Origin of the sequence: Paenibacillus sp. EZ-K15, assembly GCF_002573715.1 — a bacterium.
Classification (GTDB): domain Bacteria; phylum Bacillota; class Bacilli; order Paenibacillales; family Paenibacillaceae; genus Paenibacillus_AQ.
This window is the reverse complement of the sequence record NZ_PDHM01000004.1, coordinates 79,537-137,207: the sequence shown is the minus strand read 5'-3', so window position 1 is coordinate 137,207 and position 57,671 is coordinate 79,537. Positions and strand designations below refer to the sequence as shown.

General features: G+C 42.6%; 51 protein-coding genes and 2 pseudogenes (1 of these 53 running past the window's edge). 10 read left to right on the top strand and 43 right to left on the bottom strand.

The window, feature by feature from the left end; translation table 11 throughout:
- The 11 genes from CRG97_RS01765 to CRG97_RS01715 all read right to left on the bottom strand — a co-directional run.
- Nucleotides 1-33, bottom strand: partial view of a glycosyltransferase family 4 protein gene (locus CRG97_RS01765; protein ID WP_098741468.1) — the 5' end (the start) only. Its footprint begins 1,065 nt before the window's first position; 33 of the gene's 1,098 nt are visible here — the first part of the coding sequence; the start codon lies at nt 31-33; its stop codon lies off the left edge, out of view.
- 30 nt (nt 34-63) lie between these two features.
- Entirely contained in the window at nt 64-1,389 is a 1,326-nt protein-coding gene (locus tag CRG97_RS01760) for a lipopolysaccharide biosynthesis protein (RefSeq protein WP_237566260.1), read from the bottom strand.
- Between the two features lie 32 nt (nt 1,390-1,421).
- Entirely contained in the window at nt 1,422-2,573 is a 1,152-nt protein-coding gene (locus tag CRG97_RS01755; protein WP_098741466.1) for a glycosyltransferase family 4 protein, read from the bottom strand.
- Nucleotides 2,570-3,355, bottom strand: a complete 786-nt coding sequence (locus CRG97_RS01750; RefSeq protein ID WP_098741465.1) for an SGNH/GDSL hydrolase family protein — start codon at nt 3,353-3,355, stop codon at nt 2,570-2,572. The genes CRG97_RS01755 and CRG97_RS01750 overlap by 4 nt, the downstream gene beginning before the upstream one ends.
- A 1-nt stretch (nt 3,356) precedes the next feature.
- Complete coding sequence (locus CRG97_RS01745; protein WP_161952902.1) at nt 3,357-4,781, bottom strand: O-antigen ligase family protein; 1,425 nt, start codon at nt 4,779-4,781, stop codon at nt 3,357-3,359.
- Nucleotides 4,760-5,680 carry a glycosyltransferase family 2 protein gene (locus CRG97_RS01740; RefSeq protein ID WP_237566259.1) on the bottom strand — a complete coding sequence of 307 codons (921 nt, stop codon included), beginning with the start codon at nt 5,678-5,680 and terminating at the stop codon, nt 4,760-4,762. Before CRG97_RS01740 ends, CRG97_RS01745 begins: the two co-directional genes overlap by 22 nt.
- A 29-nt stretch (nt 5,681-5,709) precedes the next feature.
- Nucleotides 5,710-6,408 (bottom strand): sugar transferase, encoded by a 699-nt coding sequence (locus tag CRG97_RS01735; RefSeq protein WP_098741463.1) that lies wholly within the window; start codon nt 6,406-6,408, stop codon nt 5,710-5,712.
- Between the two features lie 7 nt (nt 6,409-6,415).
- Nucleotides 6,416-7,315, bottom strand: a complete 900-nt coding sequence (galU, locus tag CRG97_RS01730; RefSeq protein ID WP_430204366.1) for a UTP--glucose-1-phosphate uridylyltransferase GalU — start codon at nt 7,313-7,315, stop codon at nt 6,416-6,418.
- Nucleotides 7,316-7,607: 292 nt separating this feature from the next.
- A complete protein-coding gene (locus CRG97_RS01725) occupies nt 7,608-8,249 on the bottom strand; it encodes a CpsD/CapB family tyrosine-protein kinase (RefSeq protein WP_098741462.1) in 642 nt (213 codons plus the stop codon).
- Nucleotides 8,230-8,982, bottom strand: coding sequence for a YveK family protein (locus CRG97_RS01720; RefSeq protein WP_098741461.1), 753 nt, complete (start codon nt 8,980-8,982; stop codon nt 8,230-8,232). The genes CRG97_RS01725 and CRG97_RS01720 overlap by 20 nt, the downstream gene beginning before the upstream one ends.
- A 357-nt stretch (nt 8,983-9,339) precedes the next feature.
- Complete coding sequence (locus CRG97_RS01715) at nt 9,340-11,307, bottom strand: glycosyl hydrolase family 28-related protein (protein ID WP_098741460.1); 1,968 nt, start codon at nt 11,305-11,307, stop codon at nt 9,340-9,342.
- Between the two features lie 243 nt (nt 11,308-11,550).
- Here CRG97_RS01715 and CRG97_RS01710 point away from each other — a divergent pair, with 243 nt between their 5' ends.
- The 7 genes from CRG97_RS01710 (at nt 11,551) to CRG97_RS01685 (ending at nt 16,847) form a co-directional block, all read left to right on the top strand.
- Complete coding sequence (locus CRG97_RS01710; protein ID WP_076322570.1) at nt 11,551-12,021, top strand: VanZ family protein; 471 nt, start codon at nt 11,551-11,553, stop codon at nt 12,019-12,021.
- An 84-nt stretch (nt 12,022-12,105) separates the two neighbouring features.
- A complete protein-coding gene (locus tag CRG97_RS01705; RefSeq protein ID WP_098741458.1) occupies nt 12,106-14,055 on the top strand; it encodes an asparagine synthase-related protein in 1,950 nt (649 codons plus the stop codon).
- Nucleotides 14,056-14,071: 16 nt separating this feature from the next.
- The gene (locus CRG97_RS32845) at nt 14,072-14,197 is read left to right on the top strand and encodes a paeninodin family lasso peptide (protein WP_114149298.1); all 126 of its coding nucleotides are present in this window, start codon (nt 14,072-14,074) and stop codon (nt 14,195-14,197) included.
- A 101-nt stretch (nt 14,198-14,298) separates the two neighbouring features.
- The gene (locus CRG97_RS01700) at nt 14,299-15,222 is read left to right on the top strand and encodes an aldolase (RefSeq protein ID WP_098741457.1); all 924 of its coding nucleotides are present in this window, start codon (nt 14,299-14,301) and stop codon (nt 15,220-15,222) included.
- A gap of 280 nt (nt 15,223-15,502) precedes the next feature.
- Nucleotides 15,503-16,177: a Crp/Fnr family transcriptional regulator gene (locus CRG97_RS01695; RefSeq protein WP_098741456.1), complete on the top strand. Its 675-nt coding sequence runs from the start codon at nt 15,503-15,505 to the stop codon at nt 16,175-16,177.
- Between the two features lie 35 nt (nt 16,178-16,212).
- A complete protein-coding gene (locus CRG97_RS01690) occupies nt 16,213-16,461 on the top strand; it encodes a YgaP family membrane protein (protein ID WP_343225181.1) in 249 nt (82 codons plus the stop codon).
- Nucleotides 16,458-16,847 (top strand): carboxymuconolactone decarboxylase family protein, encoded by a 390-nt coding sequence (locus CRG97_RS01685; RefSeq protein ID WP_098741454.1) that lies wholly within the window; start codon nt 16,458-16,460, stop codon nt 16,845-16,847. Before CRG97_RS01690 ends, CRG97_RS01685 begins: the two co-directional genes overlap by 4 nt.
- A 227-nt stretch (nt 16,848-17,074) precedes the next feature.
- On the opposite strand, the gene CRG97_RS01680 is transcribed toward CRG97_RS01685, so the two are convergent.
- The gene (locus CRG97_RS01680; protein WP_098741453.1) at nt 17,075-17,296 is read right to left on the bottom strand and encodes a hypothetical protein; all 222 of its coding nucleotides are present in this window, start codon (nt 17,294-17,296) and stop codon (nt 17,075-17,077) included.
- 197 nt (nt 17,297-17,493) lie between these two features.
- Nucleotides 17,494-20,265 carry a glycoside hydrolase family 3 C-terminal domain-containing protein gene (locus CRG97_RS01675; RefSeq protein WP_481856173.1) on the bottom strand — a complete coding sequence of 924 codons (2,772 nt, stop codon included), beginning with the start codon at nt 20,263-20,265 and terminating at the stop codon, nt 17,494-17,496.
- An 857-nt stretch (nt 20,266-21,122) separates the two neighbouring features.
- Between CRG97_RS01675 and CRG97_RS33145 the strand changes: the two genes are divergently transcribed.
- Nucleotides 21,123-21,299, top strand: a complete 177-nt coding sequence (locus CRG97_RS33145) for a hypothetical protein (RefSeq protein WP_202618849.1) — start codon at nt 21,123-21,125, stop codon at nt 21,297-21,299.
- 181 nt (nt 21,300-21,480) lie between these two features.
- On the opposite strand, the gene CRG97_RS01670 is transcribed toward CRG97_RS33145, so the two are convergent.
- From CRG97_RS01670 to CRG97_RS01635, 8 genes are all read right to left on the bottom strand, one after another.
- On the bottom strand, nt 21,481-21,900 hold the full coding sequence (locus CRG97_RS01670; protein WP_098741451.1) for a DUF1259 domain-containing protein: 420 nt from the start codon (nt 21,898-21,900) through the stop codon (nt 21,481-21,483).
- A 55-nt stretch (nt 21,901-21,955) separates the two neighbouring features.
- Nucleotides 21,956-22,372, bottom strand: coding sequence for a DUF1259 domain-containing protein (locus CRG97_RS01665; protein ID WP_098741450.1), 417 nt, complete (start codon nt 22,370-22,372; stop codon nt 21,956-21,958).
- Between the two features lie 388 nt (nt 22,373-22,760).
- The gene (locus CRG97_RS01660; protein WP_098741449.1) at nt 22,761-24,014 is read right to left on the bottom strand and encodes a mechanosensitive ion channel family protein; all 1,254 of its coding nucleotides are present in this window, start codon (nt 24,012-24,014) and stop codon (nt 22,761-22,763) included.
- 153 nt (nt 24,015-24,167) lie between these two features.
- The gene (locus CRG97_RS01655; protein WP_237566249.1) at nt 24,168-24,560 is read right to left on the bottom strand and encodes a hypothetical protein; all 393 of its coding nucleotides are present in this window, start codon (nt 24,558-24,560) and stop codon (nt 24,168-24,170) included.
- Between the two features lie 106 nt (nt 24,561-24,666).
- The gene (locus tag CRG97_RS01650; protein ID WP_098741448.1) at nt 24,667-25,140 is read right to left on the bottom strand and encodes a DUF5381 family protein; all 474 of its coding nucleotides are present in this window, start codon (nt 25,138-25,140) and stop codon (nt 24,667-24,669) included.
- Nucleotides 25,141-25,160: 20 nt separating this feature from the next.
- Nucleotides 25,161-25,289, bottom strand: a complete 129-nt coding sequence (locus CRG97_RS33960) for a hypothetical protein (protein WP_272914345.1) — start codon at nt 25,287-25,289, stop codon at nt 25,161-25,163.
- 419 nt (nt 25,290-25,708) lie between these two features.
- Nucleotides 25,709-26,965, bottom strand: coding sequence for a DUF438 domain-containing protein (locus tag CRG97_RS01640; RefSeq protein WP_098741447.1), 1,257 nt, complete (start codon nt 26,963-26,965; stop codon nt 25,709-25,711).
- A gap of 385 nt (nt 26,966-27,350) precedes the next feature.
- Nucleotides 27,351-27,575: a DUF3021 family protein gene (locus CRG97_RS01635; protein ID WP_098741446.1), complete on the bottom strand. Its 225-nt coding sequence runs from the start codon at nt 27,573-27,575 to the stop codon at nt 27,351-27,353.
- 473 nt (nt 27,576-28,048) lie between these two features.
- Here CRG97_RS01635 and CRG97_RS01630 point away from each other — a divergent pair, with 473 nt between their 5' ends.
- Nucleotides 28,049-29,389: a lytic polysaccharide monooxygenase gene (locus CRG97_RS01630; RefSeq protein WP_098741445.1), complete on the top strand. Its 1,341-nt coding sequence runs from the start codon at nt 28,049-28,051 to the stop codon at nt 29,387-29,389.
- A 270-nt stretch (nt 29,390-29,659) separates the two neighbouring features.
- On the opposite strand, the gene CRG97_RS01625 is transcribed toward CRG97_RS01630, so the two are convergent.
- The 4 genes from CRG97_RS01625 to CRG97_RS01610 form a co-directional block, all read right to left on the bottom strand.
- The gene (locus CRG97_RS01625; protein ID WP_098741444.1) at nt 29,660-30,757 is read right to left on the bottom strand and encodes an AI-2E family transporter; all 1,098 of its coding nucleotides are present in this window, start codon (nt 30,755-30,757) and stop codon (nt 29,660-29,662) included.
- 463 nt (nt 30,758-31,220) lie between these two features.
- Nucleotides 31,221-32,015 (bottom strand): sensor domain-containing protein, encoded by a 795-nt coding sequence (locus tag CRG97_RS01620; RefSeq protein WP_098741443.1) that lies wholly within the window; start codon nt 32,013-32,015, stop codon nt 31,221-31,223.
- 216 nt (nt 32,016-32,231) lie between these two features.
- Entirely contained in the window at nt 32,232-33,593 is a 1,362-nt protein-coding gene (locus CRG97_RS01615; RefSeq protein ID WP_237566248.1) for a BaiN/RdsA family NAD(P)/FAD-dependent oxidoreductase, read from the bottom strand.
- Nucleotides 33,590-34,894, bottom strand: a complete 1,305-nt coding sequence (locus CRG97_RS01610) for a BaiN/RdsA family NAD(P)/FAD-dependent oxidoreductase (RefSeq protein ID WP_098741442.1) — start codon at nt 34,892-34,894, stop codon at nt 33,590-33,592. Before CRG97_RS01610 ends, CRG97_RS01615 begins: the two co-directional genes overlap by 4 nt.
- A gap of 101 nt (nt 34,895-34,995) precedes the next feature.
- Here CRG97_RS01610 and CRG97_RS33460 point away from each other — a divergent pair.
- Nucleotides 34,996-35,171, top strand: a pseudogene (locus CRG97_RS33460) (type II toxin-antitoxin system death-on-curing family toxin); the annotation flags it as partial.
- A 153-nt stretch (nt 35,172-35,324) separates the two neighbouring features.
- Here CRG97_RS33460 and CRG97_RS01600 read toward each other — a convergent pair.
- The 18 genes and pseudogenes from CRG97_RS01600 to CRG97_RS01530 all read right to left on the bottom strand — a co-directional run.
- Nucleotides 35,325-35,555 carry a hypothetical protein gene (locus CRG97_RS01600; protein ID WP_098741441.1) on the bottom strand — a complete coding sequence of 77 codons (231 nt, stop codon included), beginning with the start codon at nt 35,553-35,555 and terminating at the stop codon, nt 35,325-35,327.
- Nucleotides 35,548-36,306 (bottom strand): ATP-binding protein, encoded by a 759-nt coding sequence (locus tag CRG97_RS01595; protein ID WP_098741440.1) that lies wholly within the window; start codon nt 36,304-36,306, stop codon nt 35,548-35,550. Before CRG97_RS01595 ends, CRG97_RS01600 begins: the two co-directional genes overlap by 8 nt.
- Nucleotides 36,299-36,871 carry a Mu transposase domain-containing protein gene (locus CRG97_RS34160; protein WP_481856172.1) on the bottom strand — a complete coding sequence of 191 codons (573 nt, stop codon included), beginning with the start codon at nt 36,869-36,871 and terminating at the stop codon, nt 36,299-36,301. The genes CRG97_RS01595 and CRG97_RS34160 overlap by 8 nt, the downstream gene beginning before the upstream one ends.
- 75 nt (nt 36,872-36,946) lie before the next feature.
- Nucleotides 36,947-37,513, bottom strand: a pseudogene (gene istA / locus CRG97_RS34155) (IS21 family transposase); the annotation flags it as partial.
- Nucleotides 37,464-37,838, bottom strand: coding sequence for a helix-turn-helix domain containing protein (locus tag CRG97_RS33455; RefSeq protein WP_237566247.1), 375 nt, complete (start codon nt 37,836-37,838; stop codon nt 37,464-37,466). The pseudogene istA and the gene CRG97_RS33455, both read right to left, overlap by 50 nt.
- Before the next feature lie 143 nt (nt 37,839-37,981).
- Nucleotides 37,982-38,725, bottom strand: coding sequence for a class I SAM-dependent methyltransferase (locus CRG97_RS01585; protein ID WP_076322590.1), 744 nt, complete (start codon nt 38,723-38,725; stop codon nt 37,982-37,984).
- Between the two features lie 15 nt (nt 38,726-38,740).
- Nucleotides 38,741-39,628, bottom strand: coding sequence for an AraC family transcriptional regulator (locus CRG97_RS01580; protein WP_098741439.1), 888 nt, complete (start codon nt 39,626-39,628; stop codon nt 38,741-38,743).
- Nucleotides 39,629-40,263: 635 nt separating this feature from the next.
- Entirely contained in the window at nt 40,264-40,869 is a 606-nt protein-coding gene (locus CRG97_RS01575) for a response regulator transcription factor (protein WP_098741438.1), read from the bottom strand.
- Nucleotides 40,870-42,042: a sensor histidine kinase gene (locus CRG97_RS01570; protein ID WP_098741437.1), complete on the bottom strand. Its 1,173-nt coding sequence runs from the start codon at nt 42,040-42,042 to the stop codon at nt 40,870-40,872.
- Nucleotides 42,043-42,786, bottom strand: coding sequence for an ABC transporter permease (locus tag CRG97_RS01565; protein WP_098741436.1), 744 nt, complete (start codon nt 42,784-42,786; stop codon nt 42,043-42,045).
- Between the two features lie 26 nt (nt 42,787-42,812).
- Complete coding sequence (locus CRG97_RS01560; protein WP_098741435.1) at nt 42,813-43,718, bottom strand: ABC transporter ATP-binding protein; 906 nt, start codon at nt 43,716-43,718, stop codon at nt 42,813-42,815.
- Nucleotides 43,719-44,220: 502 nt separating this feature from the next.
- Nucleotides 44,221-44,529, bottom strand: a complete 309-nt coding sequence (locus tag CRG97_RS33955) for an AI-2E family transporter (RefSeq protein ID WP_272914344.1) — start codon at nt 44,527-44,529, stop codon at nt 44,221-44,223.
- Between the two features lie 5 nt (nt 44,530-44,534).
- Nucleotides 44,535-44,918: an AI-2E family transporter gene (locus CRG97_RS33950; RefSeq protein WP_272914343.1), complete on the bottom strand. Its 384-nt coding sequence runs from the start codon at nt 44,916-44,918 to the stop codon at nt 44,535-44,537.
- A 409-nt stretch (nt 44,919-45,327) separates the two neighbouring features.
- A complete protein-coding gene (locus CRG97_RS01550) occupies nt 45,328-46,086 on the bottom strand; it encodes a thioesterase II family protein (protein WP_098741434.1) in 759 nt (252 codons plus the stop codon).
- 81 nt (nt 46,087-46,167) lie between these two features.
- Complete coding sequence (locus CRG97_RS01545) at nt 46,168-47,238, bottom strand: DUF3810 domain-containing protein (protein ID WP_098741566.1); 1,071 nt, start codon at nt 47,236-47,238, stop codon at nt 46,168-46,170.
- Between the two features lie 85 nt (nt 47,239-47,323).
- Nucleotides 47,324-48,388, bottom strand: a complete 1,065-nt coding sequence (locus CRG97_RS01540) for a saccharopine dehydrogenase NADP-binding domain-containing protein (protein WP_098741433.1) — start codon at nt 48,386-48,388, stop codon at nt 47,324-47,326.
- A 72-nt stretch (nt 48,389-48,460) separates the two neighbouring features.
- Nucleotides 48,461-50,203, bottom strand: a complete 1,743-nt coding sequence (locus tag CRG97_RS01535) for an ABC transporter ATP-binding protein (RefSeq protein ID WP_098741432.1) — start codon at nt 50,201-50,203, stop codon at nt 48,461-48,463.
- A 198-nt stretch (nt 50,204-50,401) separates the two neighbouring features.
- A partial coding sequence (locus tag CRG97_RS01530; RefSeq protein ID WP_114149296.1) for a non-ribosomal peptide synthetase occupies nt 50,402-57,671 on the bottom strand: 7,270 nt, incomplete at its 5' end.

Below are 57,671 nucleotides of genomic sequence, written 5' to 3'. Positions count from 1 at the left end.
TTTGATATGATTGGCAATATGCAAGATATTCAAATGATCACCTCTCCTTATGATCTGCCGCTATCACGTAGATTCCCTGCTGCGTGCTTTTTGTTTACGTATACGATCAAGCAGCCAAAGGAAATCGCTTTTCGAAATGATCCAATGTTGAAAAGTAACTTTATGCTTTAAGGTATAGATCAGAAAAATAACCGTCATTTCTATCAATGATGTTGCAAGTAAGGATATCGCCGCCCCTTGAATTCCTAAACGTGGGATGAATAGATTCATTAATATAATATTCATTCCAAGCGTAGTGATACGAATGATGGTTACCGATCCAGGTTTACCAATGGACATAAAGCCTTGAGCAAGAATCCACGATATGCTGGTTACGGCCGTTTGGAAGATCAGAATTCGGAAAACCGTAACAGCCTCTAAAAACGATTTCCCGTACAAGAGAATCAGAAGATAAGGGGCGACCACGTAAACGACTGCGCCTACTACAAAGGTTACGACCGTACTGATTCGAGTGACCTTAAAAGTCAAACTCAGAGCCTCTGCCTGCTGAAGCCCCGAGGCCTTAGGGAACAAGACCGAGGTAATGGCACCTTGAATCGTATTCAACATCTTCGCTAGGTTAAGGGACACGACATATAAGCCCAAACTGCTAGGAGACAATAAGCCGACGACTAAAATCTGATCGATGTATCCAGAAAAGGTTCCTGCTACATCCGTCCCATACGATCTGATCCCATACCCAAGCAGTTTCTTTCCAGACTCAATCTTGTTCTTCTGCTTCATCTTGTAATGAGAGATCAGTTTATACGTTGTCCATACGGCAATCGGAATGACTGGAAAGAGATACGCAACCGATGTGAAGAAAGGCGTAACATGACCCGTTACAACAAGAACGCAGAGCAAGATTAATGTGCCAAGTACCGGAATGTATCGCATGAAATTATAGAGATGGTACTCTTCCCTAGATTGCAGGGCCGCCGTATTGACCGTTCCAATCATGGCAATGGGCGACATAACCAGTGCCCAAACTGCAAATTCAATCACTTCGTCGGAATACCCTTTCATCCAGTACGGAATGATCACTGCACCTATTCCCATAGCAGCACAACCGAGCAGTACACACATGTACAACGCCGTTACATAAAGAGAACTCTGATTCCCATCCTTTTTTTTCATGTAATACACAAGTGCAGCCGGAATGCCCAGCGTTAAGGAGTAAGCTAAGAATCTGGGCCACATAATCATGGCAGCTTGTTCCCCTCGTCCCTCTGGGCCTAAGAAACGTGCGATTATTATCCCTGTCAACACGTTTAATCCAAGGATAAATACATTGGACGCAAATATTTGGACAACGTTTCCTAAACTGCCCCAATTCCTTCTTTGCTTCATTAAATTAGTGATAGCCATTCATTCTTATCCCTTCAGGCCTGGTTACCGGTCTTGAATTTTAAATTCGAAGTTTTATAAAACAGCTGCATGTATTTGCTGGACATAAGCTCCCAGGAGTTACTTTGCGCGTCCTCCCTTGCCCACCGTGCCATCAATTGCAGCCGTTCTCGGTCAGAACTTAGGTCCCTTAGCGCCTGTATTAATGCAGAGGTATCGTCAGGGTCCTCGATGATGACGGCAGAGTGATTGGACAGAAGTTCAACGGCTCCGCAGCGATTGCTTGTGATTACCGGCAATCCCGAGGCCATGGCCTCCAATATAACGAGTGAAAACGGCTCGTACCTCGAAGGAAAAATAAATAAATCTGCTAGGGACATCATATCTGCTACGTCCTGCCGGTATCCCAAGAAATGAACACGGTCGCTAATTCCCAATTCTTGTGCTAGCTGGGGATATGGACTTTTCTCGATGTATCCAAGTACGATGAGCTCGATATCCTCAACATTGGCCAGGGCTGCCAACACCGTATCCAAATTTTTTCGTTTGGACTTCAAATCCCCAGCAAACAGCGCGTAGGTTCGCTCAACTGCCAAGTTAAAATCGGCTCGATTCACTGTTCGCGGGTAGAACTCGTTCAGGTCAACACCGTTGGAAACCACGGAGATACGGTGTGCTTGTATATGGGCATCCTGCACCAGCTCCTCCTTGACCTGTTCCGATACCGCTACAATTTGCCTTGTTTGCTGTAGGGCAAGACGTTCCAATAAGGCATTTAGACCGTTATAAATGAACTGGTACAAGCTTTTTGCATTTTTTTGCTCCCGGAAAGGATGATACTTAGACCTTATCCATGCACTATGAACAAAATGAATGCAGTTAATGTCGGAGCGGGCGTAAGTAATAAAGCCGTTCACTACAACGAGATCTATTCCTCTCTGATGCGTCCATATCCAGATCGCGGAGTACAACGCGAACCACTGATACTTGAGCAGCATAGTTGGAATCCAGCTTGTTCCTATCTTTACCCATGTGATTTGCGGATGAGCTCTGAGCTCCTCTGATAACTCTGAGGATATTATGATAACGTCATGTCTTTCCTTCACGGCTTCGGCAATGACCTCATAATTGACTCTTCCCTGTCCGTCTCCTTTCTTCACCTTGTGTGTAACGAAACAGATCTTCATCGGCTTACCTCTCTCAAAACTTGGTTATGTCCCAATAGCGAATATTGGACGATAGTCTCCATGAGTGCCTCGGCAATTTTTTCATGACCTTTCTCGTTCGGATGGAAGCGATCTTTGAAATAATCGCTCCATTGATGGAGATGTCTCGAGGAGTCACACATAAAGACTCGTTTCGTCGACCTGCTGTCTTCGTAAATATCTTCTAATACCAATCGATATTCCCGCATCGAAGCGGAAGACCCCGGAAAGTATTTCTCTTCAATATCTCCAGGAGCGAGAAATATGATTTTGGTATGTTTGTTGCGATTAAGCATGTTTAGAATAAACCCCGTTGTGTGCAGTTTGAAATCGTCTATACGCATCCATGGCTTGCCGCCAAAAGCTTTAATAAGAGAAACCTTTACTCTCCACCTTAATCCAGACTCCAACATTTCCAGCCATCTTCTGGACCTTCGTGTCGAATAGTATGGTCTCGGATCCATCCATCCGGGCTTTCTCCACCTCTTCGGCATGAACCTGAGATAATGTTTGTGCTCTCTCACGATAGATTCTGTAATTCCGTGGGCAAATACGATAATATCAGGTTGTAATTCCAACAATTTATTTTCGTACTTCATTCTGGTTTCGTGAACCTGCATGGCACTAGCTCCAAAATTCATGATTTCTATCGGTTGTGAACTCAAGGACTGCAGTTTCTTTTGTAATAGGTTTGCATAAGTCTTCCCAGACCTACTGACACCGAGTCCCTGTGTAATGGAATCGCCTAAAAATACGATTAACATTTCATATTCCCTCCCGATTTAAGGACGTTGGCACATATGCAAGCGAAATGATCAGCAACAAAATAAACCCGCTAAATCCACTCAAAATATTGCTTGCCATTAATAGAAATAGAACTGCGCTGATGGCTGCAAAGGAAAGCGGGGAATAGACCTTTTCGGTCCTGCTCGACTTATAGAGATACACAAAGAGATAAACCAATAAAATAACCACCGCTAACCCCAATGGCAAACCAAAGGTATAAAATATGTTCAAGTACCCGTTATCAAACGCCACCAGCGTGTCTGAATTTTGGGTTAATTTCGCTCCAAGTCCCGAGCTCCCGAGCCCCATTCCAACGGGATTAGCCATAACTGCCGAGAATATATGGGTGGAAAAATGGAGCCGCTCATTAAATGAGTGATCATCTTCCAGGGAACCAAATGTATCGATACGAGAAGTCACTTGACTTGAACCCGGCAGAACAGGCAGTAAAAACTGATAAGCGAGCACAATGACGATCCCCAGCATAAGCAGTTGCATTTTGCTCTTTAGATGGGAACGGATAAAGTAGGCAACAATCATAACTGCATAAGCAATCCAACCTACACGAACCAGCGTCAGGAGGAGAGCGAAAGCTACGATCAAGATTCCAACTACTCCGAACGCTCTCCATCTCTTTTGAACCGTCATGACGGCAAGCGCCAGAGAGAGAAACACACCCGCTGGCCCAGGTGAATTCAACAATGAAAACACCCGAAATTTTTGAGGTTCTGGAAGGCCTATTGATTTCATCTCGGAGCTGATCATCCAAAATTTATCCCAGGGAGGAAGAGCCAGGTATTGATAAATCCCATATGCGGCAACGATAACGGCAAGATACCCCAAGCTTCTAAGCCATTTATCTCGGACATCCTGATCGAAGCGGCATACATTGACGTAAGCCAGAACCAAGAATGGAACAACATAATTCAATAAATCAAAAACGGATGAAAATCCATATTTTAGGAATCCAACGCCAAATCCATAAATCAGGGCAACACCCATGATTTTCAGGAGTAGCCCAATTCTTCTTTCCAATTGCTTGATATTCTTGATAATCGGGATTAACATAACCAGGCTTATGCAATAGGGAATTAGCGAGATAATGGAGGTGTTGGTGTAGGACTGAAATGACCAATCGAGCAATCGCCTCATTTCCGGGCTCATAACCCACATCAAGAGCGAGTATGGCACCAATGCATGGGGGCGTTTAAAGTAAATGTGCAGCGCCATCATCACACTAAGAAAAAGCAGCGTAAATTCTAGGAGCCTTATATGGAGCGATCCGATTGAGCCAACAATTCCAACCATGGCTCCAAGAACAATGACACACGCCAGCACTAAGAGGGGATAAAACAATCGTCCCATAGCGGTTTGCGTACCACTTATTCCAAAGATTCTCTCCATGTTCTCCAACCATCCCATCTGCCTTTAAAGGCCAACCTTACTTTTTTCAACGCCATGTTTTTTTGAAGGGGTAATAGTCGTATACATTGGAAGACACCAGGTGTAGCTTTGCTCCCTACGGTAACCACCCAAAATAAATATAGCGCGCGGTTGATCATGCCCACATGCTTTAACACCGAATAAGTTTCATTATGTACCGCATTTATAAAGGCGGTCTCATTGAAGTCGTTCCGCTGATCCTCGTCAAATCGTTCAGCCGGAAAATGATCAACACATACTTGAGGATCATATATCAATTTCCAGCCCTTCTTCTTAACGGCCAAACTAAACTCTAGTTCGTTATGGACTTGAGCACCTGTTCCCTTCAATTTCTCGTCAAACCTCAAGCCTTGAATAGCCTCTCTTCGAAAACTCATATTGGCGCCTTTCAGAATATCAACTTCCCGCACCTCTCCTATGCCTACATGATGATTCCCGATGATTCGCCCGTAGGGTTTGATAATGCCAACCTGTCTTTTCCCGGCCGGAATAGGGGTACCCCGGAAATGCACGACGTCCCTACCCCCAACACCTCCTATATCAGGTTTCGACAGATAATGATGTTCCAGCTTTTCAAGCCAATCGGCATGGGGAACCGTGTCGTCATCAGTTAATACCACTATCGTGCCAGTGCTTTGCTGAGTTCCGGCATTCAATGCAGCGATCACACCGGTTTGTTCAATGAGCACCATTTTGAGGTTCTTAATATTCATCAAGGAAAGATGCTGCAATGTCTGATGATCCGTTTTTCTTATAATAAGAATGATTTCGTCAGGGTACCTTGTCTGCCGCTGAATTCCTTCCAGGCATTTATGAAGAGCTTCTACCCGTTTATAAGTCGGAATGATGATGCTAATCATTATGTTCATTCTCAAGACACTCCATCATTTTAATAGGCCGAATTCGGAAATATCATAACTTTTACTGTTCGGAACATGACCTTCATATCCAGCCAAATTCCTCGACGTTCGATATATTCCAAATCCAAAGCCAGCATTTCATGAAAACTTAAGTTATTTCGTCCACTCACCTGCCACAAGCCCGTACAACCGGGGCTTACCTTCAATCGCAGCTTATCATAACTGCTGTACTGCATTACTTCTCTAGGCAATGCCGGCCTTGGACCTACCAATGACATCTCTCCGCGAACGACATTCCATAGCTGCGGCAACTCATCGATACTCGTCTTGCGAATAAACTTCCCAATTTTTGTAATCCGAGGATCTTCCCTCATCTTAAACATGGCACCATTAATTTCATTCTGTTCAAGCAGCTTATCAAGCAACTCCTCTGCGTTGGACACCATGGAGCGAAACTTGTACATTCGAAACGGCCTTTCGTTTTTTCCGACACGAGTTTGATAAAAAAAAACAGACCCTTTTGGGTCTTCAAGCTTTATAAGTATAGATATGATTAGAAAGAGTGGCGATAGCAAAACGAGTCCAAAAAGTGCGAAAACAAAGTCCATCCCTCTCTTAACTGTCAGATACAGGATTTTGGATTTTTGATCTTCCACAGCATATTGTGCATATTTCGAAGACCCTTCTAAAACAGCGTCTGCTTCGTTCCGTTGCGGACTGGGGTACATCTTTCGTTCACCTCATTAGTGATTTATTTTGCTCAAGTGCTCTCTCAAGAATCGTCTCCATACCTTGAAGCAGCGGTTTGCGAAGCTCATCATTTTGCAACGCAAAGTCAAGAGTAGTCATTATAAAACCAAGCTTTTCGCCAACATCATAGCGTGTCCCTTCAAAATCGTAAGCATATACGCCCTGGGTCTCATTCAGTCTTTGTATCGCATCTGTCAGCTGAATTTCTCCACCGGCTCCTTCCTCTTGATTCTCCAGAAACCCAAAAATTTCAGGAGTTAATATGTACCTTCCCATAATTGCCAGACGAGATGGCGCTTGGCCAGTTGGTGGTTTCTCAACAAAATAATCCACTTGATATAATCGGTCCATTCTCTCCAGAGGGGCGACGATGCCGTAACGATGCGTCTGTTCGTGAGGAACGATTTGCACCCCGATCACAGATTTCTGCATCTGTTCAAACTGCTGTGCCAACTGTTGAATGCATGGTGTTTGGGATTGCACAATATCATCCCCAAGTAGCACGGCGAACGGCTCATTGCCAATGAAATTGCGGGCGCACCATACAGCATGCCCAAGTCCACGAGCTTCTTTCTGGCGTATGTAGTGAATATCAACATTAGAGGATCGACGTACTTCGTCAAGTAAATTGAATTTACCCTTACTGAACAAGTTATGCTCAAGCTCGAAGGCATGGTCAAAATGGTCTTCAATGGCCCGTTTGCCTTTGCCCGTCACTATGATAATGTCCTCGATCCCTGATGCTACCGCTTCCTCGACGATGTATTGAATGGTGGGCTTATCTACTATCGGGAGCATTTCTTTCGGCATTGCCTTCGTTGCAGGCAAGAACCGCGTACCCAACCCTGCTGCAGGGATAATTGCTTTTTTCACTTTCTTCATCATCCATTCACTCTCCAACTCTATTTATAATATGGTTACAAATCCCTGAAACAGTGGCTTTTTAGCAGAAGGACTTAGCTATGCCCTCTTCGGTTTGAAAAGGACATAACTAATACTTCTAATAAGGGCATTCAACCCGTCCTCACGTCACACCCTCGACAATGATGTCTAAGGTCTCCTGGGAGACCCACAGCGTGACCGAGTGTCTACAGTGATATAGGTGCAGTAGACATTACCTTCTGATTCTGGTTTGACAGCCTTTCTATGATGAAGTGAGCAGCCCATTATTCAAAGCCTAGATGACCCGATTTAGAACAATACCGAGCATCCGGGCGTTTACATGATCCAGCTGTTCCTTCGCCTTTTTGAGATGGTCTTTTTTCACCTTTCCAGCAGCAGCTACCATAATGACACCATCACACAAAGAACCTACAATCACGCTGTCGGACACCGAAAGCACGGAAGGCGTATCAACGAGTATGACATCATATTGATCTTTCAATTGACTCAATAACTCCCGCATACCCGAAGAATCAATTAATTCTGATGGATTAGCAGGAACTGGACCCGAAGGGAGAAGAGATAAATGATCAATCGTTGTCTCCTGTATGGCATCCTGAATACTAACGTGACCCGTCAATAGTGTACTCAAACCTTGATGATTCAATTGGGAGAAAACACGGTGTAATGAGGGTTTACGCATATCCGCATCAATCAAGAGCACTTTCTTGCCTTCCTGCGCGTATGTAATAGCCAGATTGCTTATTGTTGTGGTTTTTCCTTCTCCGGGCTGGGATGATGTAACCATAACCGTCTTTAATTCCTGATCTTTGGAGAAGAACGGAATTTTCGTTCGAAGGAGGCGATATACTTCCGAAATCGAAGATTTGGGGTTATGGGACACAACAAGACTTATGTCATTGATTGAGCGTCGCATATTGATTCTCACCTACCTTTTGTTTTTGAGCGGCTTTCACTCTCGCGGATTTCCGCAGGTCACCTTTGCTAACCTTACCTACCACTGCAAGTACCGGAACATTCATAATTTCCACAATTTCGGCTTCTGTTTCGAGCGTATCGTCAAGATAATCCAAGAGGAATACAAATCCGATCGCCAGTATGAGCGAAACGACAAAACTGATCAGCATGTTCATTAATGGGTTAAAATTGATCGGGGCGGGAGTAACAGTTACATCTGCCTCGCTTAATATCGTGATATTATCCACATTCATGATGTTCGGAATTTGCTCCTTGAACACGGTTGAGACACCATTAACAACCTTCGCTGCCTTGATATAGGAAGTATCCTGATATACCAGGTTCATGACTTGCGAATTGTTGGCGGAGGTAACGGAAATCTTCGCTGCCAGCTGGGCAGGGCTTTCTCCTAATTCCGGATATTTCTCAACCACCTTGTTCATAACGGCGGATGACTTGATAATCTCCTTATAAGAATTAATTAGGAATATACTGGTCTGGATGGTACTTGCATTCAGGGTAGCTGCTCCATCTCCTGACGATTGGTTAACAATAAGCTTAGCGTTTGCTGCATAGATGGGTGTCGTAAAATAGAAACTTTTAACACCTGCAACTGCCATTGCGATAATGACAATAACCGCGATTAACCACCATTTCTTCTGAACTATTCGAAAATACTGTTTAAGTTCCATGCCGTCGCAGCCCCCTGTGAATTCTGAATTTATTTATTGGTTGTATTGGGATCCTTTCGAGTAAGATGACATCCTTGTCTTCAAGCTTGATTGATACAATTCGTATACAATTTATATTCCATAATTTACGATACACTTTGTATCATGTCAAGGTTAATTTTCATGTATTTTCAGGAATAAAGACACATATTGTATCAACAAAAAGGCGAACATTTCATTGTTAGCGCTTACTATTTATTAAGATTCCATGGTTTCAACCTTGAAGGCAGCTGTCATCTCCTCCAATAAAAACAGCTCGTTGATAAGGCTATCAACGAGCTGTTCCCTGGGGGCATTGCTATGAAGTAGGGCCTGACATCATGCTTGCGTAATTTGCAAACTGCCATTGGCAATCGAGAGACGGTACCTGGCATTGGTTACGGAATCTGTTAAAATGATACCTTTTCCGGATCCGCCGATTTCAAGTGAATCGGTTATATAGCTATGAGGATACGGAGAATAGGAACCGATATGATCCCAAGTTACCATAACTCCTGCAATATAAGTCTCGCCCAATTTCGGAATAAACCCTATGCTGAAATCATGCAGCAATCCTGTTTTACTTGCCATTTCCCTCCCCCGATGATGTTTCCAACTCTTCGTCCTCCATGTCACGGCATCGTTAAAAATATACTCTGCGTTCTGAGCTGAAATGCGTCCGATCGACTTATACTGGGAACCACTTTCATATTCCGTTTCCAATATGAAATATTGCATTGCAAGGTTTCTGTTCGCGTCCCCCTGGTAAGGTAAGGCCGAAGCATTGAATTTAATTTTTACGCTTGGAGAATGCACCCCATCAGGCGTTACCTTCAAAATGACAGGCTGGTTACCAATCACCTGTTTCATCTCATTCGAAATGGGAACCGGTATCTGATCTGCCGTGACAAGACTGAGAGAGCCGCCGTTTAACACCGTCCAATTAGAGAGCATCTCCGGATTCAAAAGCAAATTCGGCGCAGAAACCGGCATAAGCGCTCGATGCTCTCTTTCTTCCATACGTGCTCGTAAGTCAACTGTTTTATAAAGAGGAGTTACTTTCCTTCGGATAACCGTATCCGTGATGACCAAACCACACAGATCAGACTCCTTGTCACCCGTCAATGTATCGATATACGCCGAGCCGATAGCTCCGGGAGCAGAGGATTTTCTTAATGCTCCAAGATCATCATTGAATGTGACAGGAGCCGTAATCGTCCCGAACCAAGCCGCATACTGCTGCTTCTCGCCGGGCACTTTCAGTTCATCCGGTAACGGAAACTCCCAGTTTCCCAAGTTCCCGGAATACGTCGGCACCGACCAGGAGAACCCAAAGCCAAACATCCGCAAATTAGAGGTTGCGGATTTCGTCAGCAATTTGATAGCGGCTTCTCCGCATTGTTCAAACTGAGCGCTGGTGTAGATCCCGCTTAATCCTCGGACCGAGGAGGCCTGATTGTACTCATCAAGTCCGCTGTCAATGCATTGATAGATGGCATAAGGCGAGAAACCAAGATGCGTCCGGTGCAAGTGGGCATCAAAACCACCGCGATGACCTGCATTTAACAAGGTGCCTAGCATGATTCCGCAGAACGCACCAGATACTCCTCCACCCTGATAAAAATAATCTCCGGAATTAATTCGACAGTACACACCTATTAATCCGTTCCAGGTGCAATCGTACGAATAAACATGACCATTTGTGCTGTTAAGCAGCTGACCGACTTTTACGCCCGAGGTTCTGACATTTCTGAAAATAGGTGTTGCTTTACCCGCCACTTCTATTGCAGCGGTTCCCACAGCAAACATGCCATAGCTGCTTTGGTCAAATCGGTCTTTATTCACCCAGGCCGCAAGGTTTCTGGAGTTGTAATCGGCAGTACCGGTAACCGCAAAATCCTCAAAAACGGCCTTGTCGCCGGAACTGCGTATTCTAATGCAAGGAAGCAGATCTGTTGACATGTCTATCGGATCCCAAATGATTCTAGTTCCCATTTCCCCACTATCCACATAAGGAGCGATGCCGAATATCCCTCGACTGTTATTCTCTATGGTTTGCCTGATTCGATAGGTACCAGCCGGCACAAACATCTTATACCGCTTTTCGCACACACTCATAGCTGCCTGAAAGGCCGCGGTATCATCAGCTTCCCCGTCTCCGACTGCTCCAAACCACTTAACGTTAATTCCATGACTCTTCATTTCCTCATCCAACATAATAAAATTGGAACTCAGCTCTTCAGGAAGTATCGGATCTGTAGGTGACCATGCATTCATCTTCATATAATTCGTTTGCTGTTTCGCCATACTGAACTCCTCCTTGCTAACTAGTGGCAAAAACTATTCCGTAAACGCTTAGCAATGATGCCACTTAAGAGAGTAACCTTACTCCTTTATCAAAACGGGCCATTATTAATCTTGAAATAAATCTACAGCTGCTATAATATACAACCTTAGTTAGATACATTATGTATCAACGACCATTCCTGTGCCTGCATTTTATAAGAATGTACCCAATATTGAAGCGCTTTTATGAAAAGAGGCTCTCCTATGCGCATCGTTCTTACGATTATCTGGGCTCTTGCCCTGTTTATCTTCACTTGCTCCGTTAACTTCAATCTGCTGATCCAATATCATATTATTGATTTCCAGCTTAATCCCAATCCCGATTGGTCGGAATTGCTAAAGCTTGATTTCCAATGGGCTAGCCACGACTGGATTTTGCGGAAAATAGGTCATTTTATCGGTTTCTTTATTCTTGCTCTGCTCGCTTCGAATTTCGGTAAATATAAGTCGGCTTTTTATTTGTGTATCATCTACGCCGCCTTAACGGAGATCCTCCAGCTCTTCTTCTTCCGGGGTGGCCGGATCTATGATGTGATTAACGACGCCTTCGGTGTTCTCCTGGCTTATTTTTGCTGTCTCATCCTGTTCCGTAAAAGCTCCAGGCAGAAACGAAACGTTAATCTTGTTATTTCAACCAATTCCAATCATCCAAAACACGAAGAAAAAAAACATTGATACGTATTGTATCATGTTATATAATGACTACGATACAATAGGTATCAAGTAGTGATTGTTCTGGTCCAATTGGAGGAAATTCAAATGAGTGCTATTGCCGGTATCTATCGTTTTAATGGGGAAGCGGTCCAGTCGGAGCACGGCGGACTTATCATGGAGGCTTTGAGGCAATATCCGGCCAACCAAAGCAGGTTATGGAACTTGAATCACGTCATGTTGGGTTGTCATGCACAGTGGATTACGGAGCAGTCCGTCCATGAGCGTTTACCTTACTACGATTCGAACCGGGGGCTTGCCATAACGGCTGATGCCATTATCGACAATCGCGATGAATTAATGGATCAATTGCAAGTGCCGCATCATTCAAGGCAACATATGACAGACAGTGAAGTTCTGCTCCTTGCTTATGAGAAATGGTCCGAACGAATGCCGGAACGGTTAGTGGGGGACTTTGCTTTCATCATTTGGGACGAGAGAAAGCAGCTCCTTTTCGGAGCCAGGGACTTCTCAGGCGCAAGGACGCTCTATTACCATCATAATGAGCAGCAGATCTGCTTCTGTACGGCCATCAATCCTTTATTTTCCTTACCTTTCGTACATAAAGAGATCAATGAAACATGGCTGGCTGAGTTTCTGGCGATCCATGGCGTTTTTGAACCGCCGGACGTATCCACTACGATTTACAACAACATCCTTCAGCTACCGCCATCTCATAAAATCATCATTAAAAATGATAACGTATCGGTTACCCGATACCATAGCCTCTCGGATGTCATTCCTTTGCAATTAGCATCATCAGAAGAGTATGAGGAGGCTTTCCGGGAAGTCTTCAACAAAGCCGTAACCGCACGGCTTCGGCGAACGAATCGAAATGTCGGAGCCCATCTTAGCGGAGGATTGGATTCAGGTTCGGTGGTTAGTTTTGCGGCCAGAGCGTTAGAGCATGAAAACCGTTCGTTACATACCTTCAGTTACGTGCCAGAAACCGGATTTGTGGATTGGACGCCGAAGCACAGGCTTGCAGACGAGAGACCTCTCATTAAGCAAACGGTACAATTCGTGGGGAACATTAACGACCACTATTTGGACTTCTCCGGAAGAAGTGCTTTCACGGAAATCGATGATTGGCTTGACATCCTGGAGTCTCCCTATAAGTTTTTTGATAATTCGTTTTGGCTTAGGGGCATTTACGAGCATGCAGAACAACGAGATATCGGGATTCTGCTTAATGGGGCCAGAGGAAATTACAGCATCTCTTGGGGACCTGCGATCGAATATTACACCAAACTCCTGAAGAACCTCAAGTGGCTTCAGCTAACGCAGGAAATTAAACGATATAGCAGGAACGTTGGAGTGGGTCGCAGACGACTGTATTCCATTGTCGGTCGTAAAGCCATCCCGGTACTGAAACAGCGAAGCTCTTCAATCGCTTCCGGCGATTTCCCACAGTTAATCAATACCGATTACGCCAAACGTGTCGGTATTTATGAAAAACTCCATGACCTTACGTTTACGGGAATCGGCTCGACAGATGATCTGCCTGACGACCCCTTAGAAGCGAGAAGAGTGCATTTCGAAAGAGTCAACATGTGGAGCGCAACCGGTACAAGTAACTGTAAACTTTCTCTTCGTTATTCTCTATGGAGCCATGATCCCTCCAATGATCTAAGAGTTATTCGGTTCTGTTTATCAACTCCCATGGAGCAATTCGTTCAGAAGGGGATGGACCGTGCATTAATTCGTCGTTCTACGAAAGGCTGGCTCCCTGACTCCATTCGTCTCAACCATCGAACAAGAGGGATTCAAGCAGCAGATTCAATCCACCGAATGCTAAGTGACTGGCCTGTGTTTTTAGCAGAACTGGACCGTGTATCCCACGATTCCCGAATGCAGCAGATCATCAACATGCCTGTCATACACGATGCCTTAGCCGAAGCCCGCCAAGGGATCAGCCCGAATCAAGCCTACAATCCCTCCATTAAACTGCTTATGCGCAGCGTAATTTTGTATCGATTCCTACAAAAAAATTTCTGAAAGGAGGTGAATCTATATGAAAAAGGAATGGAGCGTACCTGCTTTGGAGGTTCTTGACATCAAAATGACCATGGCTGGTCCTGGTAGTGCGATTCCGGATGCAGTGCAACCGGATCCGGATGAAATGGTTCACACCAGCTAACATATAAAGTCATCATGTTCTGATAAAAAGAGCCCCTATACGCCTGATCGGGTATATGGGCTATCTTTTTTATTCGCATATTAATCATTGGAGTGAGGACCATGCTTCAAACGTTTAAGCCAACCGCATATAAGGCCTTCGGGTTTTCCATCCATAGTGACATTCCCCTGCCTGAGTTACAGCCCGCCGTCCTCCCGGATGCTTTCGCTGATATTGTCATCCGTTATGCTGATCTGACCGAAAGATGGCTTGGAAGACCTGATAAATCAAATAAAACATTCATATGTACCGAAGATATGGTCATGTTCAGAGTACCTGAACTCGCTGTTTTTGCAATAGAGGGCGGGACGACCATTTCTGTCTCCCCAGAGAAGGGCGCCGCAGAGGATAAAATCCGGCTGTACGTGCTTGGATCTTGTATGGGTGCCCTTTTACTGCAGCGCAAAATACTCCCCCTGCACGGCAGCGCGGTAGTCATTGACGACAAAGCCTATGCTTTCATCGGCCACTCCGGACACGGGAAGTCGACGCTGGCCTCTGCCTTTCTGCAGAAAGGATACCAATTGGTAACGGATGACGTCATCGCTGTAACGCTGGATCAGCAAAATACTCCTTATGTAACGCCAGCTTACCCTCAACAAAAGCTTTGGCAGGAAAGCCTTGAAGTTTTTGGAATGGACTCCCGTCATTTCCGACCTTTGTTCGATCGTGAAACCAAGTATGCCATCCCCGTCTCATCCCAGTTCTCCAATAAGCCCCTGCCGCTTGCTGGCATCTTTGAGCTCGTTAAGACGGATTGCCGCGAACTGCATATACGTGCGGTTGATAAATTAGAGAAGCTGCCACTGTTGCATCGTCATACCTATCGAAACCAACTTCTATCCGGCAGCGGATTAACGAAGTGGCATTTTGACATCACAGCGCGCATGTCCGGCAGTATGGCTATGTACCAGATTCAGCGTCCATTAAACGAACATACCGTGCATCAGCTAACGGCCCTGGTCTTAGATGCCATTCGCGAATAAACATGAACTTCATGGGTCGTTTATCGAATCATATCCTTCATCCCTCAAACACCCTCAATTACATATGCCCCCCTCTATATAAAACATCCCCAAACGACAGGTTTGGGGATGTTTTCACGATTCTACAGCTCAACTCGATAAGCCAAGGCCTTGTGTGCGTTACACCTTTTCGCTGTTCCCAAAATCACATTAAATTACCACTGATATTAATTAGGCCTATAATGAGAATTAACACTTCTAGGTTTATAACTTTGAATTGAATTGTAAAAAGGAGCCCCTTATGAATCCCTCTGAAATCGAACGAATAACCGATATTCTTCCTTGCCTATCCACGGTTTCACATCATGATTGGCATCACGCTGAGCTCGTGTCCGTAGACCCTTCTACTCCGCATGCGATTCAAGAGGGCCATATGCTGCAGCACGCGATGTTTATGGTGAAGGGAAGCGTCCGAATTCATAAGATTAGTGAGCAAGGAAGAGAAATTACCTTATACCGAGTCCAAGGCGGGCAAAGCTGCGTGCTCATGATGGCAAGTATTCTGGGAGAATCGGAATATGAAGCCTCGGCTTCAATTGAAGTGGAAAGCGAAATTTTGCTTATTCCGGTAGGCGTATTTAAAGAATGGATGGATCATTACAAACCTCTTAGACAATTTATTTATCAGCAATTTGTCCAGAGAATAACGGCCGTTACGGACCTTCTCGAGGACATTGCATTTAAACCGATGAACTATCGACTTGCCCATTTTTTATATACGAATACGAATGACGATCTAACAGCATTGAAGATTACGCACGATCAGTTAGCCGTAGAGCTAGGAACAGCCCGGGAAGTCATTAGCCGCATGCTAAAGGACTTTCAAAACCAAGGAATCCTGTCGCTATCTAGAGGGAACATCCGTCTCATCGACCGATTGGCTCTGGAAAAGATCATCCAGCAATATCGATCGTGACTTAGTCACGGAAAAGGATTCGATACCCCGCTAAGATGGAATTAATTCCAATGATGCGGAGGTATGATATGAAAAATGTCGGCGGTATCGACCGGTTATTCCGGTTCATTCTGAGTTTCCCTCTTCTATATGTTCTTTTTTATCTAGATAGTAACTGGAGGTACATCGGTCTAATCGGACTTGTCTTATTGTTTAATGTCCTGACTCGAATCTGCTTCATCAACCGTATATTCGGGATCAATTCCTGCCAGATTAAGAGAGGGACAGGTGAGAGACCGCTATGACCCATTATTATGACTCTTCCAACTTAAAGAAAATTCCCGAACTCATGCAGCTTGCCCCCGAGGCCTCCGCCTCTTTTCTAGCCTTTGAAAAAGATGCTTACCATACACTCAACCACATCCCGTTAAAGACAAAAGAACTGATTGCCGTGGCCATCGCCCATGTTACAGGATGCCCTTATTGCATCGATGTTCATGTGAAGAAATTCAAGCAATTAGGCGGTACACGAGAAGAAATTCTTGAGGCTGTATTCGTAGCAACGACTACTCGCGCAGGCGCCATCCTTAGTCACGCCACCCATGCATTAGTGGCATACGACACCACAACAACTTCCCAAGACGACGCGCCGCAAAATGAACCTCCGGATCAACCAGAGTGTTTTTGCTAGCGCTGTTCCTAACGGCTTGATGCATTAATAAGTATGTTCCTGTTTCAGAACATGAAGAAGACACTGGCCTGCGGTCAGTGTCTTCTTCTGTATGGGGGATCTTCTGAGCTGTATCATTTACACGTTCATATAAAAGCACCCGCTCTTTGCGGGTTTAAGCTATGGAAAGGAGGGGAGTCGCTCCCCTGTCCGAAGACAGCTAAGGGAATGCATGAGATAATCTCACTTTAAGCATCCAGTGGAAGGCTTTCAATAGCCGTGAAAAATACGTCCAGCAGCTCTTTATCAAACGTTTGCTTTACGTATTCCGATATTCGCGCTAGCTCTTCCTCGCCGTTATATTCCAGGCATGCACGCCCTTCACACCATAATACCGCACAATGAAATCGTTGCTTCACATGCTCAATAACATAGTCTTGTTCCACACATTCGTGAATTGCTGCTGCCAAACGTCTCACACCCTTTCATCACTTTAAGTTCTTGCATCACCCTTATTATTCAAATTTCAAATATATTTTCGATGACATTCGTCACACCTATTGGATACCAGCAACATGCAATTAATTGGTGTATTCATATTGTTATCGAGGAAAAAGGGGTATCCAACAGATCCCCGATCCGTTGGATACCCCCTGTATTTCTGGATTTACACCCGTTTAAATTCAATCCAGTCGATCTGCAAGCCGGGCTTGACGAAATCCAGCTTCATTTCATAATAGCCCGCTTCCAGCTCCACTTTGACAAGCTTCTGCCTAATCCATCTGCCGTCGGTACCATTCGTTTGAATCGTGGTTACCGGTTGATCGTTCAGCGTTACGTTGCACGCGCTTTGGGCCAGTTCGGATTCCGGAGACATAATGCGCACAATGATCCGGTACTCGCCGGATTCTTCCACCTTCACATAAGTCGACCCCACTGCAGCCGGCTTTACTTGCGTGCTCTCCGATAAAGTTTGTGCTTGTTCCGGCGCGAGAGAAGGAGCGGATTTAAAAGTACCTACGGCTTCCTCGATCACCTGTTTTCTTGAAAATACCGGCGCATGCATCAGGAACTGACAAATGTTCATGGCGTTGCGCTGTAACTCTCCACGAGTCAGCGTACCATTTTCCAAGGATGCCAAGGTATTGTCTTCCCATGCATTGATTTCCGCACCGTAATTCATAACCACCATGTAGAGATCATTTTGGGCGCGGACCATCCAGTTCGTGTTTTTACGATCAGCTGGGCCTCCGTTCACTACGTCGTTCATAATGGCCCACCAGTCGGTCATTACGATGCCCTGGAATCCCCACTCTCCCCGTAGAATAGTGGTATTCAAATCATAATTGGAAGCCGCCCAGTGTCCATTGATCGGGTTATACGAGGTCATGATGGAGTTTGCCCCGCCCTGCTTCACCGCGATTTCAAAGCCTTTCAGATAAATTTCACGAAGGGCGCGTTCGGACACGACAGCGTCGACTTTACTGCGATGCTTCTCCTGGTTGTTGCAGGCAAAATGCTTCAGGGTGGCATTGGAGCCGCCCTTCATAATCCCGCGCGTGCATGCCGCAGCAAATACTCCCGAGATCAGCGGATCTTCCGAAAAATATTCAAAATTGCGTCCATTCAGCGGGCTGCGCCGAATGTTCAGACCCGGTCCAAGTAAAGTATCAATGTTGTAGCTAAGTAACTCTCGGCCTTCCATGACATAGAGCTCTTCGACCAACTCATTGTTCCAAGTTGCCGCAAGCAGAGTTCCAATAGCCACCTGCGTTGCTTGCTGTCCGCTGTCCATCCGAATCCCGGACGGCCCATCCGCCGTACAAGCCACCGGAATACCGTAGTCGAGCAAGCTGTCGCTCACGCCACCAAAAGCCGAGGCTGTTCCCGCCGTAACCAGCGGACTGCTCATGCCTTCTCCTCTGACGATGACCGCCAGATCTTGATCGCTTAGTTGAGCGATAAAGGCTTCCAAACTGACTTTTCCCTCATAGACGTCCCTTAAGGTATAGCCTCGATTGCCCGTTTGCTCCAAGGTAAGCGGCAGGTTTTGGTGAATGCGCTCCTCCATGTTAATCTTGCGCTGGGGCACCTCTGCATATGTCAGTTCGTATGAGCCGTCTTCCTTGCGACTGCCCGGCTTCATTCGGGTGAAGCCTTCCTTTGGAGCCATGGCTTCCTGCAGTTGCTCCACAACTTGCAGCGTTTCTACAACGTAACCATCTTGGCCATCCAAACCGATAGGCTTCACATTCTTCACGCTGGTTCCCACATACAAACGGTAGGTTCCGGCCTCCAAGACATAAGCGGAAGCCTGTCCCGTCACACCGGCGTCATCATAGGAAGCCATGGCGTGGACCGGGAAGCTGATCGTGAGCGTCTGCGAAACCCCCGGCCCAAGCTCCTGCGTCTTTCCGAATGCCGCCAACACTTTGGCAGGCTTACCCAGGACGCCTTGCGGCGCTTCGTAATAAACTTGCACAACCTCTTTACCTGTATAGGTGGTTCCGATATTTTTTACGTTTACTCCGATTTCAATGTATTGTGCTCCCTCTCTAACCACCAACCTAGCTTCTTGCGGCTCGATTTCAAACGACGTATACGACAAACCGAAGCCGAATTCATACTGGACGGCAGCGGGTCGAAACGTTTCGAAAAAACGGTAACCCACATAAATATCCTCTTGATAAACATTCTTTAGCTCGTTGCCGTAATTGCGGGTAGATGGATAATCCTCGATCGAATAAGCAATCGTATCGGTCAGTTTGCCGCTAGGCGTCACCTCGCCAACCAATACGTCTGCAATGGCGTTGCCGCCTTCCATGCCACCGTGCCAAGCATAAATCACAGAAGAAATCGGGTGCACATAACTATCATCGCGCATCCAGCTCATATCGATAATGTTAGATACATTCAGCACCACAATGGTTTGCTCGAAGTGCGTTGTCACCTGCTGCAGCATGGCTTTTTCTTCGGACGTTAACTGGTAGCTGCCCGGCTCATTGGCATTATCCTGATCTTCACCAGCTGTTCGCCCAATAACAACAATCGCCTTGTCGGATGCCTGTCTTGCTGCGGATACCAGCTCATCGGTCAAAGGCATTTCCTTCTGATGCCACGGCTCAGCCGCCCAGCCGCCTCCGCCATTATCGAAAGGGTTTTGTTCAATCCACTGTTCATAGGCAGCTGCCAATTCTTCGTTGACGGTGATGTTCTTCTTATCCCGAAGACCGCCGAGCAGATTCGTTGTATGGGAAACATGAACGCTCCCGCCCGAACCCGTACCACTGCGGTAATAATTAATTTGCGTTCTGCCAAAAACAGCAACGGTTTCGTTCGGTTGAAGGGGAAGCACCTGTCCTTCATTCTTTAACAGTACGGCACCTTCGGCAGCGACCTTTCGGCTAAACTCAGCAAAGCCTTCCAAAGGAGCTCCCATTCTCTGTGTACTCAATATATTCCCTCCCGTTTGTTTTCTCCTGTATCCAATTGATAATGAAGAAAGATTAGTAAATGCCTGACGAATTCCAACATTAGGTATGAGGCATCTATGTACTATCATAGTAACAAATTCTGTATAGGAATATGTGAAAAAGTCTTGAAGTTGCTGAAAAGAGTGCAGTTTCGGTTGAGGGATCATACAGATAATAATTTGTCTATTGAATAAACACAATCGTTGAGGACTAAAAACGGGTATGATAAGATAAGAATAGAAATAAGGACGGTGTGCCAACCGTCCTCAGTACAACATCTTGAGTGGAATTCCCTCCAAGATCATGTGTGATCAGAAAGTAACCCACTTCGGCGACAACCTAAGAGTGGGTTACTTTCGTTTATCGATGTAAGTTAGCAATGCCAACAGGAATAACCCGAAGGTAAGCACTTCACCAAACGAAATGTTCATCGCATCACCTCCTTTCGGAGGTTGCGCCCACTCAAGGTGTGTTGTACATTCCAAATTATAGCATATAAGCCCTGAAATTTTCGGGGCTTTTTCTTTCACCCATAAACCATTACAATCCTATCAAATACAATAATTTAAAGGATATCATAATACTGTTGCAATGAAATCTCTGCTTTAAGTGCTCAATAACATAATCTTGTCCCATACATACACGAATCGTTGCCATCAAGCGTCCAAGAAGATAAAACGATGACTTTCATCAATGGTGTATCGGTTGAATAGAATCCTCATGCTCTCTGTAGATCTACGACACGTATAACGTATATCCGTACAACGGCCAGCACATAATAATCCTCATTAACCTATACAAGTATACAAGGAGGATCTTTCAATTGAGCACAAACCAACCAGACAAGAACCTAATCAACACGGTGAAACAGCTGGCAGAGACACCCGTGAACAGCCAAGAGGCCCAGCAACAGCAACAGGCCCGCAACGATCGCCGGAAACAAGCGCTGCATGACAGCGATGACAAATACAAAGAAAATGAATCCAAGAACTATCATTAGGCGTCAGTAACGTCTGAACTCAATTAACACGCGTTGTTTACCTTCCTTTCGAATGTGAAAACGTAAAAAGCGACCTATCACGGTCGCTTTTCTAATGGTACAAATTGAATAATATCCACCATTACCTCAGATATTCACCGACTCAATTGTCTTTATCGAGGGCCTTCTTTTTGCTCATTAATTAACCTAAGAAAGCAATGGAACGTTTTACTTTTCTTGCAAATGCAATGGGATCATCGATCGACTCCCAGTGAATATACATTAAACGCGGGTTCTCAAACAGCCAGTGATTGTGGACCGCTGTCACTTTAATCCCATTTTTGCGAAGATTGGTCAGCAATTGATTTACTTGACTTTGTAAGAGAGCGGTTTCCCCTAAACAAAGTGCGCGACCGGAACTGTCCAGGTTTTCAAACGAGAATAATTGATAACGGATCAAAGGGGAAGTCGTCCGTCTTCCTAAAATAGATGCTCTTATTCTCCGATTTCTGGAGACAAAACAAACCGGTCCTTTTGTTATTTCATGTTCCGTTCCGCCTAGAATGGCCGAGAATTGGTTACATAATCTTCTAAAGCGAGGACTTGCCTTCACTTCCGCCATACGAAATCATCCTCTCATTAAATGATAGAAAGACGAGCGATACCCCTCAACGGCATTAACCCAAGAATGCAATGGATTCTTTTGTTTTTCTTGCAAACGCAACAGGATTGTCAATAGATTCCCAATGCATATACATTAAGCGAGGTTGTTCTTTTAGCCAGTGATTATGAACCGCTGTTACTTTTATCCCACGTTTTCGGAGATTGGATATCAATCGATTCACCTGATTTTGGTGTACGGCAGTTTCACCCAAACAAAGCGCGCGGCCCGATTTATCAAGAGATTCAAAGGAAAACATTTGCATTTGAACCAAAGGAGAACGCGTTCTTCTTCCCAAAATGGTTTCCCTTAGGTTCGTCATACGCGTGACAAAACAAACCGGACCTTCTTCAATTTCCGATTCGCCGCCTAGGATTCTTCCAAATTGGGTACAAAGCCTTTTAAATTGTGGGCTTACCTTTTGTTCCGCCATTATAAATCCTCCTTTAATCATATTCAAAGTATCCTATGATCAAAGGAGAAAATTGTATTGGACACATTTACAAGAATAATAAAATTGGCGAAGTTCTGTGGGGGAATTAAAGAGAACGGGTTAGTGGAGAAGGGATCAAAATTCATAAAGGAGTAGTCATTGGTAGCATGATGAGCCACATATGTATTGATTCGACTGTGAGAACGGCAAATCGCTTAGGCTATGAGGCCGCCTTGTATAAACTGGTACCCATTGTCTGGACACTTTAAAAAGGTGCGGGCATGGGTACCTTTTGTATTATAAATTCCGTCTTTCCTTGGGTATCTCACGAATAACATTTAGTATGCCTACACCTGGCAAATCGCTTCAACTTACCTCCGATCCGATCTCAATATCCTCGGGAATATTCCGGGCTTTCTTTGAGTTGAACGATATCATGGCCGGTTGGGTTTTGGAAGGCACGTAACCCAAATGTCGGCGCAACGGCAAAAATGTGATCAAAGATATCCGCTTGAATCGATTCATACACTCCCCAGGCGGTATCATTACTGAAAGCATAGATTTCCAACGGCAGTCCGTTATCTCCCGGCGCTAACTGTCTGACAATCAGCGTCATATCCTTATGGATTTTCGGATGATTCCGTAGATACTGATGGATGTATTCCCTGAATACGCCCACATTTGTAAGCTGTCTACCATTCACTTTGCTTTCCGTATTAATCTGGTGTTCGATGTTGTACGCGTTGATTTCATTTAATCTGGTCGTGATGTAATCGGTAAGGTAGTGAATCTTCTGAAATTCCTCAATCATTTCCTTTGTGCAAAAGCTTATGCTGCTCGTATCGATATAGAAGCTGCGCTTAATCCTTCTACCACCGGATACTTGCATGCCTCTCCAATTCTTGAACGAATCCGAGATGAGAGCGTAGCTCGGAATCATCGTGATTGTCTTATCAAAATTCATCACTTTTACCGTATTCAATGTAATGTCGATTACATCGCCGTCCGCATGATATTTAGGCATTTCAATCCAGTCACCGACACGCACCATATCATTCGATGATAATTGTACGCCTGCTACCAGGCCCAATATAGAGTCCTTGAAAACTAACATCAGAACGGCCGATAAAGCACCAAGCCCACTAAGAATGATCAAAGGATTCTGACCGATGAGGTTCGAGATGACCACAATGCCGCCGATGATGAAGAGAACGATCTTTACCACCTGAATGTATCCCTTAATCGGCCTAATCTTGGAGACCTCAAACGAACGATAAATGTCATCAAAGGCATTAAGCAGGGCATTCAACACCGTGATGGTTACGATAATCATGTATGTCATTGCTGCTTTTTCAATCAGAATCTGGTACGCCGGAAAGATGGACGCCGAAAAATAAATAATGATTGCCGGCACAAGATGCGACAGCTTGTGGAACACTTTTTTCTCCACGATGATATTGTCCCATGTGTACCGATTGTTGTTGACGATATGAATAATCGTCTTCAGCACGATTTTTTTGGTAATAAAATTGGCCAGTATGGAGACCACAGCGATAAAAACGACCATGATCATATTCGAGAGATATCCAATGGTTGGTTCGCTCATGCCATATCCGTCTAGTTGATTTTTGATAAAGTCCATTGTTTCCTCCTGACGCAGTTTAAGATTAGCCTATTATTATAGAGGAGATTCTAGTACTTCGCAAAGTTCAAGATAATACATTGCTGGGTTGATTTGGGATGCGTGGGGTGTAAGACTGTCTGTTTGAAAAGAGAGCACCGGAAGGGTGCTCTCTTAGTCTGATTCGATATGGCCGAGGGGTTCTAAGATTATTGATCCTTCTTTGGCAGGAAGTACAAACAAAATATCCTCGATTGCCGTCTGATTTCCGCTGCCAATTCTTATCGTGCTTAGATTATCCATGGTACGGGCATTGGTTTGAAAATCCTGCTGCCATTCTGCAATCAGCTGCTGCTGGTCGGATGAGAGCTCGTCATAGAGAGGGGAGGCAGGGGATTCACCAACTGTCAGCCGATTCCACAATTCTTCAGTGATCACAACCTTGGATTCGGATAAAGTCATCCCTTCAGCCTTCGAAGGCTTCACTCCATAGAAACGTACAAGCTCCTCTTCCCAATCCTGCGGCTCTGTCCAGGATAGAAAATGAAGCGTGTTATTGTCAAACAAGTGATACAAATACCGCTGCTGCAGCTCGTGGATGGTCAGTACTTTGTTAGAATTCCGATCCGTAATCCGAATGCTCGCTCATGTAAGCAAATCCTCCAGTACAGATCTATTTCGTTTCCTTTCCGTTACGGCTGATCAGCCCCCGCAGGCGCTTCATGGCAGACTGAATTTCGGTATCGGTCAACAAATAATACGTATTCACAGTCCAGGTCTCTCTGTTTTTCAAATGAAAAATCAGCACAGGAAATTTCGGAAGCAGCCACTTCCGAATGGAAGGGCCGCTGTAGCTGATGCTTGTAATCTCCGCCCAGGCTACGGTCCGCGTACCATCTGAAATGGAATTTTGGTCGTAGGTGAGCAGCTGCGTGTCTGATTTCAGCGCCTTTGGCAAGCTGACAACCAAATATCCTCCAAAAAACGGAATCCCTATTATGGCTGATGTGATACAAAAAAACTTACGAATAAAGGAGGTATCCATAAAAAAAGCCGCGTACAGCAGAAACAGACAGGCCAGCACAAACAGTAAACTGCCAAGTGATTTGCCCCATGCCACGGATTTCCGATAAGATATCGCGTTCATGATTTAGCGCCTTCCTGAAATTATTTGAACAGTCCGCTAATCCAGCGAACTCCCTTTTCGACCACTTTAGCTGCACCATCACCGACAAAGGCTCCACTCGTACCGCCTACATAGGAACCGATGGCCGCACCAACCGGACCGCCAATCATCGCACCGACGGCTCCGCCTGCTACAGCCCCGCCATAGGTCGCGGCTTGCCTCTTGCCAGGTTCTTCAAGAACGTATTGTTACCCTTGCCTTTAACCCATGGCGCATTATGAATTTTAGCTCGGGACGGATTTCTGGGATCTACTCTGAATTGTACCGTCTTAATTAAGACTAAGGAAGCGCCTACAGAGCTGTATAGGAGAGTTCCCCACTTCTCCAGATTATCTCTTGCTTCAAGCGAGCTGTCTAACACGTTTTAGGTTTGATCAATCGGATCGGCGCCCGTCCTTGCCTGTAAAGAAGCTTGAGTGGCATCGGCCTCCGTCTCGCTTGGACAACAAAGGCTGTCCTTCAAGTAGATATTCTACTTGAAGGACAGCCCTCTTTTATGGAAAGGACGATTTAATTGATCAAACGAAACTTACGGAGAGAGTATCCGTTTTTGACCTGTGAGTTCCTGAATCGGCTTAATGTTTTGAGTGAATTCAAGCGTACCTAGATAGGTTCCTGCTTCATCCCTTACGGCAAAATAGCGAATGTAGACAAATTTATCTTTAACCGGGATCCAGAAATCTTCTGCATCTTTGACACCTGCCTTGAAATCAGCAAGCAGCTGATTTACAACGTGAACGCTTTGCGGAGGATGGCAGTTCTGAACACTTCTGCCGATTACCGCTTTGGTACGAACGAAGATTCGTTCTTTTCCCTGTGAAAAATATCGAACGATATCATTTTCATCGATAAAGGTTATGTCGACTGGTAAATGATTTAAAATGGATTCCATCTGTCTGACCGATAAAATGCCTGTACTCATTCGGATATATCCCTCTTGCAGCGGAGAAGACTCCAATCCCTGACCTGCGCCAGGTTCAGCTGCTCTTTCAGGATTCCATTCTTGATCCGGCGCAATTAAGCAATATCCGACTTCTTCGCTTTGGGCAGCAATTTGAAGCCATTCATCTTCCGTCAACTTTTCCAGAGCCATAGGTAATAAGATATGTTCCTCTTTATAGATCATTTCTGTTACTTCGTTTAAGACGCGTTTTGCAAGGTCCACTACGCTCTGCGCATTGCCCTCATAATGAGTGAGTTTGGATTTCACTTCTTTTATTCCCATTCGAATACCGTCATCTACTGCCCACATCACCTTGGTCGGTCCATAAATTCCGTATTTCTCGAGAAAAGGAAACAGCACATTTTCTTTGCGGCTGTAGTGCTTATCTACATCATAGAGGAGACTGAAATCCTCCAGCAATTTGAGGCGATTTGCCTCTCCCTGATCCTTCAGAAATTGATCCAAATGCAGCGCGATTTTGAAATTTGCCAGTCGATCGATTTCTTGGTTCTCCATTTTAAAGGTATGCACTGGATGTCCAGGCTGCTCTTCGGGTTTATGAGCTCTATGAATGTCTTGGATGGAACCTTTGAATACAGCAGCATGCACGCTGCACAGTCGCTGTACTTCGGTTACCGGTATTCCTTCCTCTTGCATCAGCACTTGCTCCAGCTCCGAAATTTCATCAACCGATATTTCTCCAACAGCTTGGTTAAATTTTGACTTTACTTCCTCCACGCTTTTTCCATGGTGCAGCTCTTTAATGATATCCTTGAGCATATTTATACGGACGGTTCGATGAGCAGAAACTCCATTCTCACGGTTATTAATTAATTCACTCATGTTCTTCACCTCGGTTTTATTTCTATATCAAAAAGATCAACTTCTCTCTTGTTTACACCTTTAACGTAACATCCCCATGCTGCATGACTTGTGATTAAAAGCACAAATAAAATGGAATTTGATTGAACAAAGAAAGGTGATCCGTCTTCTTCGAAAAATCCACTTAAGGCGATCAAAAATAGCATGGTTCCCACAGCATGTTGCCCTTTTCGGTTTCTTTCCAGTTTTTTTGTGACCTCAGCGTACAAAACTGCGGGAAGGATGTATATAGAAATCGAGGTAAGCTGTATCTACAGGCAAATAAGTTGCAAAAGAGACGGTAAGCTCCCAAAGCTCACCGCCCAATCATCGGTTGCAGCACACGCCGCTGTATTATGTTTATTGACTATTCCTCCATGTTTTTCTTCAAAGCCTTTAACCCCTCATTGATTTCTTCAGCCACTTTTTTATCGTTGTTCCATGAGAGCAGACGAACAAAGGCATAGATGACTGCGATTTGCACGGCTAAAATGAGTACATTAGATACACTGTTGACTATGCCCACCATAGCTGCAAGGGAGATCAATATTGTTTCTAACGCCAAAAAATGAATGATTAATCTTATGCGCATATTGTTCTCGCTTGCAGAATTCCTATTCCTAGGATTAGTTTCACGCTCTTAATAGTTCTCATTAACTATTGCAGTGTATAGAAGCCTAATATAAAATGGTATTAAATTCCTTTTAATTCCATAATTGATCCAAAATGTGATTCACTTCTATTTCCCTTCGATAGATATAGATGAAAACGTTTTTTTATTTAAATCGAGTAATATTCTCATCCCACTTCGCATCTTAGTGTAGATCCATTCAAAATACCACATTATCCAACATCAACGTTTATTTTACTACCTACGTCAGCAATCCCCTCTTATTCACCAACACAATCATTTATTACACCAACCATTAGTTATTTATGTTCACTTATTGAGCATACATATTGACCTGGAAGGAGGTGAGAAAGTACGTCGTTATGCAATCAAGGTACGAATGATCGTTTGGTTCTTCGTGCATAGTTTATCTAAAAGAGGAGGTTTTTTTATTGATGTTAACCCTACGTTTTCCCAATTCCGGACTAATTAAGAAGGTCTTGGCTGGCGGTCTATTAATGACGCTCGCTGTTATGGCTCTATTCTTATTCGAGTCCAAAGCATCCGCTCACGGATATGTAAGTAATCCGTCCAGCCGTGCGGATTTATGTGCAAGAAGAATCAATACGAATTGTGGACTTATTATTTATGAACCGTATAGCTTAGAAGCAGCAAAAGGATTCCCGGCAGCAGGTCCAGCCGATGGTAAAATTGCAAGTGCTAACGGCTTGTTCGCTCCACTTGATCAGCAATCCGCAACTCGTTGGACAAAAGTAAACATTTCACCTGGACAAACGACTTTTGACTGGAAGTTAAAAGTGCCTCATGCAACAGCTAGCTGGAAATACTACATTACCAAGCAGGATTGGGACCCGAATGCACCATTAACTCGTGCATCCTTCGACTTAACTCCTTTCTGTAATGTACCGTATAAGGGCATGCCGTCCAATACTTATTCCGACACTTGTAACGTACCGAGCAGAACGGGATATCAAGTCATCCTCGCCGTCTGGGAAATTGCGGACACAGGAAATGCATTCTATAACGTTATCGATGTGAACTTCACCGGTGGTGGAAATCCAGATACAACAGCGCCAACTGCTCCGACAGGAGTAACAGCTTCCAATGTTGCAACCACTAGTGCAACAATTTCTTGGAATGCTGCTACTGATAATGTTGGCGTTACGAATTATCGGATTTTCAACGGCTCAACCCAAATCGGTTCCACAAGTGCATTGAATTACAATCTAACAGGCTTAACACCTACTACAACCTATAACATTACCGTTAAAGCAGTAGATGCTGCTGGGAACGTATCACCCGCCAGCAATCCTGCTTCCTTCACCACACTAGCTGTAGTAGGTCCTGATACGGAGGCTCCTTCAGCACCTACAAGCTTACATGTGATGGGTACAACTACATCTACTACAGTGCCTTTAATGTGGAATACTTCAACGGACAATGTGGGTGTAACAGGCTATCAAGTGTTCCAAGGCTCGACATTAGTCGCTACGGTTTCGGGTTCAACGCTTGAATACACGGTTACAGGTCTGTCGCCAAATACGGCTTACTCCTTTACTGTAAAAGCTGTTGATGCCGCTGGTAATGTATCCGCTGCTAGCAATATTGTCAATGTAACGACACCTAGCGCACCTGTCACATACCCTGCCTGGGATGCATCCACGGTTTACGTTGGTGGCAGCAAAGTAACCTATAATGGTGTAAATTATGAAGCGAAATGGTGGACGCTAGGTGAAACTCCAGGAAGTGCAGATGTTTGGAAATTTATTCCTTAATCTTCTGACTTTCATTAGAAAATGACTACGGAATTTTTCTGTAGTCATTTTTCTTATCTTATATTTATCCCATCCAGCTAATATCAGCATGGAGGACTCCGAGAAGGTCCGTTCCATCATGAAACGGAAATCAACCGGTCATAGGAGTACATCATCCTAGACAAGTCTGAAGGAGTAGGTAAACCTAAAATTTCTAATCATGCTTTGTTTAACATTCACAATCCCATTCAACAGCTTATAGTGTTTCCAGTTGGTATAGATCGTTCAGCATCAGGATTCTTCTTTATCTTCGTTGTGCGGGAAATGATGACTCCTAGGACTTGCGTTTTCTCCTGAAAGCTGTACAGCTTCTTTTTTTGATGATACCGCGTTGCTTTGATCGACTTCAAAAATATCGAGCAGGAACATAAAGATCGGAATCCCGATAATAAGCCCCCAGATCCCCATGAAGTGCTGGGAGAAAATAAGAACAATAAAGGTGTAGAACATCGGCAGCTTCGTTTTGTGAGCATACAGCTTCGGATTTAAGAAGTATGTCTCAACTGCATGGATGAGCAAAATCATAACAATCGCCCAAATGACGGTTGAGATACCGCCAATCTGGTAACCGATAATACTGATCGGAATGAAGGAAATAACAACACCGACTACCGGGATAAGGCTTAGTAAAAATACCATAATCGTTAGAGCGAACAAGTAAGGGTAACCCAAAATCGACAACCCGATAGTCGTTAGAATCGTGTTGAACAAGGCGATCATCAGTTGAACCTCGATCACTTTACCGAAGGAAGAGGTGAATTTTTTGCCAAAATATTTAAACTCATTGTAAGCCCAGCTTATTTTGCTTTTGCTCAACTTATCTGTAAAGTCATTGACTGTTTTCTTCTGGATTAAGTAGAAGTAGCTCAATACAATAACAAAAATGATAACCTCGGCCCATTTGCCTATCTTCAGAATATAATTTAATGCCTGGCTTCCGTATTGCTCTAATTCCAGCTTACCCAGCGCGGAGGAGACAAGCTCAGCAATTTCATCCGACTGAGGTGTATTCACGAATCTGATAATGGAAAAATATAAATCGGAAATTTGACTAATGAGCTTCGGAACATAATTGACAATTCCGTATACAAGCCCAAATATTAAAGCCCCATACAATATCGTATTAACGACTATAGACGATATAGGAAACAGCTTAGATATTTTCTTCGTAATAAAGTGCTCTAGGCGTCCCATGACGAAGGTAACAAGAAACAGCAATAACAGCAAATTGAGCATACCTCTTAAGCTATAAAGCAATAAAACGACAAGTAAGAGGAACAGAATTCTTCTTACTATATGGTTAGCAAAAAACTCCCGCAAAAAATTCATTCGCTTCCCTCATTTAATTATATTTTAGTGATCTCAAGATTTACGGATGAACCTGGAGAGTCACAATACGAAAGACTTGACTTCCGACCGCTGTTGACAGCATGACATTACTTCAGTTCAATTATATATGAAAATTGTTACATTCGAAAATCTCATCAACAGCTTAATAATTAATAAATAAAACACACACCATTTCTACCGCTCCAAAACACAAAGATTAGCAGCTAATGAATGGGTGGGTGATGCGGCTCTAGTGGCCCGTGCCTTTGCTACGGTACAAGGAAATTTGCGTCAAATTCAATTATTTTGCACGGATCGTTATACAATCGCATAGACAAAAGCCCGGCCTCACACGGTCGGGCTTTTCATGGTATCTTTTAAACCTGTCAGACGAATTTCGTTAAGCTCTTCAGTTGTCTAAATAAATCACGCTTCAAGTAGTGGAGTTTAAAAAAGAGAGCTTCTAAAGCTCTCTTTGGGCTGACTGCATCATCCCTTGAGTGGGGTGATCCTCTGGGTACTCGTAATATTGCGACTGAACGGGCGCATGTATGTGTGCTTCCATTGGCGGCACTGACGGCTGCTGATATGGCTCATCCACATACAGGATTCTACGCTGAATTTGCATGAGCCCATTCACGACGCGCAGCGCGACCCAGAAAAGGATAAGGCCAATGCCTGCGTACAGCAGATATTGCTGATTATAAGTCCAATCTATATGAAAATAACTAAACACGCTATTCTCTAAAATATCAAGCTGCATTTCATTCATCAAAATGATATGGACGACTGGAAGAGCAATTAATCCGAGTCCTAGTGAAATCGCCGTTACCATAATAACAAAGAATACAATGCCTGTTACAAATCTTAATAATACAAGCAGCAGATTTCGAATGAATAACCCACCCTCAAAGCCTCTCACCATCCGCTTCAACCAGTTCTCCCCAGCTTCAGATTGTTGATTGTAGGTATACGAAACAGGAGGAGTAGGTAAACCTAAAATTTGTCTAATCATGCTTTGTTCAAAATTCACAATCCCATTCAACAACTTAGCTACTCCAAAAAACAGCGGTATTCCGATAAATATTGGAGTCAAACCGATGGATAGTGTAAGTCCCGTTATCGCTACTGTAAAATAAATAATCCCTAACGGGAGAGATAGCAAGAAATAGAGAATCGTTGCATAGGTTTTTGGATTAAAAAGCACCCAATTCACCTTGCCTGCCCGCGACGTTGCAGCCGCTTCTGTTGCCTTCATATTCAAACACCCCTTATGGCTTCTTAAGTCACGCTCCGAGTAATAAATCCATTATATCCGCTTTATTGGGCTGACATAACCGTCTTAGGGGGTATCTGAACCTAGACTTTAGACTAGGGACTGGCCCGGCTCAGATTTAGGTGCCCTCTACCTTAACCTTCTATATATTGCGCATTTAAATGCTCAACCACTTCTAGCATATTCTAAAAAATAATATCAATCTTTTTCCATGATGCCTCTAAGTTGATCAGCAAGTGCCACCGCGGCGGAATAGCCGGAGCTCCAGGCCCATTGCAGGTTATAGCCACCGCAATCCCCATCCACATCCATCACCTCGCCGGCCAAATAGAGCCCAGGCACGAGCTTCGATTCTAGCGTTCCTTCTCTTAACTCTGTCGTATCGATGCCGCCGGCTGTCGTTTGGGCATTCGGGAAACCATTGGTATCGGTCACGATGAAATCCCAATGCTTCATGAGGCGACACAAGGCTTTCCTGGTTTTCCACGATAGATCCTGACACAGCAGGTTCTGGTCCTGATCGATTCCCGCCTCTTTCAAGAGGATGGGGATCAGCTTCTTGTTTAAAATCCCGATTAGGGAAGCAGCCACCGTTCGGTGTCCAAACATTCCCCAATGCGTATCCAGAAAATCGACGACCTCTTCCTCTGTTCGGTCTGGCATCAAGTCAAGCGATAAGGTCACCGTTTCTCCTCTTGCGAGTTGATATGCAGCCTTTCGGCTTAACTGGAGAATCGGCGGGCCAGAAGCGCCATATTTCGTAAACAGAACCTCTCCATACTCACTGCGGATGACTTCACCATTTACAATGATATTCCCCCATCCCTCGAATTTAACTCCGGAAAGTTCATTCAGATATGGGCTATCCAGCTTCAATTGAACAATCCCGGGTACAGGATCGATCAGGGTATGTCCCAGTCGTTGGGCAAGTGTGTAACCGGAGCCATCCGTTCCTGTCTTTGGAGCGGTAAGGCCGCCCGTACAGAGGAAGAGATAATCGCTGGTATATGTGACCTTTTCCTCTGTTTCCGTCTGGCACACAATCGTGAATCGCGGATGTTCCTTCGACACGGTAACGTCCAATACTTTGGTTTTGAAGTATATCGGAACATTCCGATCCTCCAGTGCAATCCGGAAAACTTCTAACACCGATGCAGCCTGCAGCGACATCGGATACATTCGGCCATTCTCAATAGCGATCAGCGGAAGGCCGAGTGTGTTAAAGAAATCGACAGTTTGCCGAACGCCGAATTGCTGCAGCACAGGTAGCGGAAATTCCGCTTGATTACTGTGATATTTACTGGATAAATTGACCGCTTCGTCCGTACCCGTCGCCGTGGATTTATTCGTAATGTTACAACGCCCATTACCGGTCGTTAGTACCTTCTTTCCGACCCGGTCGTTGCTTTCAATGATCGCAGTATCGATCCCTCGGTCTCGCGCAGTAACGGCGGCCATAAGACCTGAAGCGCCTGCACCGATAATGAACAGCTTGTGGTGCATCGTAGATTTCGACTTATACATAGGTGTTGAATTCATTCCTTTTTCTAATGGCTTCATCTAAAAATGCGTTTCCCTAACGCCATCGCGGCCGCATAACCGGAGCTCCAGGCCCATTGCAGGTTGTAACCCCCAAAGTCCCCGTCGACATCCATCACCTCGCCGGCCAAATAGAGCCCAGGCACGAGCTTGGATTCCAGCGTATCTGCGACGAGCTCTTTCGTAGCGACGCCGCCGGCTGTCGCTTGTGCATACTCAAAGCTTTGGGTTTCGGTTACTTTAAACTCCCAACACTTCAATAACTTATAAAAGATCTTTTTGGTTTTCAACGAAAGATCTTGGCAAAGCAGGTTCGGCTCTTGATCAATTTTCGCTTCCTTCAGCAGGACGGAGACCAGTTTCTTGTGTAAAAAACCGACGAAGGACTCCGCGACCGTCCGATGCGCGAACGTTCCCCAGTTCGTCTCCAGGAATTCGATAACCTCTTCCTCCATGCGGTTCGGCATCAAATCTACGGATAGGGTAACGGAGTCCCCTTTCGCGAGATGTATGGCTGCCTTCCGCCCGAGCTGCAGGATCGGAGGGCCGGAGAAACCGTAATCGGTGAAATGAATTTCGCCGACTTCGCTGCGAACGATTTTACCATTTACAAGGAGGTGGGCTCGTCCCTGGAGCTTGATGCCCGATAGCGCCTTCTGATAGGGATACTTCACCTTCAATTGCACGATGGCCGGAACAGGCTCTACCAAGGAGTGCCCCATTCGCTGGGCAAGTGTATACCCAGACCCGTCCGTCCCCGCATTCTGGCCGGTAAGACTGCCCGTACAAAGAAACAGGTATTCGCTGGTATAAACAACCTGCTCCTCTGTTTCAGTTCGGCATGTAATCTTAAATCGTGGATGATCTGCCGATACGGTGACATCCAGCACTTTGTTGTTAAGGTATACCGGAATGTTCCGCTCCTCTAGAGCAAGCTCGAAAATATCCACCACAGATGCAGCCTGTAGCGACATCGGGTACATTAAGCCCTCTTTCAATTTTGTAAGCGGCAGCCCGAGCACGTGAAAGAAATCAATGGTCTGACGGATGCCGAATTGCTGCAGCACAGGCAACGGAAATTTAGCCTGACTGCTGTGATACTTGCGCGATAAGACCACCGCTTCGTCGTCCGTACCCGTCGTAGTGGAATCGTTCGTAATATTGCAACGACCGTCGCCTGTCATTGAGATTTTTTTCCCAATCCGGTCGTTACCCTCCAGAATGGCGGTATCAATACCCAAATCCCGCGCAGTAACGGCGGCCATGAGTCCTGATGCGCCTGCGCCGATAATAATCAACTTGTGGTGCAAATAATCGTGCATGGTTGGTCAATGCACCCCTTGCCAATAGATTTATGTATAGAAATGTGATTTCTCTGAATGAAACTGCGCTATATCTAATTATAGCACAGGAGTACTTCTGTTTTGGCGAAGATGCATACCCCGCTATTTTTGAGAAGGCTGCGGTTTTGTTCGAATCACTAGGCCAAAACCTCCTTTTCACAACGCAAATAAAAGAACTGCTTTTACAACACTGGTTATATTCCTGCGATATAGTGGTCTGAGCTTCAAAATGGATACCGAGAAAGCCGAGGATTGAATATTTCCAAGAAAAGTCAACGCTCAAACCATAAATGTCACCACTTGATTTCGTAAAAGTCAACACTAAAAACCATCAATGTCAACACCGACAAATAATTCAGTTTCAATCCGCAAAAGGACCAGTCATCAGAAATTGATCACTGGTCCTTTGTCAGAATGGTATATCGTCTTCATCAGTATTGATGTATGAATAATGGTCTTTACCGGGAAAACGACCGCACTCCAGATGAGTATTGATTTCTTTTATAGACGCTTGGAAAGCTTTATCAACCGGCTTATCTTTATACATACAGGAGATCATCATAAGCCGTTCTTGCAAATACAGCGGGCAGGCATTGTTGTAGTAATACGCCGCCACTTCTTGAAATAAGTCTTTAGCCACCGGATTTACCTCCATTAAGTCCATGTCGCTCACGCATCGAAATATTACCGTCCAGAATGATTTTAAAAGAGTTGTGGACGATGCGATCTAGGTTGGCATCAGCGATTTGTTGTTGTTCAATCTTAGCGTGCCATCCTTCTGGTGCGAATTGCGAACAGAAAACAGTTGAGCGTTGGAACTGTCGATTCTCAATAATTTCAAGAAGAATGGTTGCTTGGTCTAAAGTTAAGCTGGTCAATAACCATTCATCTATAACCAATAAATCCACTTTTTTATACTTGTTGAGTAGCTTACGAAAACTCCCGTCAACCAAATTCTTTGCTACCATCAGTTCATCAAGCAGCTCCGGAAGACGAATATACGCAACGTGCAAGAAGTTACGACAAGCCGCGTTTCCTAGTGCATTTGATAGGTACGTCTTTCCAGATCCTGTGGCACCCATCAAAATGACGTTTCTGCCGTCTCGGATATAGTTACAGGTGGCTAATTCTCCGATGAGATGTTTATCTAGCTTGCGGTCATCGTGATACTCAATTTCTTCAATACAGGCATTTGGCTCGACAAATTTTGCTTGTCTTATCAGACGTGCAAGCCGGTTACTCTGTCGGCGAGAATACTCATGATCGACTAGTAATTGAAATCGGTGATCAAAGGACATATCTCCAAAATCATTTTTTTCTTGCGACTCATAAGCTTCAATCACTCCACGTAAGTTCATTTCAGTTAATTTTCGTTTTGTCTCACTATTCATAAGACGAGTCACCTCCGTAATAATCTGGGCCACGAGTAAAACCGTAGTCCTTCTTTTTATCTATCTTTGTTTCAATCTCATCAGGCTGTTTATTCCTTGAAAAGATAGCGTTGACTAGACGACCATTGGGGTTAACGGCCACATCTGCTGCTACTTCACAGGCAGTTTCTAATTCTTCCTCAGAATATTTTTTTAAGGCTTTTCGAAGCACTTGTACTGATCGCAAAGCTTGTTTCTCAGATGTTGATTCAAAGATTTTTTTGGTAAGTCTGAGCGCTTGTGGCCCCACTGATTTGGCCCACTCAAAACATTTATCTGGGGAATCTTCCAAGTAATCTCTATGTGCTTCTGGCATATGACAAGTCTCAGTGGAATACTGACCAACCAATCCAGTCAATCTTTTGTGAGAGGCGATCCTCAACTCTTTAAAATAGATTTCCACGAAGTCTTCTGTCAATTTCACATCTACATCATCTTGAACGTATTCAAAAGGGACGGAGTAGTAGTTCTTATCGATTTGTACGTGATAGTTCCGCTGAACCTTTGAAACACGCCATTCTGCCATTCGAAACGGCTTGAGTGGTAAGGAATGAAGATAAGGGAGTTCTTCTGTTTCAAAGACCGATCTACGACTTCCAACACGTTTTTGGAAGGGCATCTGGTTCATTTCTTCCATCAATTCGTGAATCCTTTTGTTTAGATCCCTAACTGAAAAGCATTGATAGTTCCTTAATGCAGCTATGATATATCTCGATACAAACCCGGCTATCCCTTCCGCAACCGGCTTATCTTTTGGTTTGCGAACTCTGGCTGGTACGATGACAGTTTGATAGTGATCGGCCATTTGTTGATATGCTGCATTTAGTATAGGTTCGTATCGGTCTGCCTTTGTTACGCCGGTTTTAAGATTGTCGCTGACAATTGTTTCCGGAACGCCGCCAAAGTATTTGAAAGCATGAATATGACCTGTGATCCAACTGTTGATTTTCATATCCATAAAAGCTTCAACGTAGAAATAATGGCTGAATGGCAAGCTTGCCACAAACAGATGGGCTTTTTCATTATTACCGGTACTACAATTGGTCACCGGCAATGTACTTCCAATCCAATCAACCTCTACCAACTCACCAGGTTTTCTTTTTATCGGCATTGTGAGGTTATATTTGTCGGCATATTGCCGATAACCCCTTGTAAAGCTGGTGTAGGAATATGGATATTTCTTTGAATTTCGAGCTTTTTCTTTGTATTCCCGGTGAAGTAGCTGAAAGCGTGACGTTCTTTTTCATCAACTCTTTATGGATGTACTCCCAATTAACCGGGTAATAACCTCGCTCAAAAGTCTGCCTTTCAGGGTAAAGAAAGCCGAATAGCCAGAGATTATCCATCTCCGGCTTCAGCTCAATGATATTTTTATTTTCAGCACGGTGAATCACATCTTTAACTGTTCGCCAAGAATGACCGGTGGCGGCTACGATGGTTCGTTGAGAGTTTCCATTGAAGTACATTTGTAAAATTTTCTGGTACTGAATCATTCGACTCCCCCTTGTAACACTGAATATCGGCTCTATGTTACGCTCATTAAAAAGCGTCTAAAACAATGAAAAGTAGGGTGACAGATTAAAAGATAAATTGGTTTGCGTTCGTCACTAAGCTATTAATTAAAAAATTTCCAATATTATTCTTTGCTTGCAAAAAAGGTGATAAGTGAAGAATATGAGTTTTTCCCGTATCCAAGTTGATACTCAATAGATATAAATCCTTCATGTTCTAGCAAAAGCTGAAATTCTTCGATTCCGTACCAATAGAGCACAAAATTCGATATTTCCGTTTGTTGAATCTTGCCTTTTTTGAGTAGATCGTATCGATGAATGGAGCTAGTTTTTTGTTGATGCCAATCTATTCCCTGAGTCGTTGAGGTAAATAGAATGCCAGAATCATCATCAATCGAAAATGGACTTGTCGAAATTTTATATGGAATAAAACCTGTTGGTAATTCTAAATCAATAATAATTTTCCCTTGTTTATCAAGATGCTGATAAAAAGAATGTAGTACGTCTTTAACACGATTGCGCGGTAACAGACAGAAGCTGCCAGTCGGCATGATTATCGCTTCGTATTTCTCTGGCAGACGAAGATTCGTAAGATCTCCTTGATACAGAGTTCCTTTTACATTTGTAGCTACCATATTTGCTCTACATTGTTTTAACATATCCTCAGACACGTCTACACCCTCTACATTAAGTCCTTTCTGGAGAAGAGGGATCATCATTCTGCCAGTGCCAACACCGGCTTCCAGTATTTTACCTTTGGTATTTTTCAAATGATCAAAATAATACTCTAAATCACCATCAATCGAATATCCGGCAGGCTTGGTTAATTGATATAGCTTGGTACTCAACTCACCATATTCAGTAAACATATCGTCAACTTCTTTCTATGCTTTTTTTATTGGTACATAAATTTCCATGATTGAGTTCTCAGAGGCATGGCAACGTTCATCATAATATTCAAATGGAAAATGAGATTCATCCAGCTCATATTTGTTCTGATCAAACCATTCTGTAAAAATATATCTCCAGGTCTCCTTAATGACTACGGATAATGGGTCTTTCTCGTATGTTGTGGCAGTTGCTAGATTGTTGATGGGCGGAGTAGTGAAAACGGCGTAAGTAGCGCTTGGGATTTCGGCAACCACCATATCAGAGGTTACTTGGCTGAAATCATTGACAATAACGCCAAATAGATAGATGGCATTTCCTTCGTTCTGATAAGGCAGCCATACTCCAACTTCACCATGTTTTGGTGGTTTCAATTGTTCATAAAGCTTTTCTTCTAAATTTGATTCATCACATGAGTCCCAATAAGCCGCAAATTGATGGCTATAATTATCTGCCATGTTCGTATGCATTCCATATCCAGCTAACTTAAAAGCACCTTTTTTAACAATTTTTGGGGGATTCAATGCTTCTCGAATATTTTTAACGAATGCGTTATCGTTATCCGCCATTCTGATTTTATATGACGTTGGAGTATACCCAAATTCTTGACGAAATGATTTTGAAAATCCGCTTGCAGATTCAAATCCATAATGTAAGGCAACATCCAATATTTTCCGGTTGTCAGTAAGTTCAATCCTTGCCGTTGACAAACGATATTTCCTTACATATTCCATTAACGGAATCCCTTTTACTAGTGAAAAAATCCTACAGAAATGAAAAGTTGAATATCCTACTTGATTTGCTATTTTTTCAGCGGAAAGCTCCTCGTTTATGTGGTCTTTTATATAAGTTATGCTCTGATCAATGATTTTGTTGTACTGCATACTACCACCTCTGAGCTTATTATAAGGATAAAACAATCATTTTGCTGTTCCTAGCTTGCTATAATTTTTGAGCTGCAAAGAGAGATCCGAGGAACGACAAATAGCATGTTTTGCAATTAGTATTAATGCAAATCATGCTATTAGTACAATTTTATGTCTTTGTGTTCCAACTATAATAGTAATTAATTGTTATCTAATACGACTGGAGAAATATAAAAGCTAGTCTCCATCTTGGATTATACCATTGGTTTTTAGTGTTAACACGGATGGTTTTCGGTGTTGACATCTTTGCAACTCGTGTTGACTTTTCTTGGAAATATTCACCGAGGATTTCAAGGTAACATGGTTAATCATCGATTTGATCGTCAACAAGCGGCTACGATCATTGAAGATCATTGCATCATGATTTCAAAATAATAAAATGCAAAAACACCATCCTCATGCGGATGGTGTTTATGATGGTGGAGACGAACCGTGACTGTGTAAAACCACAATTCGCCGAAGTGTATTGATTAGGTTACGGTACGCTAAGTAGCGGATCATAAAAAAAGAGAGCTTCTAAAGCTCTCTATGGGCTGGCTGCATCATCTCTTAAGAGGGTTGATCCGCTTACCTCCATTACCTCGGAGTTCTCCTTAATCCAACCATCCCTTGCTACGTGCAATATCTATCGCCTCAATCCGTGTATTTGCCCCAAGCTTCCCAATCGCTTCTGACATATAGTTCCGTACCGTTCCATAGGATAGAAACAGCTGTGCTCCAATATCTTGAAGAACTAAGCCTTGGGCAGCCAACTTCATGACTTCGCGCTCCCTGGGTGATAAAGGACATGGATCATCCCATACCGCGAGCGACAATTCTGAATTGATGACACGTTTCCCATCATACACCCGACGAATCGCATCAGCCAGTTCCTCGCTGCCCGTATCTTTGAGAAGATATCCATAAACTCCTGCCTGCATAGCCCGCTGGAAATATCCAGGACGCGCGAATGTCGTCAAGATGATGACTCGACAAGCTAACTTGTTTTTTTGAACCAATTCCGCAATATCTAACCCCGTTTTTAGTGGCATCTCAATATCCAGAACAGCTACATCGGGTTCATATTGCTGAATCATGGACATCACTTCTTCCCCATTTTCAGCTTGTCCGACTACTTCAATATCATCTTCTAAGGAGAGTAAGGTTGCCAGTGCTCCCCTTAATAACTTTTGATCTTCTGCCAAAACAATACGAATCATCTAAGCACTACCTACCTTTTCATTTCGTATTACCCTAGGTATATGTAAGGTGACTTCCGTCCCCTTGCCTGAGGATGAGGACAGCGACATACGCCCGTCGATCATAACCAACCGCTGCCGTAAACCGGCGAGTCCATTACTGCTAGTATAGAATTGATCCATATCTGCCCCAATACCGTCATCACTTACAGATACACGAACTTCCCCTTCCTGAATGTCGAGAAGAACGTTGCAACTTGTTGCTCGGCTATGTCGAACCACATTTGTAATCGTCTCGCGAAAACACATCGCCAAAATCGTCTCCTGCAAGGGTGTTAACGGAAGCTGATTGTTCACTAATGCGTCTTCCGTCCCTACATGAGAAGATCTGGGATCTGAAATCGATTGATATTGAAAAAAAAGCGGTATACCCGCAGCTGAACATAACGATACAGCATGCTTATATTCGTCAGCGAAGTATGTAACTTTCATCTCCGTAACCAATTCTCGCATTTGTTTCAAGGCTGCGCGTGCCGTTTCTCGTATTTCACGAGCCTCTGCTATCGCTCTCTCGGGATGGCGATTGACCAATTTTTCAACGACTTCCCCTTTTAATGCGATTAATGACAGCGTATGGCCCAATGTATCATGGAGTTCACGTGCGATCCGCTGGCGCTCCTCCTGCTGTGCCATTCGTTCAGCAGTTTCTGCCCGCAACCGCGCAGACTTCTGTTGAAATCGAGTCGAAGTTCGAATAATATACGGCAGAATACAGATGCCAAACATAGGCACCAACCCTATCCATACTAGGCTGCCCATCCGATCCAAGTAAGGAACAGCGATAAATCCCATAGCTACAGTGAAAACGATCGTTATAGAGAGTAATATCGGCAGCTTTTGTTTGCTCAGCGGAGCAGCTATCATAAAACCTATAAATGTATACATAGGGTGAAATACAGCTGCTAAAATTAGAAGTATACCCACCTGAACGATCAATATTGGCGTGGCCCACTTTGCATAAAAGTAGGATTGTCGAAACGATAGAACGAATATGCCTAACAGAACAAAGCCAAGCCACTGTATACTTGATGGCTCATAGAGTAAAAAGTACATGGGTATCATTAAATTGGTTAACAAAATATAAGGAGCGACTCCTTCCGATTTTGGAAAGAGACGCCACTTTTCTCTATTCAATTAGACCGCATCCCGTCGATTATATATATAGATTGATAGTAGCATAAAGAGGAGACCGCATCCTGTCAAAATTATGAAATCAATACTTGCTGGATTTTTTCCAGCGATCATATTCCATGCCCCATTAGCGTAACGGTGAGATGGAAGCCATTCCCCGACCGAGCCCATCCAGCTCGGCAAAGTACTAAGCGGCATCCAAAGCCCCCCCACAATTGCAAGCCCCATCTGTAATACATTTCCGATGGCAACGGAGGTATTCGCATTTTTAAGCGTTCCTAACAAGGCACCAAGCGCCAGAAAAGATATGCTCCCGATCCATAACCATAATCCGCATAAAATCCATTGCCCGGCTGTCAATTGTATATCATGAACAAGGCCAGCAGATAAAAATATAACAACAATGACGATCAAGTGAACAGCCATTTGCGATACAATTTTGCTGCCAATCCAGACTGCAGGAGATAGTGGAGTCAGCTTCAACAGGCGTACCCACCCATCTTGATGCTCGAATGATAGACGGATACCGAATTGAGATACGGCTGTACCAATCAAACTGAATGCAGTCATCGACATCAATGAAAAGACACCCCAAGTTGTTGATTGAATCGATTTATCTACCCCATTCATACTCGCAAATAAAAAGTAGAAAGCAAGCGGCATCGCAATGGAGAAGAGTAAGAAGAATGGACTACGGATAATTCGTATACTTTCTGCTTTGGTCTGGGCAACAAACATATGTAACATAGCTATTTTCCTCCTAAAAATGTTTATTATCGTATAATCGTTTGTTTATTTGAGCCTGTAAGACTTCGGAATGTATCTTCTAAACTGGCAGATTGTATATCAATATCGGAAATTCCCCATTCAGACTGCATCAGTTTAAATAACAATACATCGGTCTCTTGAGCATACAGACGAATTCGCTCGCCGTTGCATTCTGCCTGTTCTACACCAGGTAATGTGAGCCATTCCTGCTCCGCTGGCGCGTTCGCCGCTCGAAATGAAACGGTTCTAAGCGCTGTTTGAGCCTTTAGACGTTCTGGAGTCCCTTCCGCAACAACCTGTCCACTGGCGATGACTGCGATGTGATCTGCGACAGCATCAGCTTCGTCTAAATGATGTGTAGTTAAGAGCACAGTACGTCCGTCACTTGCCAGCGCTTGAATGGTGTCCCAAAAGCGACCACGAGCCTCGATATCCATTCCGACGGTTGGTTCATCAAGCAGGAGAAGCTCTGGATTCCCCGCCAAGCTTTGGGCGAAAGCTAATCTACGGCGTTGTCCTCCAGACAGCGTGGATGCCCGCCGTTTCTGATCCGCGTGGAGACCCGAAATGTCTAACAATCGCTCTAGCGACATCGGATTACGATAATAACTGCGGAACAATTGAAGCACTTCTTTGACCGTAAGTCCATCTGCTGCTTTAACATCCTGCAAAAGCGCTCCAACACGCTGCCGTAATTCTTTTGTTCCAGACGGCATCCCCAAGACCCTGACTTCTCCTGATGTTGGCTTGATCATTCCGAGTATCATGGAAATGGTTGTTGTCTTGCCTGCACCATTCGGTCCGAGCAATGCTGTTATTTGACCTTTCTCAAATGATAGATTCATATGATCAACGGCACAGTAATCGCCGAATTTCTTTACTAGATTTATACATTCAATCGCCTTTGTCATTTTGTCCTAACCTCCGCTAATTTCTTCTTTCGTTACTTGATGTCCTCATTATATTGAAAAAGCGCGAGATTCAATTAGTGTGGGTTGTCACAAGCCGGATATGACAAATGTCAGAAAAAAAGAAAGCAATAAAAGAAGGACCTCTAGGCCCTTCGCTCATGCTTTAATCCAGGTAGAAATCCTCATGATGAACCCCGCTCCTTTTTTTATAGAAAAGCCTATATATAAGGCTTTATGGGTCACTATCATACAATAAGACAGGACTTTATCTCTGTATAAAAGGATATAGTTTTAAATTACCGTTTTCACATCAAATACGTTTGTGCCTCATACAGAAGAAGTCTGCGTCAACTGCTTCCCGAGTTCAGGTGTGAACATGCGAGGCTTATCTTAAAGCTGCAAGTACCGTGAAAAAGCAAAATCCACAACCTCAGGCGGTTGTGGATTTAATTCTTTTGTATGGAGGCGAGGGAAATCGAATTATTGTCCCCATCTTCTCTTTTTAAGGCTGTTGATTATTCCCGTTATTTTGATCAACTTCGAATATATCAAGCAGGAACATAAAGATCGGAATCCCGATAATAAGCCCCCAAGTCCCCATGAAGTGTTGGGAGAAAATAAGAACAATAAAGGTGTAGAACATCGGCAGCTTCGTTTTGTGAGCATACAGCTTCGGATTTAAGAAGTATGTCTCCACTGCATGGATGATCAAGATCATGACAATCGCCCAAATGACCGTTGTGAAACCGCCAATCTGGTAACCGATAATACTGATCGGAATGAAGGAAATAACAACACCGACTACCGGCACAAGGCTTAGTAAAAATTCGTTAGGGCGAACAAGTAAGGGTAGCCCAAAATCGACAACCCGATCGTCGTTAGAATCGTGTTCAACAAAGCGATCATCAGTTGCACCTCGATCACTTTACCGAAGGAAGAGGTGAATTTTTGGCCAAAATATTTAAACTCATTGTAAGCCCAGCTTATTTTGCTTTTGCTCAACTTATCTGTAAAGTCATTGACTGTTTTCTTCTGGATTAAGTAGAAGTAGCTCAATACAATAACAAAAATGATAACCTCGGCCCATTTGCCTATCTTCAGAATATAATTTAGTGCCTGGCTTCCGTACTGCTCTAATTCCAGCTTACCAAGCGCGGAGGAGACAAGCTCAGCAATTTCATCCGACTGAGGTGTATTCAAGAATTTGATAATGGAAAAATATAAATCAGACGGTTCACAAACATGGGACCAAGGAGACGGACATGTAAGTGCTATCTATTGGAGAAACGAGGGTTTAACTTACTCTCTTATTTCAGGGAAAAACAACAATCTTGAACCGTTATACGATTACCAAACATTAATTGAAATAGCAAATACAATAAAATATAATTTTGATAAGCTAAATCGTTACGATAACGAGATACGATAGTTTAATTAACTGCCTTTTTACATAAGGCGGTTTTCTTTTGGGGAAAAACAACAACAATAAGATTTAACATAGCCTTTAATTAAAGCAAATGTTTGCCGTTTGTACACCCAGCCCTTATTGGGACGGGGTTTTAACAATGGAGGTGAGGGGAACGTTCAAGCTAGAACAGTATTAACTATTTTACATATCATCAACCATATTACAATAAATATTTTGAGTCTCTGTATCTTTAACAATAGTATTTACAATATCATTAGGATACCGATTCAAAAAAAAGTGTTCTCCTTTAAATTCATGAAATTTCACATTCCCTTCAACAACTTCGCTCCATTTATGAATTTCTTTGATATGAGTCGAAAAATCATTATCCGCATAAAAAACGCTTATTCCACAACTTATTTTTTCTGCTTTGGGTTGAAACTTATAATTGTCCAAAATTATAAAATCTGCTCGCAAAATCGGAAGAAACATATCCATAATCTCTTTTGTATAAAACTCCTCTGGTATTCCCCCATATTGTTCTACCTTTTGCAAGAAAGTTTCATTAGTCATATTTTCAATGTCTTCTCTCTCTTCAAAAATATGTGGAGCATTTCGCCCAGAAAAAAACAGATGCCTTGGTTCCTTAGTTCCCATTTGCTTAAGTTTATAATATATCTCATAAGTCAATAAGGCTCCCATACTGTGTCCAAATATAACATATTCATCGTCATATTCTAATTGTTCACTTATTCTTTTGGCGATATCTTCACTTGCTTCACCAACAGACTGGTAGCAAGGCTCTCTGAATCGAGTTCCTCTTCCAGCCAATTCACTCATAAACAATTCATATCTATCGGGCAGTAGTTTTTTCCATTCATAATATACATTTACCGATGCTCCAGCATATGGAATAGGAAATACTTTTATTTTATTTATTTCACTCACTCCTATGTTCAACTTGAGCCCACTATAATTACTATATAAACCAATAAATATTCAAGATACAACCATATGTAACAAAACATTTCTATACTTTATTTAATTATACTTCTCTATCCCTCGCTGCTCTGCCAGCAATAAATTTACCATATCACTATAGCTATTCAAACCGTCTGTCTGATTATTCGCCTTCAGATATACGTCATTTACATTTCTTGAAATACTTGAAATAACACCCTCATACTTATCCCGGTACTGCTCATTTTGTTCTATATCATGCTGCACCGCCTTGGACAGACTGGACATTATATCAGACGCCTTATCTGGATCAACCTTTTTTAGCTCAGATATAGAATAATCAAATGCTAGAAAAAAACCACTATAAAGTATCATTGGATCATCCTGCTGCTTACATGCCAAATAAGCTATAAAATTAGCCTCATCCTCATGCATGAAACCACTCTGATGTGCCAATTCATGTGCCATAGTAGCAGGCACCAAGAAAACTGGCATATTAACATTAATATTGGATTCATAAGTAAAAGGGACAAAAATACCACGTATCCCTGCATACGACATTAGTTTTGACATCACCACTGGTTTTGGTGTTGAATATAAAGAATGCTCCAAAATAGGATATTTCTTTGATAACATTTGCAACGAGAACACTGCGTGTTGTGCATAATAATCAAAAACCTCTGGTACTTGAGCCAAAAGATCAGTATCCGCTAACTTTTCCCTTGCCAATTCCATTTCAACGGCAAGCGACTTACTCAATTTGACCAGTTCCTCCTTGCTGTAGTTCTCTTCTTTATATTCGGTATGAGACAAAAAAGAATATCTGTGATAGTTTATTCCACCCAAAATAGTATAACAAAAATATATCACGCTACAGATCGTAACTATTCCTAAAGTACCACGATAAACTACCATCCTACGTACACCTTTACTCATGATAACCTTGCGCACATAATAAACGATATAAAATAGCAAAAGTAACACAACCAACACTACGAGCCATTCACTAACAGAAAATTTGACCCAAGAGGGTACAAATCCTACTGCTTTTGACAATAACGGATATACAGACCTACTGTATTTTTCCGCCCAATCCTGATGGTTCTGCGCGTATTTTGTCAGTATATAAGCTATAACTCCAAGTGAGATCAACGGCAATCTCTTAAGTAAAAGCTTTTTTATAATGTACTCCTCCTATCCAATAAATATAGGATGTACGCAATGTAACATAGTAATATTATTTCTTTATTTCAATATACTTTTCCTCATAAAAATCATGTTTATTAGAAAAAACATATTGATTCATAAAATCTATAGGAAGTACTTCATAAGCCCAGTAGGTACCATTAGGTCTATTACTTGAAATAGCTTGTCGGGCGATTTCAGCAGCCACTGTACCTGTTAGCTCTGAACTCGTTTCCATTTGTAAATTCAATCTGCACCTAACATTCTTTCCACTTTTCACTCCTGTAGCATCAATGACTAAAGCTATCCATTCCTCTTTAGGTTGCTCCTCTAAACTAATGTCTAGTTTTTTCATTGCTTCTTCAACCGAAGACTCAAGTTGCATTTGATAAAATTGCATTGCCAAACGAAAAATATAATCATTTGCTGCTATATTGTACCAGTGAAGTTCTTGTACCGAACTAACTTCTAAAATATCAATTATCTCTTGACTTAAATACGGTTTCTTATAGACAGGGACATCCACTTCAGGTACAAATTCTTTCTGCATCATATTTATATTTTCCGTTTTAACACAATGATCACTCCAATAAGAGTCTGTTTTTCCAATTACACTATGCCCACTCATTAATATATCTGAGATAGAAGTTTTCGTATAATGTTCCGCACCACCAATATAACAATTCACAGACTTAGTTTCGTCCAGTAAATGATTTATCACTCGTTTTAATAGCAGACCTGTAATTCCAGGACAAAAACCAGCTCCTATGTAATTTACACCGTTAGCTTTAAGCTCTAGCTTTTGCTCCTGACTCAATAATAAAGCGTTGGAAGCATCAACATATTTTGCTCCTACTTTCATAGCTGCCTGAGCAACTCTATCTTTAATTACAAATTCAGGCCCTGCACAATTAATGACAACCGTACAATCAGCACAGAATGTAATCAAGTTCTCCCAGTCAAAAATATCCAAAAAGTGGTAGTTAAAATTATTAAGATTCAATAATGCTGTAGGTTCACGCCGCTGTCCGCCCTTAACTATAAAGTCTTCACTTAAGTTCTTACAGATGACTTCACCGATCATTCCGCCACACCCAACAACTGCGATTTGCTCCATCCGTACGACACCCCTTTCATCTTATACAAGCATAAAACAGTCCAAAAACTTATTTCATACATACATTGAGATTTAAAATACAAGACTCGTTATACCTTTCTCTATTAAAAGATCATTATTATGTCTACTCAACATACTCAATGCATAAAATCTTTGTTTGGCTTCCATTAATTCATGATACGTTCCGTGTTCTTCAATTTTTCCATTATTCAATAAAACAATTTCATCATATCCACTAAGAATTGATTCATCCAGCCTATGTGTAATGGAAATTCTCGTAATGCCCTGCATTTCACTTAACATACACTCAAGGTCACTAGCTGTTTGATTGTCCAACGCTGAAGTCGCCTCGTCCATAAGTAATATAGGTGATTTTCTCAGGAGTGCTCTTGCTATAGAAATTCTCTGTTTTTCCCCACCTGAAAAATGGATTCCATTTTCTCCACATAATACATCAAAGCCGCCTCTGTCATTAATCAATTTCTGTAGCATACTCCTCTTTATTACTTGCTCAAACTCATCTGTGTCACATTCACGAAACAATTTAATATTTTGTTCAATCGTATCATCAAAGATAAAACAGTCCTGATGAATAAAACTAACATTTTGGAAAATGGACTGATCACTTATTTTCTCAAGATCAACCCCGTCATACCTGATATCTCCTTCATACCCATCATAAAACCCAGTCAACATCTTTAATAAGGTTGTCTTTCCACTCCCACTTGTTCCTACAATTGCATAAGACTTTCCATATTCAAATTCAAAATTAATATCATCTAAAATTTTTTTCCCATCTACGCTTAATGAAAGCCCATTTAAAGAAATTTTATTACTAAATTTAGGAATATCAACTCTTTGAGTTTGATCCGTTTTTGCCTCTCCTATTTTATTGAAATTCATTAATAAAGCCCGACTGGCCTGCCTTTTGGTAAAACCAGTTATGAGTCGATTAATGGGAACTGTTACGCAATTTAATAATTGAATAAAAGCCATAATCTCTCCTACTGTAATTTCCCCTTTCATTAGCTGCTGAGTTCCCACAATAAATATGACTACAGCAACAAGAAATGTTGAAATATCAGTAAGTGACATAATGAGTGACAGCAGATTTTCGTATACCATTTTTGCTTTTTCCTGCTTGTTCGCCTTTGCCTTTGCCCCTTCAAAAATCTCTTTTTCGATGTTAAAGCTCTTAACAACCTGATTTCCAGACAATATATCTTTAATGAAAGATACATAACTTTTATTTTGCTCAGCCACTTCACCTTGTGCTTTTTGCATACGATTATTAAATATACTCGAAACTGCAAGTGGAATGATACAAGTGAGTAATATACTCAATGCAAGGAATGAATTAATGATAAACATCGCAAGCACTCCACCTACAAGCATAGCTAGCTGAACAAATATTTCCACGGTCCCTTTTATATAATCGTTTTGAATTATAGTTATATCATTTGACAATCGTGATATGTAAGTTCCATTACTCTCCTTGTTGAAACTTCTCATATCTAACCGTAAAATATTTTCAACAAGGGTATTTTTCAGGTTTAACGTTGCCCTTTTTGTATATAAATTTTTAACAGCATACCCCACATACATTCCCACTGCACCTAAAGGCAATAAAATAACTGAAACAGTAGTCACCTTAATGATATTGTCTATATCTTTATTAATAGAATAATCAATAAACTTTTGTAGTATAATCGCCAGTGCAATAAACAGAATAGATGTCACAATACCAAGTAAGCAGGACAAAATAAATAAGCCTATATTCTTTTGGTATATACTTTTTGAAATTTTTCCATTCATACTATAAGCCCTCTTCTTGTTTCCAATTTCATTTAGAGCATGTCTAATTTACACTCCAATTGTTTATTGCTAGATCATGTGCATATTTCAGATATTTTGGGTGGGACCGCCATAAGCATATGCACATGATCCAGCATCACATGTCCTTTTACGCCCCCTCCACCTGCATAGCAGGTGGTTTATGGGTAAGATACAACATTAAATATTCTTCATGACATCATTAAGGAGCTCTTCTTCAATTGTAATGCCTGTAATGCGAGCAATTAGAGTACTATTTTGAATGTAGAAGTGCATGCTCACTCCAAAATCTTCAGACTCTATAATCTGTGTTTGTAAAAACATCTTCTCTAATGATATGTCATCTCTACTTGCAAACTTATCAAGGACTCCCTGATAATTAATGATTGGAATGCGATTGGACATTTCATTAAAACCGTACTTTTGTGCTATAAGAAACAACTTTTCTGTAATTGCAGATTGATTAATACTCGATTTTTCTGATGCTGATAAAAGCTGTTTTTGCATTTTACTTTTCCTATCATAAATTGAATAATCTAAATTTAAAGTTAGCCCCAACATTCCCTTATTGAATTCATCTCTGTTATGTGTCAAAACAGAAACAGGTATGTTATTTAATTCTTCAGATAAGTCACTATACATAAGCCTTGATATAAATTCTGCTGCAGTATTAATGGGTTGTTCACTAAATTTCTGATATTGTAACTCATTTAGTTTTACATGAATTTCTGTAGACCTCTTAGTGTCTCGTCGAGAGACTAAGTTAGCTGATTTTTTAGCAACTTCAATATACTCTTCCATGTTAGACTCTTGATTATTAGAAATTTCCAGTTCATCAACTTTCTTTTTAATCATTTTGCAATATTCTATGAAAGAATAGTTATAGGGAGTGTTAAGTCTGTTGTTCAAAGTTTCATGAAGCATAACCTTAAACAAATCTTGTGAGACTCCATCCCATATTAAATGATGAATTGCACTAAGTACTAAGCAATTATCTGCATCTATTTCTACGATTAAAAATCTAGATAACAGCTTATCGTCAGTTAGAAAATTCATTTCACTCACAATTCCCTTAAATCGTTCCGCAGATAATGCTAAGGTTCCTTTCACTACTGGAATTTCCCATTCATCTGAATAATCGTATTCTTCTAAATAGGTCATTTTTTGATTTAATTTTGTTCTTAATGCCCCATGCCTGGAAATGATTTCTCTGACTGACAAAGAAGCATTCTCTGCCGTTCCTTCTATTCTTATGATTTCAGTAATAATTTCTGTATCTGGTCGCAAGAAATCTTCATGGCCTGTCAATACAGGACATTCTAAAGTAGAACGTGTTTTAATATAGTTATCTCCATAATAATTCAGCTGTTTTTGTATCATGCACTTTAGATCGCCATCACGGTTATCACCAATAAATGTTACATCTAATGGCATCTTTACTGTTCCTTTTCTGGTTAAACACGTTTCGACAACACCCTTAATTGCTCTTTCATATGCCAACACAAATGTTTGAGCATCTTCGTCAGTATACAATCCAGTATCATATATTATGTCAAATTCAAGTTGCCCATTTAAAACAGCCCCATTGAGAGACAATCCCATTCCTGATGAATTTTTTTCTGACATACTTCTTCCTAATGGCATTTCCGACATGGATATTCCTTCAATTCTGTCTATCTCGTTATCCAATTCTCCAAGATAATTGAATGTTATTGCTGCGCTCATCTCAAGTCCACTATGCTCACCAAGATATCTCAAAACTCCATATCCAATTCCATGATTAGGGACCTGTCTCAATGTTTTTTTTGTCTCAAAAATGCTTTCTTCAACAGTATCTTTTGTCTCCAAAATAATAGGATATACACTTGTAAACCAGCCAACTGTACGATCGATGACGATCTCTTTATCTATTGTCTCTCTACCGTGACCTTCCATTTCTATGGTTAGGTACTTAGAGTTTCTCCATTCTTTTACCGCAATGGTCAGCGATGCCAGTAACAAGTCGTTTATTTCTGTTTTATATGTCTTTCCAGCTTCAAGTAACAACTTTTTCGTCGTTTCAGAGTCCACTTTCACTACTTTATTTTTATATTGACCACTTGCTGTTTGTGTACTCTTGAATGTCTCAGTACTATTTGATTTATCTGATATATTTTTCCAGTATGCTATTTCATTTGAAAGCACTTCACTCTTAGCATATTGTGTTAAAGCATTCGCCCATTCCTTGTACGAAGCTGTTTTCATTGGCAGCGTGATTTTACCTGTCTCTTGTATTTGTCGATATCCACTAAATAAATCCTCCAGCAGAATTCTCCATGATACACCGTCTATGACCAGATGATGTACACAAATTAGTAAATGATCTCCATTGCCTGAATGGAACAGCCCTATTTTTACCAAGGGTCCTTTGGCCAGGTCTATGCTTGCCTGTAATTTATCGCTGGCATACTCTATCTCTTTCGATACATCTTGCACTTTTGTATAATCTTTTTCATACCAATCATATAGCTTGCTTTCCTCTGTAGACAGCGTGATTTGACGTTGTTCGTCATATACATTTCTTAAAGCGTCATGATGTTTAATGATTTCAGTAATTGCTGTCTTTAAACTAGGTATGTCAAACGGCTCATCACTTCTTAACATTAAGGCCTGATTAAAATGATTTGGTACGACGTGATACTTATTGAAGAATTCTAGTTGTATAGGGGTTAATGGACTTTCTCCATTGATTTCTCCCTGTTCGTATACTTGACTTACTTCTCCCTTTTGAATATTTTCCCCAATCTTTCTTGGTGTCTGCTGATACATTAATGCTGCGAAAGAAAGCTTATAACCTTTTTCCCGTAACTTCGAAACTGCCTTAATCGCTTTAATAGAGTCTCCACCAAGTTCAAAGAAGCTGTCTTCTATTCCGACTGGAGATATTCCTAAGATTTCTTCAAATACTTCCGTAATTACTTTCTCTGTTTTAGTTCTTGGTGACCTATATTCCTGTCCCGCTAATGCATTGGGTTCTGGCAGGGCCTTTGCATCCAGCTTACCATTTGGAGTCAGTGGCAATGCATCGATCTGCATCATAAAGCCAGGTAACATATACTCGGGCAGTTTATCTCTCAAAGCATTTTTAATTTCAGACATATCCAGTTGCTGTTCTTGATTTGTCGGGATCAGGTAGGCACATATACGCTTGTCGCCGCCTACTTCCAATGCAACAACGGCTACATCAGATATCCCCGGCTGATTCCTTAGCACGCTCTCGATCTCGTACAACTCGATCCGATATCCTCGGATTTTAACCTGTTCATCTATTCTTCCCAGGTATTCCATCTCTCCGTTAGGCAGCCATCTCGCCAAATCTCCAGAGCGGTATAATTTACCCTCTCCATAGGGATTGTCGATAAACTTCTGCGCTGTTAATTCAGGCTGGTTTAGATATCCTTTAGCAACCCCGTCTCCGGCGATGCATAGCTCACCAGGAATGCCTACCCCACATAACTCCATCTCATTCAGTATATAGAGCTGCATATTGGCAATGGGATGTCCGATTCCTACACTTATGCCCTTATCTTTTTCGCTGGAATAGACATAGTCACAGCATCCGACTGTAGTCTCTGTAGGGCCATATTCGTTATGAATCTTTACGCTTTCTCCTAGTAGCTTCTGTGTTCTCCATGCCGTATCTGTTGTTAACTCTTCTCCACCGACAATCAGCGTTTCTAAATTCGGTACATCTACTCCGTCTGCATAGGTTTCCAGCATCTTTAAATGAGAAGGAGTAAGTTTAAGGAAGGTTACCCTGTTATCTTTTAATGCTGCACTTAACCTTTCCTCCGTGTCTCCTCTCTTTAGTAGAAGACATCCACCACTAATAAGCGGTAAATACAAGGAAGTTACGGAGAGGTCGAAACTTAAGCTTGTAATTAATACCGTAGTACAAGCTTCTTTCTGATACTCTTTATCTGCATATGACAAGTAATGATCCAAATTACCTCGTGTGACTGCCACGCCTTTGGGCTTTCCTGTAGTTCCTGAGGTGTAAATCACATAGGCAATGTCGTCTTTTTCAACTGCACACTCTGGATTTTTCTCCTTCTCACCCAGGTCTTCAAGATTCATAGAGATGAATGGGATTTCTGTTTCCAGCTTCTTCTCTCTTGTTAATATGACTTTGGGTGCTGCATCGTTAAGGATATGCTCTATTCGTTCCTTCGGAAACGCTGGATCAATCGGTACATAGGAGGCTCCACTCTTTAGCACGCCTAAAATTCCAATAATCGTTTCCACTTCCAGTGAAGTCATGATGGCAACTCTATCATTTGGCTGGACACCTAACGAAATCAGTTCCCATGCCAATGCATTTGCCTTTCGGTTTACTTCTCCATAACTAAGTACTCCCGTTTCGTATTCGATTACCGTCTTCTCGGGTGTCTGTTCCGTATGTTTCTCGAATCGTTCTACTACCGTATGATTCTGTGCATACTCCGTATGGGTATCATTGAAAACAGTTATTATTCTTTGTTGTTCTACCTCACTGACCATGTGTAGTTCAGACAATTTCATTTCAGGGTTAGCAATAACCCTATCTAGCAATACCTTAAAATGTTCCAGTATGACCTGTGCTGAAGTCTGGGTAAATAAATCACTACAATATACCAGATCTAAAGCGTACCCGTCTTCATACGCTGTAGCTTGTAAATCCAAATCAAATTTTGCATCAATGAAATGAATTCCCAACATGTCTACTTGGGCTTCGCCCATCGCAAGATGGATTTCTTCGTTATTCTGCATGGTAAACATAACGTCAAACAGCGGATTGCGTGACAGATCACGGCGTACTTCTACTTCCTCTACCAATTCTTCAAATGGGTATTCTTGATTCTCATACGCATTTAATGCCAGCTCTTTTATCTCGCTTAAAAATTCTAAGAACGTTTTTTCATCCCTTGGATATCCTCTCATTACTAGCGTATTTATAAACATGCCTGCTATCGTCTCGGTATCCTGATGCACCCTGCCTGAGATGGGTGTTCCTACCACTATATCTTGTTGCCTGCTGTATTTATGCAGTTCTATCATAAATACAGCCAGTAAGGTCATGTAATCTGTCGTTCCATTTTGTTTATTTATATTTTCAATTCCAACTTTTTGTTCTTTACTAAGTTGAACAGACACTTGTGCTCCTTTGTAACTTTGGGTTTTCGGACGTGGATAGTCCGTCACCAAATCCAAAACGGGTGCCTCTTCTTTAAATACTTCTTTCCAATAGTCTCTCTGACTCTCCAGGTTTCTACCACGCATCCATTCACTATAATCTTTGTATTGGATTTCAAGTGGTTTTAATTCTTCACCGTTATACAATCGTGAGAAATCTTCGATTAATATATTTAGCGTCTTATGATCGGAAATAATATGGTGCATATCAAATAGTAAAATATATTTGTTCCGATTTCTTTCTTTGACTACTTTAAAACGCATAAGTGGTGCTTTTCCGATGTCAAACGGGCGTACAAATTGCTCCATATCTGCTTCGCTGTAGCTGTCGGTCTCTTCATATTCCACTGGGTAGAATCCCTCGTCTGCAATGACTTGGAATGTTTCTCCTTCTGTCATTACAAAACTTGTTCGCAGCGACTCATGACGCTCGATCAGGCGATCTATTGCTTGTTGTATTTTTTCTAAATCAAGGTTACCTGTTACTTCTAATGCTGAAGGCATGTTATACGCTGTACTACTGCCTTCCATCTGATCGAGAATAAACAATCGTTTTTGTGTAGAGGATGCTGGATAAGTTTCTCTCTCTTCTGCTTTGGGTATTGGACTATATGCGCCTTCTCCCGCGGCCTCTATCTTTTTCGCTAACACGGCAGGAGTTGGTGAACCAAATAGCACTTTTACTGGCAAACGAATCCCTGTTTTTTTCTCTATGGCATTAATTGCTGTCGTCGCTTTTAACGAATGTCCACCCAATTCAAAGAAACTGTCCTCTATTCCGATTGGAGATACTCCTAAGATTTCTTCAAATACTTCCGTAATTACTTTCTCTGTTTTAGTTCTGGGTGGCACATATTCCTGTCCCGCTAATGCATTTGGTTCTGGCAGTGCCTTTGCATCCAGCTTACCATTTGGAGTCAGTGGCAAGGCATCGATCTGCATCATAAAGCCAGGTAACATATACTCGGGCAGTTTGTCTCTCAAATCATTTTTAATTCCAGACATATCCAGTTGCTGCTCTTGATTTGTCGGGATCAGGTAGGCACATATACGCTTGTCACCGCCTACTTCCAAGGCAACAACGGCTACATCAGATATACCCGGCTGATTCCTTAGCACGCTCTCGATCTCGTACAACTCTATCCGGTATCCTCGGATTTTAACCTGTTCATCTATTCTTCCCAGGTATTCCATCTCTCCGTCAGGCAGCCATCTCGCCAAATCTCCGGAGCGGTATAACTTCCCTTCTCCATATGGATTGTCGATAAACTTCTGCGCTGTTAATTCAGGCTGGTTTAGATATCCTTTGGCTACTCCGTCTCCGGCGATGCATAGCTCACCAGGAATGCCTACCCCACATAACTCCATCTCATTCAGTATATAGAGCTGCATATTGGCAATGGGATGTCCGATTCCTACACTTAAACCCTTATCTTTTTCGCTGGAATAGACATAGTCACAGCATCCTACGGTAGTCTCTGTAGGGCCATATTCGTTATGAATCTTGACGCTTTCACCCAATAGCTTCTGCGTTTTCCATGCCGTATCTGTGGGTAACTCTTCTCCACCGACAATCAACGTTTCTAAATTCGGTACATCTACTCCGTCTGCATAGGTTTCCAGCATCTTTAAATGTGAAGGGGTAAGTTTAAGGAAGGTTACCCTGTTATCTTTGAATGCTGCACTTAACCTTTCCTCCGTGTCTCCTCCCTTTAATAGAAGAGATCCACCACTAATAAGCGGTAAGAACAAGGAAGTTACGGAGAGGTCGAAACTTAAGCTTGTAATTAATACCGTAGTACAAGCTTCTTTCTGGTACTCTTTATCTGCATATGACAAGTAATGATCCAAATTGCCTCGTGTAACCGCCACGCCTTTGGGCTTTCCTGTAGTTCCTGATGTGTAAATCACATAGGCTATGTCGTCTTTTTCAACGGCACACGCTGGATTTTTCTCCTTCTCGCCCAGGTCTTCAAGATTCATAGAGATGAATGGGATTTCCGTTTCCAGCTTCTTCTCTCTTGTTAATATGACTTTGGGTGCTGCATCGTTCAGGATATGCTCTATTCGTTCCTTCGGAGTCGCTGGATCAATCGGTACATAGGAAGCTCCACTCTTTAGCACGCCTAAAATTCCAATAATCGTTTCCGCTTCCAGTGAAGTCATGATGGCCACTCTATCATTGGGCTTAACACCTAACGAAATCAGTTCCCATGCCAATGCATTTGCCTTTCGGTTG

Coding starts and splice junctions, on each gene's coding strand:
- CRG97_RS01580 (WP_098741439.1), bottom strand. CDS start 39,628: ATGCAGTACAACAAAATCATTGATCAGAGCATAACTTATATAAAAGAC.
- CRG97_RS01675 (WP_481856173.1), bottom strand. CDS start 20,265: ATGGGAGCTCCTTTGGAAGGCTTTGCTGAGTTTAGCCGAAAGGTCGCT.
- CRG97_RS01560 (WP_098741435.1), bottom strand. CDS start 43,718: ATGACAAAGGCGATTGAATGTATAAATCTAGTAAAGAAATTCGGCGAT.
- CRG97_RS01695 (WP_098741456.1), top strand. CDS start 15,503: ATGAATCCCTCTGAAATCGAACGAATAACCGATATTCTTCCTTGCCTA.
- CRG97_RS01610 (WP_098741442.1), bottom strand. CDS start 34,894: ATGCACGATTATTTGCACCACAAGTTGATTATTATCGGCGCAGGCGCA.
- CRG97_RS01670 (WP_098741451.1), bottom strand. CDS start 21,900: ATGGCGGAAGTGAAGGCAAGTCCTCGCTTTAGAAGATTATGTAACCAA.
- CRG97_RS01720 (WP_098741461.1), bottom strand. CDS start 8,982: ATGGAACTTAAACAGTATTTTCGAATAGTTCAGAAGAAATGGTGGTTA.
- CRG97_RS01640 (WP_098741447.1), bottom strand. CDS start 26,965: ATGAGTGAATTAATTAATAACCGTGAGAATGGAGTTTCTGCTCATCGA.
- CRG97_RS01625 (WP_098741444.1), bottom strand. CDS start 30,757: ATGAATTTTTTGCGGGAGTTTTTTGCTAACCATATAGTAAGAAGAATT.
- CRG97_RS01705 (WP_098741458.1), top strand. CDS start 12,106: ATGAGTGCTATTGCCGGTATCTATCGTTTTAATGGGGAAGCGGTCCAG.
- galU (WP_430204366.1), bottom strand. CDS start 7,315: ATGATGAAGAAAGTGAAAAAAGCAATTATCCCTGCAGCAGGGTTGGGT.
- CRG97_RS01745 (WP_161952902.1), bottom strand. CDS start 4,781: ATGGAGAGAATCTTTGGAATAAGTGGTACGCAAACCGCTATGGGACGA.
- CRG97_RS01575 (WP_098741438.1), bottom strand. CDS start 40,869: ATGATTCGTATTGTTTTGGCAGAAGATCAAAAGTTATTAAGGGGAGCA.
- CRG97_RS01750 (WP_098741465.1), bottom strand. CDS start 3,355: ATGTTAATCGTATTTTTAGGCGATTCCATTACACAGGGACTCGGTGTC.
- CRG97_RS01685 (WP_098741454.1), top strand. CDS start 16,458: ATGACCCATTATTATGACTCTTCCAACTTAAAGAAAATTCCCGAACTC.
- CRG97_RS01620 (WP_098741443.1), bottom strand. CDS start 32,015: ATGAAGGCAACAGAAGCGGCTGCAACGTCGCGGGCAGGCAAGGTGAAT.
- CRG97_RS01710 (WP_076322570.1), top strand. CDS start 11,551: ATGCGCATCGTTCTTACGATTATCTGGGCTCTTGCCCTGTTTATCTTC.
- CRG97_RS01595 (WP_098741440.1), bottom strand. CDS start 36,306: ATGAATAGTGAGACAAAACGAAAATTAACTGAAATGAACTTACGTGGA.
- CRG97_RS34160 (WP_481856172.1), bottom strand. CDS start 36,871: ATGGCAGAATGGCGTGTTTCAAAGGTTCAGCGGAACTATCACGTACAA.
- CRG97_RS01740 (WP_237566259.1), bottom strand. CDS start 5,680: ATGATTAGCATCATCATTCCGACTTATAAACGGGTAGAAGCTCTTCAT.
- CRG97_RS32845 (WP_114149298.1), top strand. CDS start 14,072: ATGAAAAAGGAATGGAGCGTACCTGCTTTGGAGGTTCTTGACATCAAA.
- CRG97_RS01635 (WP_098741446.1), bottom strand. CDS start 27,575: ATGCGCATAAGATTAATCATTCATTTTTTGGCGTTAGAAACAATATTG.
- CRG97_RS01735 (WP_098741463.1), bottom strand. CDS start 6,408: ATGTACCCCAGTCCGCAACGGAACGAAGCAGACGCTGTTTTAGAAGGG.
- CRG97_RS01665 (WP_098741450.1), bottom strand. CDS start 22,372: ATGGCGGAACAAAAGGTAAGCCCACAATTTAAAAGGCTTTGTACCCAA.
- CRG97_RS01650 (WP_098741448.1), bottom strand. CDS start 25,140: ATGAACGCGATATCTTATCGGAAATCCGTGGCATGGGGCAAATCACTT.
- CRG97_RS01700 (WP_098741457.1), top strand. CDS start 14,299: ATGCTTCAAACGTTTAAGCCAACCGCATATAAGGCCTTCGGGTTTTCC.
- CRG97_RS33455 (WP_237566247.1), bottom strand. CDS start 37,838: ATGATTCAGTACCAGAAAATTTTACAAATGTACTTCAATGGAAACTCT.
- CRG97_RS01755 (WP_098741466.1), bottom strand. CDS start 2,573: ATGAAGATCTGTTTCGTTACACACAAGGTGAAGAAAGGAGACGGACAG.
- CRG97_RS01540 (WP_098741433.1), bottom strand. CDS start 48,388: ATGGAGCAAATCGCAGTTGTTGGGTGTGGCGGAATGATCGGTGAAGTC.
- CRG97_RS01660 (WP_098741449.1), bottom strand. CDS start 24,014: ATGGACTTTATCAAAAATCAACTAGACGGATATGGCATGAGCGAACCA.
- CRG97_RS01760 (WP_237566260.1), bottom strand. CDS start 1,389: ATGAAGCAAAGAAGGAATTGGGGCAGTTTAGGAAACGTTGTCCAAATA.
- CRG97_RS01615 (WP_237566248.1), bottom strand. CDS start 33,593: ATGAAGCCATTAGAAAAAGGAATGAATTCAACACCTATGTATAAGTCG.
- CRG97_RS01725 (WP_098741462.1), bottom strand. CDS start 8,249: ATGCGACGCTCAATCAATGACATAAGTCTTGTTGTGTCCCATAACCCC.
- CRG97_RS01630 (WP_098741445.1), top strand. CDS start 28,049: ATGTTAACCCTACGTTTTCCCAATTCCGGACTAATTAAGAAGGTCTTG.
- CRG97_RS01535 (WP_098741432.1), bottom strand. CDS start 50,203: ATGAATGGAAAAATTTCAAAAAGTATATACCAAAAGAATATAGGCTTA.
- CRG97_RS33960 (WP_272914345.1), bottom strand. CDS start 25,289: ATGATTGGCGGTCCGGTTGGTGCGGCCATCGGTTCCTATGTAGGCGGT.
- CRG97_RS01585 (WP_076322590.1), bottom strand. CDS start 38,725: ATGTTTACTGAATATGGTGAGTTGAGTACCAAGCTATATCAATTAACC.
- CRG97_RS01690 (WP_343225181.1), top strand. CDS start 16,213: ATGGAATTAATTCCAATGATGCGGAGGTATGATATGAAAAATGTCGGC.
- CRG97_RS01565 (WP_098741436.1), bottom strand. CDS start 42,786: ATGTTACATATGTTTGTTGCCCAGACCAAAGCAGAAAGTATACGAATT.
- CRG97_RS01715 (WP_098741460.1), bottom strand. CDS start 11,307: ATGGCGAAACAGCAAACGAATTATATGAAGATGAATGCATGGTCACCT.